The organism is Streptomyces malaysiense (genome assembly GCF_000980885.2).
GTDB lineage: Bacteria > Actinomycetota > Actinomycetes > Streptomycetales > Streptomycetaceae > Streptomyces > Streptomyces malaysiense.
Window position 1 is genome coordinate 1 of sequence record NZ_LBDA02000034.1, and the last position, 54,826, is coordinate 54,826.

The window sequence follows — 54,826 nt, forward strand, 5'->3', positions numbered from 1 at the left end:
CACATCCGAAGAGCGGAACAGTCGGAGGAATAGTCCGACCGTTCACAGCGTCCTCGCTGTGTTTATTTCAAAGGAACCACGTCCCGGTCATGACGACCGGAGACGGGGTATCAACATATCTGGCGTTGACTTTTGGCACGCTGTTGAGTTCTCAAGGAACGGTCGCTTCCTTCGTACTCACCCTCTCAGGCTTTCCTCCGGGCTTCCCTTCGGTGTTTCCGACTCTATCAGATCCTTTCGGCTCCGATTCCCGGTCGGCGGGCTTGTCTTGGGGCTTTCGGCTTTCGCTTCGACCCTTTCGACATTCACTACGTTAGCTCATTCCCTGCGGGCCTCATAATCGAGTCCCTCGGGTTCGAATTCGGGCACGCGAACGCGTCGAAAACGACCCCGGTGAAGGGGTTGGACTAGGTAGTGGGTTGGCCGCTCCGGCTGCAGGCGATTGCCGTACCCGGTTCAGCGGCTCGGGATACATTACGCACCTTCGGGGGGCGAGTCAACTTCGCCGACGCCGCGCAACATGGGCGCGGTACGGACTCACCGTCGGATCGCCGGCCACCCAGTAACGCCACGGATGGGCCTCGCCGTTGCCGCCCTCCCCCGCGACCCCGGTGCACGGACCGCTCCTCACCTGTTCAGCGGGTACGGGGGTACCGGTCAGGATCCGCAGCGGCGTCCCGCCCGAGGCGCAGGCGTCCGTGCCGTCCAGGGCGCGGTCGACCTCCAGCGCGGTGGCGAGCCGGGCCGGGCCCTCGGCCAGTTCCTCGTCCCTGCGGGCCGAGGGCCGGCGCTTGCGGGCGGGCTCCACACCCTCGACGATCTCGCCGGCCCGCAGCAGTACGGCACTCGCCCTGCCCTCGGGACCGCACCAGGTTCATGCAGTGCCGCATGCCATAGGTGACTTACCAAGCATGTACGTCGTTAGCGAGGCAACGACAAGCAGGAGACATGCAGTGCGAGCGATCATGCAGCAGTCCCGAACGCTAGGTCGGTGCTGCCTTGGGAGACGCGCCATCACCCGTCCGGCCCGAGTCGGCGCACGTCGGCGGTTACCGGACCGGCCAGGAACGCGTCACGCGCCACGCTCGCGAGCGATCACCCGCCTCCTGGACCAACTGCGCCGACTCACCGGCGAGCCGTGAGCAGGGCGCACAGCGGCTCAGGCTCCGGCGGACGGCTTGGCTCTCGGGCTCAGTCGGTACGCCGAGACCGTTGGGTCACCGGCGATGTAGAACCGGTGTTGCCAGTCGTGGGCCCTGCTCACTCCCACCCGAGGACCAACCCGGATGAGCGCGGTAGGTACCGGCTCACCCTCGGACAACCCGACCCAGGTACCTGTCAGGAGGTCTGCGCCGTTGTGCTCTCCCGTGATGCCGAGAGCCTGACAGAAGTTCCCCGGACCTCGGGCAAGGCGTGGACTCTCGACCTTCTCACCTCGCCGCTCGCGTGCCAGGTCTTCCCCCTCGATGACCCTGCCTGCCCGGATGAGGACGGCCGAGGCGATGCCGCCCGTTCCGGTGACGACATTGGCGCACCAGTGGAGACCGTGGGATCGGTAGACGTACAGGTGTCCTGCGGGTCCGAACATGACGGCGTTACGGGGTGTCTGGCCTCGGTAGGCATGGGAAGCTGGGTCAGCCGTACCGGAGTACGCCTCGGTCTCCGTGACGACGATGCTGACGGTCCCCTCGGGGGTCCTGCAGGTGAGGACACTCCCAAGCAGCTTTGGGGCGACCTCTTCGGCAGGGTGGGCGAGGACGTCGACATTCATGCTGATCGCCTTGACATGCCGAAGGTGGCATAGACGTACACATGTCCGGGCTCCCCGAACGTCACCGCGTTGCGTGCGGTGCGGCCGCGGTAGGCGTGGGAACCCGGGTCGTTCGGGCCGTCGTACGCCTCGACCTCCGTCAGGCGCACCGAGATCGGGCCGTCGGGCGTCGCACGGACCGGGACGCGGCCGAAGAGGTCGGGGGCGACCTGCAGGACCGGGCGGTCGAAGAATCTCCTCGGCAGTGGCATACGGTCCCGGGGCGCGATCATGCCCTCCGAGGGTAGTCCACGGGGGGGGGTGGCCCGAACGGGGCACGGCCGAGCGGAACCGGCTCTGGGGATGATCGCGTTTGTAGGGGCGAGGTCCGTTCGTAAAGGGAGAGTCAATGGCGTTCAAGAAGCTGCTCGCGAGCCTCGGAGCCGGCGGTGCCTCGGTCGAGACGGTGCTCACCGAGGTGAATGTCGTGCCGGGTGGCGTGGTCCAGGGTGAGGTGCGGATCCAGGGCGGCTCCGTGAACCAGGCCGTCGAGGGACTGTCCGTCGGCCTCCAGGCGCGGGTCGAGGTCGAGAGCGGCGATCAGGAGTACAAGCAGGACATCGAGTTCGCCGAGGTGCGGCTCGGCGGTGCCTTCGAGCTTCAGGCGGGGGCCGTGCACGTGGTGCCGTTCGGCCTGGAGATCCCCTGGGAGACGCCGGTGACGATGATCGACGGCCAGGCGCTGCGCGGGATGCACATCGGGGTGACGACCGAGCTGGCGATCGCGCGGGCCGTGGACTCCGGCGACCTGGACCCGGTCAATGTGCACCCGCTCCCGGCGCAGCAGGCGATCCTGGACGCGTTCGTCAGCCTCGGCTTCCGTTTCAAGAACGCCGACATGGAGCGCGGCCACATCCGGGGCACCCGGCAGCGGCTGCCGTTCTACCAGGAGATCGAGTTCTACCCGCCGCCGCAGTACCGCGGCCTGAACCAGGTCGAGCTGAGCTTCGTGGCCGACGAGCACGCCATGGACGTCGTACTGGAGATGGACAAGAAGGCGGGTCTGTTCAGCGAGGGCTCGGACACCTACCGCTCCTTCCAGGTGGGCCACCACGACTGGCAGGGGACCGATTGGGCGGCGTACCTCAACCAGTGGCTGTCCGAGGTCGGCAGCCGGCGCAACTGGTTCTAGGCTGCGGACTGTTCTTTCAAGTCATCGATCAGGAGGTAACAAGGTGACCGAGCTCAAGCGGCGACCGCTCCCCCATGACTTCCACCCGCCGGTGCCGTCGTTCACGGTGACGAGCGACGACGTCCGGGAGGGCGCGACGCTGACGGGTGCTCAGGTCTACGCGGAGGGCAACACCTCGCCGCAGCTGCGCTGGGCGGGCTTCCCGCCGGAGACCAAGAGCTTCGCCGTGACCTGCTACGACCCGGACGCGCCGACCGGCAGCGGGTTCTGGCACTGGGTCCTGTTCGACATCCCGGCCTCGGTGACGGAGCTGCCCGCGGGCGCGGCGAGCGGCAACTTCGAGGGCCTGCCCGAGGGCGCCGTGCACGCGCGCAACGACTACGGGACGCGGGACTTCGGCGGCGCCGCCCCGCCGCCCGGGGACGGCCCGCACCGCTACGTGTTCACGGTGTACGCGGTGGACCAGGAGAAGCTGGGTCCGGACGCGGACGCCTCGCCGGCCTTCGTCGGTTTCAATCTGCGGTTCCACGCGATCGCGCGGGCGCAGCTGATCGGCGAGTACGAGAACACCGCGCAGGGCTGAGCAGTGCGTCTTGTTTGAGCCAAGCGTTCATTGAACGTTTGCCCGTCTCCGGTCTTGGAAGTGATCGGAGGCGGGCATTTTTTATTGCGTTGTCCATCTCGGCGCGCCCGTCCAGAGTTGATCCGAGCCCGCCGCGGGGTGGGCAGGTGCGCACGGGAGGTGGGCTGGATGCGTGACACGCTGGTGCTGAACGCGAGTTTCGAGCCGCTGTCTACGGTGACTCTGAACCGAGCCGTCGTCCTGGTGCTCCAGGACAAGGCGGTGGTCGAGCAGGCCCATCCCGAGCTGCGGATGCGGGGGGCCGATGTGGACATACCCGCGCCCCGTGTGATCAGGCTCTGCAGATATGTACGGGTGCCGTTCCGAAGACGAGCGCCGTGGTCGCGGCGGGGGGTGCTGGTGCGGGACCGGCACCGGTGCTTGTACTGCGGGCGCAGGGCGACGACGGTGGACCATGTGGTGCCGCGGGCGCAGGGTGGGCAGGACACGTGGCTGAACACGGTGGCGGCGTGTGCGGAGGACAATCACCGGAAGGCGGACCGGACTCCGGAGGAGGCCGGGATGACATTGCTGCGGGCGCCGTTCGAGCCGACTCCGGCGGATGCGATGCTGCTCACGCTGGGTGCCGAGGACTTCGCGGCTCTGCCTGACTGGATGGCTCGGGACGCGGCCTGACCACGGGCGGTAGGGCCCGCTGACGGGCGTCGGCCGCGGGCCGGCGGTTCCTGGTCGATCGCGCCCGCGCGGCGGAAGCCGGACATCGGTACGGCACCGCGCTCCCTGAGGGGCGCGGTGCCGTACCGACGTCGAACCGGTCCTCAGTCGATGCTCGGCTTTTCGCGGCGCTCCGTGGCCGGGCCCTTGTTCTGAGCGGGGAGGGTGGCGCCGCCGCCGCTGTTGCCGCCGCCCAGGGGGCCGAAGTTGCCCATGGCGCCGGAGAGTCCCTTGAGCGCGTCGCCGATCTCGCTGGGGACGATCCAGAGCTTGTTGGCGTCGCCCTCGGCGATCTTCGGCAGCATCTGGAGGTACTGGTAGGAGAGCAGCTTCTGGTCCGGGTCGCCGGCGTGGATGGCCTCGAAGACCGTCCGGACGGCCTGGGCCTCACCCTCGGCGCGCAGGGCGGCGGCCTTGGCCTCACCCTCGGCGCGCAGGATCTGGGACTGCTTCTCGCCCTCGGCCGTGAGGATCGCGGCCTGCCGGGTGCCCTCCGCTGTGAGGATGGCGGCGCGCTTGTCACGGTCGGCGCGCATCTGCTTCTCCATCGAGTCCTGGATGGAGGTCGGCGGCTCGATGGCCTTCAGTTCCACGCGGTTGACGCGGATGCCCCACTTGCCCGTGGCCTCGTCCAGGACGCCGCGCAGGGCGGCGTTGATCTCCTCACGGGAGGTGAGGGTGCGCTCCAGGTCCATGCCGCCGATGATGTTGCGCAGCGTGGTGACGGTGAGCTGCTCGATCGCCTGGATGTAGCTGGCGACCTCGTAGGTGGCCGCGCGGGCGTCCGTCACCTGGTAGTAGATGACGGTGTCGATGTTGACGACCAGGTTGTCCTGGGTGATCACCGGCTGGGGCGGGAACGGTACGACCTGCTCGCGCAGGTCGATGCGGTTGCGGATGGTGTCTATGAACGGGACCACGATGTTCAGGCCCGCGTTCAGGGTCCGCGTGTAGCGGCCGAAGCGCTCGACGATGGCCGCGCTGGCCTGTGGGATGACCTGGATGGTCTTGATCAGGGCGATGAAGACCAACACCACCAGAATGATCAGGACGATGATGACCGGTTCCATCGTGTTCCCCGTACCCCTCTCCGCCTGTACGCCTTCGGACGGCGTCGCGCCCGTTGCTCGTGCCTGTTCAAAGGATCTTGCCCGTCGAGTCTGACAGACTCGGGCCCAACTCGCGGGCAGGATGGCTCAGATGACGATCGCGGTGGCTCCTTCGATGTCCACGACGTCCACCTCCTGGCCCGCCTCGTAGGCCCGGTCGGCGTCCAGGGCGCGGGCCGACCAGATCTCCCCGGCGAGCTTGACGCGGCCGCCGCGGCCGTCGACCCGTTCCAGCACGACGGCCTGCTTGCCCTTCAACGCCTCGATGCCGCTGGCCAGCTGAGGCCGCTGCCTGCTGTGCCGGTTCGCGACGGGCCGTACGACGGCGATGAGCGCGACGGAGACGACGAGGAACGTGATCACCTGGGCGACGACGCCGGGTCCGAGGGCGGCGACGACCGCGGCCGCGACGGCTCCCACCGCGAACATGCCGAACTCGGGCATGGCGGTGACGACGAGCGGGATTCCGAGCGCGGCCGCGCCGACGAGCCACCACACCCATGCGTCGATGTCGTTCACGTGGTCATCGTAGGGCCACGACCGGGCGGCGGACAGGGCGCGTCGGGGGCCTGGGGGGTTCGCGCGAGGGGCCTGGGCGGGGTGGGGTCACGGACGGCCGGGGGTGGCCGGGGGCGGCGCCGGGGTCAGGACAGCGGCAGGCCGTGGGCGGTCCAGCGGTCGCCGACCTGCTCGACCACGAGCGGGAGGCCGAAGCAGCGGGAGAGGTTGCGGGAGGTCAGCTCCAGCTCGATCGGGCCGGCGGTGAGGACCTTGCCCTGACGGATCATCAGGACGTGGGAGAAGCCGGGGGCGATCTCCTCGACATGGTGGGTGACCATGATCATCGAGGGTGCGATGGGGTCGCGGGCGAGCCGGCCGAGGCGGCGCACCAGGTCCTCGCGGCCGCCGAGGTCGAGGCCGGCGGCGGGCTCGTCCAGGAGCAGCAGTTCGGGGTCGCTCATCAGGGCGCGGGCGATGAGGGTGCGCTTGCGCTCGCCCTCGGAGAGGGTGCCGAAGCGGCGGTCGAGGTAGTCGCTCATGCCGAGGCGGTCGAGGAAGGCGCGGGCGCGCTGCTCGTCCACGTCCTCGTACTCCTCCTTCCAGGCGGCGGTCATGCCGTAGGCGGCGGTGAGGACCGTCTGGAGGACCGTCTGGCGCTTGGGGAGCTTCTCGGCGAGGGCGATGCCGGCCACGCCGACGCGGGGGCGCAGCTCGAAGACGTCGGTGCCGGGCCTGCCCAGGGTCTCGCCGAGGATGGTGACGGAGCCCCTGGTGGGGTGGAGGTAGCTGGAGGCGACGTTCAGGAGGGTGGTCTTGCCGGCGCCGTTGGGGCCGAGGATGACCCAGCGTTCACCCTCCTTCACCGACCAGGAGACCTGGTCCACCAGAGCCTGGCCCTCACGGACCACGGATACGTCCTGAAGCTCCAGAACATCGCTCATGAGCGCGTTGTCTCCCCTTGCAGTGTGGCCGGTCTCGGCTGTCGCGTACGCCTGTGGCGCGGTCCGCCGCGCCGGTGGGCACGGCCCCTATGAAATCTACGCCACCGGTGCGCCGGTCCATTCCATCGGTCCGGTCCTTAGGGTGGGGGCATGCTCACGGAACCGCGTTCAGGACGCCTCGCCGCTTGGGGAAATGCCCTTTTGGCCGGACTTGTCTCTCCGGATGACGCCGCGCTCGCCATTGTGGGTGACGACGCCGTGCACCGGGTGGCGGGACTGCCCGGAGAGGCGGCGCCGGTGGGGCTGACGCTCGCGCTGGGGCGGCTGCGGACGCTGGGGACGACGGGACTGCGGGTGGCGCTGCCCGCGCCCGGTCATCCGCTGGGGCTGAGCGGCCCGCCGGAGTTCAACGCGCGGGCGCTGGACGCGGAGGAGGCGGTGGTCTGCTTCGGCACCGCGTTCGGTCTGGTGCCGGAGGTGCACGAGGCCGGCCCCGCGGGTGATGTGCACGTGGAGGTGGTCTGGCACGCCCTGCCGGTGCGCGAGGCCCCGCCCGCGGACGTGCCCTCCCTGGGCGAGGCGGAGCGTGAGCTGGCGGAGGCCCTGCGGGACGCGACGGCGGTGCTCGCCCGTCTGGACGTGGCCGCCTCGGGCCCGGTGGCCGAGGCCGCGATCGACGCGTACCGGGCGCGGTCGGAGGCCGGCCGCGAGGTCCTGGCCCCGGGCTACCCGCCCCGGGCGGCCCGGGTTCTGGAGCTGGCCCAGCGGATCGCCCTGCTGATCTCCCTCGCGCACGACAACGGCCACGGGGCCGCGGTGACCGCCTCCGAGATGGCGGCGCGCACCCAGGCGCTGCGCCCGGTGGAGCGGACGGCCCGGCGGGCGCAGGTGGCGGCGTACAACTCGATGGTGGAGGAGCGGGAGCGGGGGTGAGCCGGCCCCGGGGGGCCGGACAGGGGACGGGCCCCCCGGTGGATCCGGGGGGCCCGCGCCGTGGTCGAGACGCCTCAGTGGTTGAGGCCGGTGTTGCCGAAGGCCGGGTTCAGCACACCGATGACGTCGATACTGTCGCCGGTCACGTTCACCGGGACGTGGACCGGCGCCTGGATGGCGTTGCCCGAGACGACGCCCGGGGAGTTCACGGCCGTGCCGCCCGCCTCGCTCTGGGCGGAGGCCAGGCCGGCGCCGGCGGCCAGCAGGCCACCGGCCACCATCGTCACGGCCGCTGCCTTCTTCAGGTTCTTCACTTTCAAACCCCTCTTGGACGTTCACCACGGCGGTTCTCCGTGGCACGCACTGGAGAACGGCGGAGATCGCCCGGGGATGCGCCACTCGGGTGATATTCCCACGACGGTATGAATCTCAGTCCGGAACGGGACTTCTGGGGGGAACCGGCGTACGGCGGCCGCACGGACGTCTCAGCCGGCCACCCCGTGCCGTACGGCCCACAGCGCGGCCTGTGTGCGGTCGGCGAGGTCGAGCTTCATCAGGATGTTGGAGACGTGCGTCTTGACGGTCTTCTCCGAGAGCACCAGCGCGCGGGCGATCTCCCGGTTGGAACGGCCGTCCGCGATCAGGCCGAGCACCTCGCGCTCCCGCTCGGTGAGCGAACTTCCGCGCCCCTGAACGGAGTTGGCCTCCTCCTGGGACAGCAGCGCGCCCGCCACCTCGGGCTGGAGCAGGATGTGCCCGGCGTGCACGGAGCGGATGGCGCCGGCCAGGGCGTCGGGGTCCACGTCCTTGTACACGTATCCGGCGGCGCCCGCGCGCAGGGCGGGTACGACCGTGCGCTGCTCGGTGAAGCTGGTGACGATCAGCACCCGCGCGGGGTTGTCGAGTTCGCGGAGCCTGCGCAGGGCGTCGATGCCGTCCATGCCCGGCATCTTGACGTCCATGAGGACGACGTCGGGCCGCAGTTCCTCCGCGCGTTCCACCCCCTGCGCGCCGTCGGCCGCCTCGCCGACGACCACTATGTCCTCCTGCACCTCCAGGAAGGTGCGCAGGCCCCGGCGGACGACCTGGTGGTCGTCGACGAGCAGCACCTTGATGGGCTCAGCCACCGGGGACCTCCATCTCGATCACGGTGCCCTTGCCGGGCGCCGATTCCACGGTCAGCGTGCCGCCGACCCCGCTCGCCCGGTCCCGCATCGAGACCAGTCCGAGGTGCCGCCCGGCGCGGCCGACCGCGGCCGGGTCGAAGCCGGCGCCGTCGTCGCCGACCCGCAGCACCGCTCCGGGGCCGCGCCGCTCCACGCTCACGTCGACGCGCTCCGCGTCCGCGTGGCGCAGCGCGTTGTGCAGGGCCTCCTGGGCGACCCTGAGCACGGCCTCCTCCTGGGCGGCGGGCAGTGCGCGGTAGCCGGCGCCGGTGAAGGTGACGCGGGCGGTGTGGGCGCGGTCGAGGACCTGGATCTGGGTGCGCAGGGTGGCGATCAGCCCGTCCTCGTCAAGCGCGGCGGGCCGCAACTCCACGACGGCGGCCCGCAGTTCGTCGGCGGCCTCGGCGGCGAGCGCGGCGACCTGGTGGAGCTCGCCCTTGGCGCGCGCGGGGTCGCGGTCGACGAGGGCCGCGGCGGCCTGGGCGGTCAGGCGCAGCGAGAACAGCTTCTGGCTGACCGCGTCGTGGAGTTCATGGGCGAGCCTGGAGCGCTCCTCGGCGATGGTGAGTTCGCGGCTGCGCTCGTAGAGGCGGGCGTTGGTGAGGGCTATCGCGGCGTGCTGGGCGAGGAGGGCGAGCAGTTCCTCGTCCTCCTGGGTGAAGCCGCAACCGCCTTCCGGCTCGGGGCACGGGGGGTGTCCCCCCGCGGGGCGCAGCTTGTTGGCGAGGAACAGCGCGCCGATGGTCTCGTCACCGTCGCGGATGGGGAGCCCGAGGAAGTCGACGAGGTCGGGGTGGGCGTCGGGCCAGCCCTCGAAGCGGGGGTCCTCGCGCACATCGGCGAGGCGTTCGGGGCGGGCCTCGTGCAGCATCGCGGCGAGGACGCCGTGCTGGCGGGGCAGCGGGCCGATCGCCTTCCACTGGGCGTCGCTGACACCGTCCACGACGAACTGGGCGAAGCCGCCGTGGTCGTCGGGGACGCCGAGGGCGGCGTACTGCGCGTCGAGGAGTTCGCGGGCGGAGGCGACGATCGTCTTCAGGACGTCGCGCGTCTCCAGATGCCTGCTCATGGCCAGCAGCGCGGAACTCACCGCGGCGAGGCCGGACCGGGGGCGGTGGCTCATGCCCTCACGGTACCGGCGGGGAGTGCCGGAGCGGATCGGACCGCCGGCGGCCCGGCACCGTCCGCTGGTCCTAGGCCGGGCGGCGTAGACCCCGGGGACCCCGCCCGGTGGCGTAGGCCGGAAGGCCCGTGCGGCCGTCGTACGCCGAAGGGCCCCTCCGCACCGGGACTCGCGGCCGAGGCGGAGGCCGACGGGGGGTTCCTACGGTGATCGGCATCCGTCCGAGCGGGCGGAGGGCGACGAGAGGACGGTAGTCATGCCGGTGGGGATCATCACGGGCGCCTCGAAGGGCCTGGGGCGGGCGCTCGCCGAGGCGCTGGCCGGGCGCGGCTGGGACCTGGTGCTGGACGCGCGGGGCGAGGAGGCGCTGGCAAGGGCCGCGGCGGCGGTCGGCCGGTACGGCATCCGGGTGTCGGCGCTGCCCGGGGACGTCGCGGACGCCGGGCACCGGACCGCGCTGGTGGCCGCCGCCCGCGCGCTGGGCGGACTCGATCTGCTGGTGGGCAACGCGAGCGCGCTCGGCGCCGAGCCGCTGGTGCGGCTGGACGGGCTGCCGCTGGACGGGCTGCGACGGGCGCTGGAGGTGAACGTCACCGCCGCGCTGGGCCTCGTCCAGGAGGCGCTGCCCCAGCTGCGGGCGTCGGCCGCGGGCACGGTGATCGCGGTCAGCTCGGACGCGGCGGCGCGGGCGTACCGGACCTGGGGCGGTTACGGCGCCTCGAAGGCGGCCCTGGAGCATCTGGCCGCGGTGCTCGCCGTGGAGGAGCCGGAGCTGCGGGTGTGGGCGGTGGATCCCGGGGACATGGCGACCGGCCTGTACGCGGCGGCCGTACCCGACGACCGGGAGGAGCGGCCGGAGCCGGACACCGTGGTACCGGCGTTCCTGCGGCTGCTGGACGAACGCCCGGCCAGTGGGCGGTACACGGCGGCGACGCTGGTGGCGGGCCGATGACCATGATCGCGCGGGTACCGGAGGAACGGTCCGCCCGGGTGCCCGCCGAGCAGCGGGGTCCGGGCCGGACCCGGGACGACGTACGGCTCCTCGTGTCCCGCGGCACCCGGGTGGCGCACCACACGTTCCGCGAGCTGCCGGCGCTGCTGCGGGCCGGGGACCTGCTGGTGGTGAACACCTCCCCGACGCTGGCCGCGGCGGTGGACGGCCGGACCGGGGGCGCGCCCGTGGTGGTGCACTTCTCGATCCGCGGCGACGACGGCCGCTGGGCGGTGGAGCTCCGCGAGCCGGACGGCCGGGGCACCACACGCGCGCGGGCGGGCACCCGCGCGGGGACGGAGGTGCGGCTGGCGGAGGGGGTCCGGTTGGTGCTGGAGGAGCCGGTCGGCGGGCGGGCGCCGGGGAGCGTGGGAGCGGCGGTGAGCGGGCGGGAGCGGCCGACCGGACGGGTGCCGCGGAGCGGGCGGCCCCCGGGATATGGGCGGGAACCCGAGGACGGGCGCGGGGAGCGGTTGTGGTGGGTGCGGGTCGCGGGTGGGCCGGTGCCGGGGTTGCTGCAAAGGCACGGGCGGCCGATCCGGTACTCCTATACGGCGCGTGATCAGCCGTTGTCGGCGTACCAGACCCTGTTCTCCCTGCCCTGTCCCGACGGCGCGGGCAGCGCGGAGATGCCGAGCGCGGGGCGGCCCTTCACCGAGCGGGTGGTCGCGGAGCTGGTGCGGAGCGGAGTGGGTTTCGCGCGGGTCACCTTGCATACCGGAGTGGCGTCGGCGGAGGCGCACGAGCCTCCGGCTCCGGAGTGGTTCGCCGTGCCGGAGGCGTCCGCGCGGGCGATCAACGCGGTGGCGGCCGGGGAGGGCCGGGTGATCGCGGTGGGCACGACCGCCGTCCGGGCGGTGGAGTCGGCCGTGGCGGCGGACGGCGCGGTGCGGGCGGGCGAGGGCTCGACGGACCTGGTGGTCACGCCCGAGCGCGGGGTGCGGGTGGTGGACGGGCTGCTGACCGGGCTGCACGAGCCGGAGGCCTCGCACCTGCTGATGCTGCGGGCCGTCGCCGGGCGGGCCGCGGTCGACCGTGCGTACGAGGAGGCGCTGCGCGGGCTCTACCTGTGGCACGAGTTCGGGGACGTCCATCTCCTCCTGAGGGACGAGTCCCCGCACTGAGACTCACAGAACGAGTTGCGATGGCAACTCCACGTGAGATTGATCTGCGCCCTCTGTGAGCCCTCACATAGGGCCTACATCACGTACGAACAGACATAGGAGATATACCCCCCGCCACGAACGGGACAGATGGTCCAATCTGTCCCGTTTTGCCCTTCCCTGATCCACTACCGAGCATCGTACGTCACACCTTTGCCAGGGCATTTTGCGGCCGCTAAGAATTGCCCTCGTCGCTCAGCGCCGTGGGTTTCCCCCCGCGGCTTCTGTGCGGGAGGAACCGATTCCCCCGGCGGACGCAGGAGCGACCTCCGCGCCAACGAAGAGGTCCAACGCCATGCCCAAGAACATCCTCAGTCGTGCTCGAAATCGCGCCCTGACCAAGCACCACAAGATCGCCGTCGCCGGTGTCGCCGCTCTCGGCACCGCCGCCGTCGCCCTGTCGGCCGTCCCCGGTAACGCGGACACCGTCACCACCGGTTCCCCGGCCACCACCGCGCAGGTCGCGAAGGTCGCCACCCAGGACGCCACGCTGTCGAACGTCAAGGGCTCGGTCACCGACCGCGCCGCCGTGCAGAGCGTCAAGCTCGACGCCATCGCCACGCAGCAGAAGGCCGCCGACCAGGCCGCCGCCAAGCAGCGCGCCGACGCCGCCGCGAAGAAGGCCGCCGCCGACGCCGCCGCGAAGAAGGCCGCGCAGGAGCGCGCCGCCGAGCAGAGCGCCAACCGCTCCGTGCAGCGCCCGCAGATGGAGACCGTCGCGGCGAAGACCTACGCGAACAACCTCGACGGCTGGATCCGCCAGTCCCTGGACATCATGCACGCCAGGGGCATCCCGGGCAGCTACAACGGTCTGTACCGCAACATCATGCGTGAGTCCTCGGGCAACCCGAGGGCCATCAACAACTGGGACATCAACGCCATCAACGGCGTCCCGTCCAAGGGCCTGCTCCAGGTGATCCAGCCCACCTTCAACGCGTACCACGTGCCCGGTACCTCGTGGAACATCTACGACCCGGTCGCCAACATCACGGCCGCCTGCAACTACGCCGCCCACCGCTACGGCTCGATGGACAACGTCAACAGCGCGTACTGAGGTCGGCGCGGACCTCTGACGAACGCCGAAGGGCGGCACCCCGTTGCGGGGTGCCGCCCTTCGTGACGTACCGGGGGACTACTTGCGCATGACCTCCGGCTCGTGGCGGCGCAGGAAGCGGGCCACGAAGAAGCCGCAGACCGCGCCGAGCGCGAGCAGCGCGATCATGTCCAGGCCCCAGGCCCCGGCCGTGTGGTTCCACAGCGGGTCGGTGCTGCCCGGGTCGTCGCCGTTGGGGGCGATGTTGTTCAGGTCGAGCGTGGTGCCGGCCGCGGCCACCGCCCAGCGCGAGGGCATCAGGTACGAGAACTCGTTGACGCCGAGCGTGCCGTGCAGGGTGAAGAGGCAGCCGGTGAAGACGACCTGGATGATCGCGAACATCACCAGCAGCGGCATGGTCTTCTCGGCGGTCTTCACCAGCGAGGAGATCACCAGGCCGACCATCATCGAGGTGAAGCCGAGAGCCATGATCGGCAGACACAGCTCGAACAGGGTCGAGCTGCCGAGGATCACGCCCTGGTCCGGGATCTTGCGGGGCGAGAAGCCGATCATGCCGACCATCAGGCCCTGGAGCACGGTGACGGCGCCGAGCACGACCACCTTGGACATCAGGTAGGCCGACCGGGACAGGCCGGTCGCCCGCTCCCGCTCGTAGATCACCCGTTCCTTGATCAGCTCACGCACGGAGTTCGCGGCGCCCGCGAAGCACGCTCCCACCGAGAGGATCAGCAGCACGGTGGTGGCGGTGCCGTTGGGGACGTGCAGGCCGGTGCGCGGGTCGACCGCCGGGTTCACCAGCAGACCTCGGTCGTGGTTCATCAGCAGGCTGACCGAGCCCAGGACCGCGGGCAGGATCACCGTCAGCGCGAGGAAGCCCTTGTCGGAGACGATGACCGACACATAGCGCCGGATCAGGGTCAGCAGCTGGGAGCCCCACGCCTGCGGCTTGGGCGGCTTGATCGCCACCGGGGGCGGCATGTACGCCGCCTGCTGCGGGGCGACGGCATCGAAGTCCGCGGCGTACATCTGGTAGTGCTGCGAGCCCTTCCAGCGGCCCGCCCAGTCGTAGTCGCGGTAGTTCTCGAAGGCCGAGAAGACATCGGCCCAGCTGTCGTAGCCGAAGAAGTTCAGCGCCTCCTCCGGCGGGCCGAAGTAGGCCACCGCGCCGCCCGGCGCCATCACCAGCAGCTTGTCGCACAGGGCCAGCTCGGCCACCGAGTGGGTGACGACGAGCACGGTGCGGCCGTCGTCGGCGAGGCCGCGCAGCAGCTGCATGACATCGCGGTCCATGCCCGGGTCGAGGCCGGAGGTGGGCTCGTCCAGGAAGATCAGCGACGGCTTGGTCAGCAGCTCCAGGGCCACCGAGACGCGCTTGCGCTGACCGCCGGACAGGGACGTCACCTTCTTGTCCTTGTGGACGTCCAGCTTCAGCTCGCGCAGCACCTCCTCGATGCGGGCGTCACGCTCCTGGGCGGTGGTGTCGGCGGGGAAGCGCAGCTTGGCCGCGTACTTCAGGGCCTTCTTGACGGTGAGTTCCTTGTGCAGGATGTCGTCCTGCGGGACCAGACCGATGCGCTGGCGCAGCTCCGCGAACTGCTTGTACAGATTGCGGTTGTCGTACAGCACCTCGCCCTGGTTGGCGGGCCGGTAGCCGGTGAGCGCCTTCAGCAGCGTGGACTTTCCGGAGCCGGACGGGCCGATGACCGCGATCAGGGACTTCTCCGGGACGCCGAAGGAGACGTCCTTGAGGATCTGCTTGCCGCCGTCGACCGTGACGGTCAGATGACGCGCGGAGAAGGAGACCTCACCGGTGTCGACGAACTCCTCGAGCCGGTCGCCGACGATGCGGAAGGTGGAGTGGCCGACGCCGACGATGTCGGCCGGGCCGAGCTGCACCGAGCCGCCCTTGGGCACCGGGTGGCCGTTGACGTACGTGCCGTTGTGCGAACCGAGGTCGCGGATCTCGAAGCGGCCGTCGGGCGTCGAGTGGAACTCGGCGTGGTACCGCGAGACCTGGAGGTCGGAGACGACCAGCTCGTTCTCCAGGGCACGGCCGATGCGCATGACGCGGCCGAGGGCGAACTGGTGGAACGTGGTCGGGCTGCGGTCCCCGTGCGCGGGGGCTCCCGGACCGGCCTGCTGCGGGAAGGCGGCCTGCTGCGGGGCGTGCTGGGCCGACTGCGGCTGCTGCGGCGCTTGTTGCGCCTCCTGCCGGCCGGGCTGCTGAGCCGGCGCCTGCTGAGCCGGTGCCTGCTGGGGGGCCGCCTGCTGGGCCCACCCCGCGGGGGCCGCGGCGTACGGCGCCTGCTGCGGCCGGCCGACGGCGGCACCGGCGAGATCCAGCCGCGGTCCGTCCGTCGCGTTGCCGAGGTGCAGCGCCGTCCCCGGGCCTATCTCCGTGCGCTGGATCCGCTGACCCCGGAGAAAGGTTCCGTTGGTGCTGCCGTGGTCCTCGACGACCCAACTGCGGCCGTCGAAGCTGACCGTGGCGTGTCGCCAGGAGACCCTGGCGTCGTCGAACACGATGTCACCCTGCGGATCTCTGCCGAGGGTGTAAGGCCTGGACGGGTCGAGCGTCCAGGTACGTCCGTTTGTTTCCAGTACGAGTTCCGGCACTCCATGCCCCACTGAGTTGTCCCCCGAATTACCCCCGTCGCAGGGAGTCTAGGGATGTCGAACATCGTGGGGAACTATTTCAGGCCCGCCCCCCTGACCAAAACCCGGGCCTTGCGCGAATCGCCCTGTGGCGCTCCGGGGGAGAGCGGCGAGAGCGGTGGACCGCGGGGCACCTGGGGCCGCACCCGCCGCCGGGCCGACGGCCCGCTCCCTGCGTCCGGCGGATCAGGCCGCCCCGCGGTGCTCCCGGTCGCGGTGGTGGTGGCCCCGGTGAGAAGCTGTCGGCAAGATCCTCGACGCCTTGGCGCCACCGATTGTTCCGTGTCCGTCAGGCGGACCTCGGCGGCGGGCGGCACCGGGTGCCGGATACGGTGGTGAGACCATGACTGCTGCGCAGACCTCCGAGGTCCCCACTCTCCTCGTCAAGATCTTCGGCAAGGACCGGCCGGGCATCACGGCCGGACTCTTCGACACCCTCGCCGCGTACTCCGTCGACGTGGTCGACATCGAGCAGGTCGTCACCCGGGGGCGCCTGGTCCTGTGCGCGCTGGTGAGCCAGCCGCCGGCCGGCGTCGAGGGTGATCTGCGGGCCACCGTGCACAGCTGGGCCGAGTCGATGAAGATGCAGGCGGAGATCATCTCGGGGCACGGCGACAACCGTCCGCGCGGCCTCGGGCGCTCCCTGGTGACCGTCCTCGGCCATCCGCTGACCGCCGAGTCCACGGCCGCCATCGCCGCCCGTATCGCGAAGGCGGGCGGCAACATCGACCGCATCTTCCGGCTCGCCAAGTACCCCGTGACCGCAGTGGAGTTCGCGGTCTCCGGCGTGGAGACCGCGCCCCTGCGCACCGCCCTCGCCTCGGACGCCGGGGCGCTCGGTGTCGACATCGCGGTCGTCTCCGCGGGCCTGCACCGGCGCGCGCAGCGCCTCGTGGTCATGGACGTGGACTCCACCCTCATCCAGGACGAGGTCATCGAGCTCTTCGCCGCGCACGCCGGCTGTGAGGACAAGGTCGCCGAGGTGACCGCCGCGGCGATGCGCGGCGAGCTGGACTTCGAGCAGTCGCTGCACGCCCGCGTCGCCCTGCTGGCCGGCCTCGACGCCTCCGTGGTCGAGAAGGTGCGCAACGAGATCCGGCTGACCCCCGGCGCCCGGACCCTGATCCGCACCCTGAAGCGGCTCGGCTACCAGGTCGGCGTGGTCTCCGGCGGCTTCACCCAGGTCACCGACGACCTCAAGGATCGCCTCGGCCTCGACTTCGCCCAGGCCAACACGCTGGAGATCGTCGATGGCAAGCTGACCGGCCGGGTCACCGGCGAGGTCGTCGACCGCGCGGGCAAGGCGCGGCTGCTGCGCCGGTTCGCGGCGGAGGCCGGGGTGCCGCTGGTGCAGACGGTGGCGATCGGGGACGGCGCCAACGACCTCGACATGCTGAACGCGGCCGGCCTCGGCGTCGCCTTCAATGCCAAGCCCGTGGTGCGCGAGGCCGCGCACACGGCCGTGAACTTCCCCTTCCTCGACACGGTCCTCTACCTCCTCGGCATCACCCGTGAAGAGGTCGAGGCGGCCGACACCCACGACGAGAGCTGACACGGCCCCCGCGGGGGCGTGTGCGCAGGGGCGGGCGGCGAGCGGCCGCTGCCCGCCGGTGAACGGGCCCGGCGTGCCAGGCGGCGGGCCCACGCCGTGTCGGGGCCTCCGCCCGTGCCCCTGCCCGTGCGGGTGTCCGGGGTCCGCGCCCCGGGGTCACCTCACGCCGACGGCGCCCAGTAGTCCGTCAACGTGGCCACGCCCGGCTCCAGGCCCTTCCAGGAACCCTCGAAGGAGAGCACGGCGAAGGCGGCGGCCGGGAAGCCGCGGCGGTTCATCCGGTCGCGGGCATCCCCGTCGGCCGAGCCGGCCAGGATCTCGGCGAGGCCGTGGACTCCCGGGTTGTGGCCGATCAGGATCAGGGTGCCCACGTCGTCCGGGACCTCGTTCAACAGTGCGATGAGCTGGCCCGGGGACGCCTCGTACACCCGCTCCTCGTAGACGGTCTTCGGCCGGTGGTCCAGTTCGTGGACGGCGAGCTTCCAGGTCTCGCGGGTCCGGGTCGCGGTGGAGCACAGGGCCAGATCGAAGGCGAGGCCGGAGTCGGTCAGCCTGCGCCCGGCTACGGCCGCGTCCATCCGGCCCCGCTCGGCGAGCGGGCGCTCATGGTCGGACACCTGGGGCCAGTCGGCTTTCGCATGCCGGAAAAGGGCGATCCTGCGGGGTTCTGCGACGCTCATGCGTCCCAGCTTCGCATGAAACAGGCCATGGGGCGCAGGGAGTTGACATGCGGATTCACCGTGCTGGGCGGCCCCTGGTCAGCGCGTGAGCAGCCGCTGCGCGCGCTCGACGAGGTGGGCTATCGCCGGGTCCGCGTTCGCCGCGTGCGCGTCCGAGGGGTTCAGTATCAGCAGGAACAGGAGGCCGAAGGCGAGCACAGGCAGCGCGAGGGCCCACCAGGGCAACCGCATGTCGACGCCGCCCGAGGTCGCCGGGTGGGTCCGGAAGTGGGTGCGGGCGGGCATGTCGCCTCCGTGGTCCTTGAGCCGGTCGTGCGACCGCCCCCTGCGGTCACCACTCGAAGGTACGGAATCCGCGCCCGCCAACCCATGGGGTTTTCCACCCAGTTACCCCTGACCCTTACCCCCTAGGGGATAGGGGGGCCAGCACCACCGCCCACCGCGTACCGCCTGGTGGCGGGGCCGGCCGGGCGGCGTCACGGGCGTGCGGCGGGGGGCGTCACGGGGACGCGACGGTCGCGACGATGGCGATGATGACGAAGATCGCGAAGAAGGAGCCGAAGACGAGCAGCATCTTCTTCTGGCCGTTTCGCGGATTCGGGTCGAGCACAGGCTGCATGCGCCCAGTCTCGCACTCCTCCCCCGGCGGCCGTGCGCGGGGGGTCAGCGCGTCGCGGCCTCTTCCTCGACCGTGCGGTCGCGGCCGGCCAGGAAGCCCACCGCCATCTGGGGCACCAGGAGGCCCGCCATCAGGGCTATCGGCAGTCCCCAGCCGCCGCTGTGCTGGTAGAGCACGCCGACCAGCAGCGGGCCGGGGATGGAGATCAGATAGCCGGTGCTCTGCGCGAACGCGGACAGCTGGGCCACACCGGGGCCGCTGCGGGCGCGCATGCCGACCATGGTCAGCGCGAGCGGGAAGGCGCAGTTGGCGATGCCGAGCAGCAGCGCCCAGGCCCAGGCGCCGTCGGCCGGGGCGAGGTACAGACCGGAGTATCCGGCGAGCCCGCAGACGCCGAGGACCAGCACGATCGGGCCCTGGTGGGGCAGCCGGGTGGCGATCCGCGGGATGACGAAGGCCAGCGGCACGCCCATCACCATCGTGACGGCGAGCAGCAGCCCGGCGGTGCCCGCGGACACGCCCGCGTCCCGGAAGATCTGCGGCATCCAGCCCATGGTGATGTAGGCGGCGGTGGCCTGGAGGCCGAAGAAGACGGCGAGCGCCCAGGCGGTACGGCTGCGGGTGATCCGCAGCGGCGGCTGCTCCCCGGCCCGCGCCGAAGCCGGTGCGTGTCCCGAAGCCGGCGCCGGCCGCGCGGCGGGCACCGACCGCTCCCGGCCCGCCCGGAGCAGCGGCACCCAGGGCAGCACCGCCACCGCCGCGAGCGCCGCCCACACCGCGAGCCCCGGCTTCCAGTTCCCGCCCATGGCGTGGGTCAGCGGGACGGTCACCGCGGCCGGCAGGGAGGTGCCGAGCGCGAGGACCATCGAGTACAGCCCGGTCATGGAGCCGACCCGGTCGGGGAACCAGCGCTTGACGATGACCGGCATCAGCACGTTGCTGACGGCGATGCCCATCAGGGCGAGCGCGCTGGCGGCCAGGAACCCGGCGGTACCGCCGGCGTACGGCCGTATCAGCAGGCCCGTGAAGATCGCGGCCATGCCGGCGCACACCACGGCGGCCGGTCCGAAGCGGCGCGCCAGGCGGGGCGCCGTCACGCCGAAGACGGCGAAGCACAGCGGGGGCACGGAGGTGAGCAGTCCGGCCACGCTGCCGCTCATGCCGAGCCCGTCACGGACCTCCTCCAGGAGGGCGCCGAGGCTGGTGATGGCCGGGCGGAGGTTGACGGCGGACAGCACGATGCCGGCGACCACCAGGCGGGTCGCCCACGTGTGCGTGGGGCCCTTCTCCAGGGTCGTCTCGGTCGCGCCCACCGCGGCGGACGTGTCGCGTTCGGTCGGTGACATCGCCGTACGGGTGTCCACTGTCCGGGATTCCTCACTAGCCATGAGACCCATCATAGAATCATAGGATGATTGGTTGTCCATTCCCGGAACCACCGGAGTGTGCGTGCTCCGGTCTGTCGTGCGAAGGTGTGCCATGCCTCTGAGCCACCCGCGCCGTTCGGCCCTCTCCGAGCAGGTGATCGCCGAACTGCGCAACCAGATCGCCACCGGCGAGTGGCCGGTCGGATCCCGTATCCCGACCGAGCCCGAGCTGGTCGAGCAGCTGGGAGTCGCCCGCAACACGGTCCGCGAGGCCGTGCGCGCGCTCGCCCACAACGGACTGCTGGACATCCGGCAGGGCTCGGGCACCTATGTGGTGGCGACCAGCGAGCTGGCCGGCGTGATGCACCGCCGGTTCGCCGACGCCGACCCCCGGCACATCGCCGAGGTGCGCGCCACGCTGGAGTCGGCCGCGGCCAAGCTCGCCGCCGAACGGCGCACCGAGAAGGACCTCAAGCAGCTGGACGCGCTGCTGCTGCGGCGTGAGGAGGCCTGGGAGAGCGGCGAGGCGGAGTCCTTCGTGGCCGCGGACGCCACCTTCCACCTGGCCGTGGTGGGGGCGTCCCACAACGAGGTCATGACGGCGATGTACGCCGACCTGGGCGAGCTGCTGCGGGAAGCGCTGCGCGCGGACGTCGGCGCCGAGCTGACGCCGGGGGCGCACATGGACCACACCCGCCTGGTGGACGCGATCCGCACGGGCGACACCGAGGCGGCGGCGAGGGAGGCGGCGAGCTACCCCTTCCAGTGCCGGCCGGGACGGCCCGGCACCGGCTGACGGCCCGGTTCAGCGCACCTTCTGGTGGCTGATCCACGCCGAGCCGACCTCCTTCCAGCAGCGTCCGGTGAGCCGTACCGTCAGGGCGGCCCCGATGTCCACCGGCGCGCTGTCGGTGTCGATGTCCCACCAACGGGCGCACTCGATGTGCAGGCGTACCCGGTCGGTGTCCACATAGGGGTTGTGGCAGTAGGCCACCACATGGGAGCCGTTCACCGCGGTCCGGCAGGCGGCCCCGAACAGGCTCGGCGCGGGCGGGCCCGCGCTCGCGTGCGCGTGGGGCGTGGCGTCGTACGGCAGGGCGAGTGCGAGGGCGGCGGCCAGGGTCAGCGGGGCCAGGCAGCGGGACAGGCGCACAAGGGGGACCTCCTCGGCCGGGCTGCGGAGGGACGCGCCGGATGAACGCGCGCCTCTTCAGGGTGCGCCGCGCGCGGGGTGGTCCGCCCGACCGGTGGGCCGAACGGGTGACCGCGCGGTGCGACACCGGATGACGGCGGATGACGCCGGGCGACCCCGGACCGCACCGCGGCCGACGCCACGCGCACGGCAAGGCCCGCGCCACCTTGGAGGCGCGGGCCTTGCCGTGCTGCCGTGCTGCGGGTTTCAGCCGGGCGTGAGCGCTCAGGCGCCGATCGCGTGCAGACCGCCGTCCACGTGGATGATCTCGCCGGTGGTCTTCGGGAACCAGTCGCTGAGCAGGGCGACGATGCCCTTGCCGGCCGGCTCCGGGTCCTTCAGGTCCCACTCCAGCGGGGAGCGGCTGTCCCACACGGCGGCCAGGTCGCCGAAGCCCGGGATGGACTTGGCGGCCATGGAGCCGATCGGGCCCGCGGAGATGAGGTTGCAGCGGATGTTCTGCTTGCCCAGGTCGCGCGCCATGTAGCGGTTGGTCGCCTCCAGGGCGGCCTTGGCCGGGCCCATCCAGTCGTACTGCGGCCAGGCGAACTGGGCGTCGAAGGTGAGGCCGACGACCGAGCCGCCGTTCTGCATCAGCGGCAGGCAGGCCATGGTGAGCGACTTCAGGGAGAACGCCGAGACGTGCATGGCGGTGGCCACGGACTCGAACGGCGTGTTCAGGAAGTTGCCGCCGAGCGCGTCCTGCGGCGCGAAGCCGATGGAGTGCACGACGCCGTCCAGGCCGCCCAGTTCCTCGCCGACGAGGTCGGCCAGGCGCGCGAGGTGCTCCTCGTTGGTGACGTCCAGCTCGATGACCTTGGCCGGCTTCGGCAGCTTCTTGGCGATGCGCTCGGTCAGCGTGGGCCGCGGGAAGGCGGTCAGGATGATCTCGGCGCCCTGCTCCTGGGCCTGCTTCGCGGCGTGGAAGGCGATGGAGGACTCCATCAGCACACCGGTGATCAGGATGCGCTTGCCCTCGAGGATTCCACTCATGGTGATCAGTGACCCATTCCCAGTCCGCCGTCAACGGGGATGACGGCTCCAGTGATGTACGAGGCGTCGTCCGACGCGATGAACCGGACCGCCGCGGCGATCTCCTCCGGCCGCGCGTAACGGCCGAGCGGCACCTGCGACATGATCCCCTGACGCTGCTCGTCGCTGAGCACCTTGGTCATGTCGGTGTCCACGAAACCGGGCGCGACGACGTTGAAGGTGATGTTGCGCGAGCCCAGCTCACGGGCGAGCGAGCGTGCGAAGCCCACCAGCGCGGCCTTGGAGGCGGCGTAGTTCGCCTGCCCCGCCGAGCCGAGCAGTCCGACCACGGAGGAGATCAGGACGACGCGGCCCTTCTTGGCGCGCAGCATGCCGCGGTTGGCACGCTTGACGACGCGGAAGGTGCCGGTGAGGTTGGTGTCGATGACCGAGGTGAAGTCCTCCTCGGACATGCGCATCAGGAGCTGGTCCTTGGTGATGCCGGCGTTGGCGACCAGCACCTCGACGGGACCGTGCTGTTCCTCGATCTCCTTGTAGGCCTGCTCCACCTGCTCGGGGTCGGTGATGTCGCACTTGACGGCCAGGAAGCCGGCCGGCGGCTCACCCGAGCGGTACGTGATCGCGACCTTGTCGCCGGCGTCGGCGAAAACGCGGGCGATGGCGAGGCCGATGCCCCGGTTGCCTCCGGTGACGAGAACCGAGCGGCTCAACGGATCACCCTTTCGATAGCGGTCTGCTAGAGGTCCGACAACCCGCCCGAACACCTCGATGGCAGGCGGCTTCATCGAAAACCTATCGGTACGACCGCGTCCGCGGGCATTCGGGCACCGACAGTGGCGCGGGACCGTCACTGTCGGGTCTCTACATAATCCCGGGTCCGGGTCCGGAACGGATGTGGTCCACGGGGCCGCTCGCGCGCCATGATCGGAGCCCACAGGCCACGACAGCAGGGAGACCTCCGTGCCCCATTCCATCGACGAAGCCTTCACGGCGCTTCCGCTCAGGTCACTCGCCGACGCCGCGCTCGCCCGCGCGCGCTCGCTCGGAGCCGAGCACGCGGACTTCCGCTTCGAGCGGGTGCGCAGCGCGGCCGTGCGGCTGCGCGACGCCCGGCCCTCGGGGTCCTCGGACACCACCGACCTCGGGTACGCGGTCCGGGTCGTGCACGGCGGCACGTGGGGCTTCGCCTCCGGGGTCGACCTGACCCTGGCCGCGGCGGCCCGGGTCGCCTCGCAGGCGGTCGCCATGGCGAAGTTGTCCGCGCAGGTGATCAAGGCCGCGGGGTCCGACGCGGGGGCATCTCCCACGCCTTCCGGGCTGTGGGGGAGGGTGGAGCTGGCGGACGAGCCGGTGCACGCCGACAGGACGTGGATCTCGTCCTACGAGATCGATCCGTTCACCGTGCCGGCCGAGGAGAAGGCGGCACTGCTCGCGGACTGGAGCGCGCGGCTGCTGGCGGCGGACGGAGTGAGCCATGTGGACGCCTCGCTGCTCGCCGTGCACGAGAACAAGTTCTACGCCGATACGGCCGGGACCGTCACGACCCAGCAGCGGGTGCGGCTGCACCCCGAGCTGACCGCGGTGTCGGTGGACGCCTCCAGCGGGGAGTTCGACTCCATGCGGACACTGGCGCCGCCGGCCGGGCGCGGCTGGGAGTACCTGACCGGGACCGGCTGGGACTGGGACGACGAGCTGGCGCGGATCCCGGAGCTGCTGGCCGAGAAGATGCGGGCGCCGAGCGTGGAGCCGGGCCTGTACGACCTGGTGGTCGACCCGTCCAACCTGTGGCTGACCATCCACGAGTCGATCGGGCACGCCACCGAGCTGGACCGCGCGCTCGGCTACGAGGCCGCGTACGCCGGGACCTCCTTCGCCACCTTCGACCAGCTGGGCAAGCTCAGGTACGGCTCCGAGCTGATGAACGTCACCGGCGACCGCACCGCCGAGCACGGCCTGGCCACCATCGGGTACGACGACGAGGGCGTCGCGGCACAGTCCTGGGACCTGGTGAAGGACGGCACGCTGGTCGGCTACCAGCTGGACCGCAGGATCGCCCGGCTGACCGGGTTCGAGCGGTCCAACGGCTGCGCGTACGCCGACTCCCCCGCCCATGTGCCGGTGCAGCGCATGGCCAACGTGTCGCTGCGGCCGGACCCCGCGGGGCTGTCCACCGAGGATCTGATCGGAGGCGTGGAGCGGGGCGTGTACGTGGTCGGCGACCGGTCGTGGTCGATCGACATGCAGCGCTACAACTTCCAGTTCACCGGGCAGCGCTTCTTCCGGATCGAGAACGGGCGGCTCGCCGGGCAGCTCAAGGACGTCGCCTACCAGGCCACCACGACCGACTTCTGGGGTTCGATGGCGGCGGTGGGCGGTCCGGGTACGTACGTCCTGGGCGGCGCCTTCAACTGCGGCAAGGCCCAGCCGGGCCAGGTGGCCGCCGTGTCCCACGGTTGCCCGTCCGCCCTTTTCCGGGGCGTGAACATTCTGAACACCACGCAGGAGGCCGGCCGATGAGCGCCCGTACGAACAAACCGCACGAGATCGTCGAACAGGCCCTCGCGCTGTCCCGGGCGGACGGGTGCCTCGTCATCGCCGACGAGACCTCCGGCGCCAACCTGCGCTGGGCGGGCAACGCCCTCACCACGAACGGTGTGACCCGGGGCCGCAGCCTCACGGTGATCGCGACGGTGGACGGCGGGCAGGGCACCGCCTCCGGGGTCGTCTCCCGGTCGGCGGTGACGGCGGACGAGCTGGAGCCGCTGGTGCGGGCCGCCGAGGCCGCCGCGCGCGGGGCGGGTCCCGCCGAGGACGCGCAGCCGCTGGTCACGGGTGTGGCCGCGGCCCCCGACTTCACGGACGCGCCCGCCGAGACCTCCTCCGCGGTGTTCGCCGACTTCGCGCCGGCGCTCGGCGAGGCCTTCGCCCGCGCGCGGGCCGGCGGCCGGGAGCTGTACGGCTTCGCCAACCACGAGATGGTCTCGACCTACCTGGGCACCTCCACCGGGCTGCGGCTGCGGCACGACCAGCCGACCGGCACGCTGGAGCTGAACGCCAAGTCGCCGGACCGCACCCGCTCCGCCTGGGCCGGGCGCTCCACACGGGACTTCAAGGACGTCGACCCGGCCGCCCTGGACGCCGAACTGGCCGTGCGCCTGGGCTGGGCGAAGCGGCGGGTGGAACTGCCCGCGGGCCGCTACGAGACGCTGCTGCCGCCCACCGCGGTGGCGGACCTGCTCATCTACCAGCTGTGGTCGGCCTCGGGCCGGGACGCGGCGGAGGGCCGTACGGTCTTCTCCCGGCCCGGCGGCGGCACCCGGATCGGCGAGCGGCTCTCCGAGCTGCCCCTGACCCTGCGCAGCGACCCGGACGAGCCCGGCCTGGAATGCGCGCCGTTCGTGATCGCGCACTCCTCGAACGGCGACCGGTCGGTGTTCGACAACGGCCTCGCGGCGCCGGCCACCGACTGGATCGAGCGGGGCACCCTCCGGAACCTGACGACGACCCGGCACAGCGCGGCCCTGACCGGGCTGCCGGTCACCCCGGCCGCGGACAACCTGGTCCTGGACGGCGGCGACCGCTCGCTGGACGAGATGGTCGCGGACACCGAGCGCGGGCTGCTGCTGACCTGCCTGTGGTACATCCGCGAGGTCGACCCGGCGACGCTGCTGCTCACCGGCCTGACCCGGGACGGCGTCTACCTGGTGGAGGGTGGCGAGGTGACCGGGCAGGTGAACAACTTCCGGTTCAACGAGTCGCCGGTGGAGCTGCTGCGGCGCACGACCGAGGCGGGCCGCACGGAGAAGACGCTGCCGCGCGAGTGGGGCGACTGGTTCACCAGGGCCGCGATGCCGCCGCTGCGGGTCCCCGATTTCAACATGAGTTCTGTCAGCCAGGGCGTATAACCTCGTAGTCGGCTGTCACCCGACCGCCGAGGATCATCAAGGAGACACGAGAACCGTGACGGACATCGTCGACGAACTGAAGTGGCGCGGGCTCATCGCCCTCTCCACGGACGAGGACGCACTGCGCAAGGCGTTCGCGGACGGTCCTGTCACGTTCTATTGCGGCTTCGACCCGACCGCGCCCAGTCTGCACCTCGGCAATCTCGTGCAGATCCTGACGATGCGCCGCATCCAGCAGGCGGGGCACCGCCCGCTGGGTCTGGTCGGGGGCGCGACCGGCCTGATCGGCGACCCCAAGCCGACCGCCGAGCGCACGCTGAACGCGCCGGAGACGGTCGCCGAGTGGGTCGAGCGGCTGCGCGGGCAGATCGCGCCGCTGCTGGACTTCGACGGTCCGAACGCCGCGGTGATGGTCGACAACCTGGACTGGACCCAGGGCCTGTCGGCCATCGAGTTCCTGCGCGACATCGGCAAGCACTTCCGGGTCAACAAGATGATCGCCAAGGAGGCCGTCTCCCGGCGGCTGAACTCCGACGCGGGCATCAGCTACACCGAGTTCAGTTACCAGATCCTCCAGGGCATGGACTTCCTGGAGCTGTACCGGCGGTACGGCTGCACGCTGCAGACCGGTGGCAGCGACCAGTGGGGCAACCTCACCTCCGGCACCGACCTGATCCACCGGGTCGAGCCGGACGCCGTGGTGCACGCGCTGGGCACACCGTTGATCACCAAGGCGGACGGCACGAAGTTCGGCAAGACCGAGTCCGGCACGGTCTGGCTCGACCCCGAGATGACCACGCCGTACGCGTTCTACCAGTTCTGGATCAACGCGGACGACCGTGATGTCGCCAAGTTCCTGCGCATCTTCAGCTTCAAGTCCCACGCGGAGATCGAGGAGCTGGAGCGGCTGACCGAGGAGCGGCCGCAGGCGCGGGCGGCGCAGCGGGCGCTGGCCGAGGAGCTGACCACGCTGGTGCACGGGGCCGGGCAGACGGCCGCGGTGATCGCCGCCTCGAAGGCGCTGTTCGGCCAGGGCGAGCTGGCGGAGCTGGACGGCAGGACGCTGGCGTCGGCGCTGTCCGAGGTGCCGCACATCCAGGTCGCCGAGCTGGGGTCCGTGGTGGACCTGTTCGCCGAGGTGGGTCTGGTCGCGAGCAAGTCCGCGGCGCGCAGGACCGTGAAGGAGGGCGGGGCGTACGTGAACAACGTCAAGGTCGCGTCCGAGGACGCGGTGGCGTCGCCCGGGGATCTGCTGGACGGCCGGTGGCTGGTGCTGCGGCGGGGCAAGCGGAACCTGGCGGCCGTGGAGGTCGTCGCCGCATAGCGCCGGGCGCGTCGGACCGCGTGCGTGCGGCTCGCCCGTCCGGGCCGCTCGCGCCCACGCGGCGGAGCCTCATGCCGGTGCGGGCCCCGAGACGGTGAGGTCCCGCGCTCCTTCGGGGGCGCGGGACCGCTCGGGGCGCTCCGGACGTCAGACCTGGCGGCGCTTCCTCTTGCCCACCGTCGCCACGTAGAGCGAGTCGACCACGGCGACGATGATGATCGCGGCCACCAGCTGGAAGATGTGGCGGCTCCAGTCGATGCCCCGGGTCTCCGCGACGTTCAGCGCGCGGGCGATCGCGTTGCCCGCGATGGCGCCCAGGATGCCGCAGATGGTGGTCAGCCAGAGGGGGCTGTGCTGCTTGCCCGGGATGACCGCCTTGGCGATCACACCCAGCACGAATCCCACGATGATCGCCCACAACCAGCCCATGGCTGCCTCCTCGTCCGGGTCGACGTGAGCCTTACGCTCAGTGTCGGCCGGGGCACCCTGGGCCGCATGTCGGGTGCCGCTGGACGGCCCCGGGCGTTGTCGCAGGCGGTGGGTGACCCGGTCTCGTCGGCGGCGTGGGCGCGGCGTACCGTAAGAAGTGTGAAGGCGATGCGGAAACAGCACGGCGACGGCGGCCAGGTCTTCCGGATCACCGGCGCCCGGACCGGTCTCGCCGAGGACGTGCGCGGACGGCAGCGGCGGTACGTCATCTCGATGGCGATCCGTACGCTGGCGGTGATCCTCGCGGCCACGCTGTGGAACGTCGAGCGGCCCTTCGCCATCGTGGCGCTGGTGGCCGGCGCGATCCTGCCCTACATCGCCGTGGTGGTGGCGAACGCGGGCCGTGAGCGGCCGCCGTCCCTGCCCTCGACGTTCGTCGCCGCGCCCACGCGTCCGGTGATCGGGGGGCCGCGCGGCGAGGACGAGCGGACCCCACGCGATCAGGGCTGAAGCGAGGGACGCGGCCGCGGATGCCCGTCGCATTTCATGCTCAAGAAAAGCTCAGAATCAATCACGCAGTTCCGGTGCCGGGCGACGGGTATGCCGTGACATACTGCGTAAGCGCTCCGCATCCCCCGTCGGAGCGACGGACCGACGCCGGGCAGCTCCCCCCGTGGCTGCTCGGCGTCGCCTCGTTCTGCACCCGATCTGGTGAGACGAATCTGTGAGTGACGAGACCCCCATCTGCTCCGCCAAGGGCTGCCGCGCCACCGCCGTGTGGGTGCTGGCCTGGAACAACCCGAAGATCCACACACCGGAGCGGCGCAAGACCTGGCTCGCCTGCGAGGAGCACCGCGAGCATCTGTCGAAGTTCCTGGGCGCGCGGGGTTTCCTGAAGGACGTCGTCCGGTTCGACGAGTGGGAGCCGAGCGGGAGTTGACGCCCGCCGGGCGGTCGCCGCGGTGCCGGCCTCTGGGCTCGCCCCCCCGGGGACGCCCCCGCTCAGCCGCCGATCGCCGACATCGGGCGGTCCGGCTGGACGAAGGACGGGTCGTCCAGGCCCGCGCCCGCCTTCTTGCCCCACATCGCCACCTGCCACAGGCGGGCGATCTCCTCGTCGGGCGCGCCCGAGCGCAGGGCGCCGCGCAGGTCGGTCTCCTCGGTGGCGAACAGACAGGTCCGTATCTGCCCGTCGGCGGTCAGCCGGGTGCGGTCGCAGGCCGCGCAGAACGGGCGGGTGACCGAGGCGATCACGCCGACCCGGTACGGGCCGCCGTCCACCAGCCAGCGCTCCGCCGGTGCCGAGCCGCGCTCGCCGGCGTCCTCGGGGGTGAGGTCGAAGCGGGTGCGCAGGGAGGCGAGGATGTCGCCGGCCGTGACCATGCCCTCGCGCTTCCAGCCGTGCTGGGCGTCCAGGGGCATCTGCTCGATGAACCGCAGCTCGTAATCGTGTTCGATGGCCCAGGCCAGCAGGTCGGGGGCCTCGTCCTCGTTCAGCCCCGGCATCAGCACGGTGTTGACCTTGACGGGGGCGAGGTCGGCCGCGCGGGCGGCGAGGAGCCCTTCGAGCACGTCCTTGTGGCGGTCGCGGCGGGTGAGGGTCTTGAAGACATCGGGGCGCAGGGTGTCCAGGGAGACATTGACCCGGTCCAGGCCCGCCGCCTTCAGGGCGGCGGCGGTGCGGCCGAGGCCGATGCCGTTGGTGGTGAGGGACATCCGCGGGCGCGGGCCGAGGGCCGCGACGCGCTCGACGATGCCGACCAGGCCGGGCCGCAGCAGGGGCTCGCCGCCCGTGAAGCGGACCTCCTCGACGCCGAGCAGGCGCACCGCGATGTCGATGAGCCGGACGATCTCGTCGTCCGTGAGGAGTTCGGGCTTCGCCAGCCACCGCAGGCCCTCCTCGGGCATGCAGTACGTGCAGCGCAGATTGCAGCGGTCGGTCAGCGAGACCCTCAGGTCGGTGGCCACGCGGCCGTACGTGTCGATGAGCACGTGGGCCCCCTCCCTCGATCATCGGTGTTCTTCCGTGTCCCTTGCGAGCCTACGTGACGCCGGTGACAGTGGCACCGGCCCGATCGAACGAGGTGTCCGGCTGCCGCGTCGTAGGACCGTACAGCCCTGAGAGCCGTGGGGCCCCGGCGGCGCGGCCGCCGTACGACGGTCGCGCAGGCGTCAGTGCGCGCCCGTCCCGGTCAGGGAGCGCACCTCCAGTTCCGCGTACTTGGCGGTGTCCGGCGCCTCCTTCGACAGCAGGGTGCCCAGGGCGCCGAGCAGGAATCCGACCGGGATGGAGACGATCCCGGGGTTCTCCAGCGGGAACCAGTGGAAGTCGGCGCCGGGGAACATCGAGGCCGGGGTGCCGGAGACCACCGGGGAGAACAGCACGAGGCCGACCGCGGTGACCAGGCCGCCGTAGATCGACCACAGGGCGCCGGCGGTGGTGAAGCGCCTCCAGAAGAGGCTGTAGAGGATCGTCGGCAGGTTCGCGGAGGCGGCGACGGCGAAGGCGAGCGCCACCAGGCCGGCCACGTTGAGGTCGCGGGCCAGGGCACCGAGGACGACGGAGACCGCGCCGATGCCGACGGTCGCCCGGCGGGCCGCGCCCAACTCCTCCTTCTCCGTGGCCCGCCCCTTCTTGATGACGTTGGCGTAGATGTCGTGCGCGAAGGAGGAGGACGAGGCGAGGGTGAGGCCGGCGACGACGGCGAGGATGGTGGCGAAGGCGACGGCGGAGGTGGTGGCGAGCAGGACGGCGCCCCAGGTGGAGTCGGTCCCGCCGAGGTGCAGGGCGAGGAGCGGGGCCGCGGTGTTGCCCGCCTTGTTGGAGGAGGTGATCTCGTCCGGCCGGATCAGCGCGGCGGCGCCGAAGCCGAGGGCGAGGGTCATCAGGTAGAAGACCCCGATCAGGCCGATGGCCCAGATCACCGACTGACGGGCGGCCTTCGCGGTGGGCACCGTGTAGAAGCGGATCAGGATGTGCGGCAGGCCCGCGGTGCCGAGGACCAGGGCGAGGCCGAGGGAGAGGAAGTCCAGCTTGGTGGTGCCGGTGGCGCCGTACTTCAGGCCGGGCCGGAGGAACGACGCTCCCTTGCCGCTGTTCTCCGCGGCCCGGCCGAGCAGGTCCGAGAGGTCGAAGTGGAACCTCATGAGGACCAGGAGGGTCAGCATGACGGCGCCGGCCATCAGCAGCACCGCCTTGACCATCTGCACCCAGGTGGTGCCCTTCATGCCGCCGACGGTGACGTAGACGATCATCAGGACGCCGACCAGGGCGACGATGCCGATCTTGCCCAGGTCGCTGGTGATGCCGAGGAGCAGGGAGACCAGGACGCCCGCGCCGGCCATCTGGGCGAGCAGATAGAAGACCGACACCACGATGGTGGAGGCGCCGGCGGCCGTGCGCACCGGCCGCCGGCGCAGCCGGTAGGCGAGCACGTCGCCCATCGTGTACCGGCCGGCGTTGCGCAGTGGTTCGGCCACCAGGAGCAGTGCGACGAGCCAGGCGACCAGGAAGCCGATGGAGTAGAGGAAGCCGTCGTAGCCGAAGAGGGCGATGGCACCGGCGATACCGAGGAAGGACGCGGCGGACATGTAGTCACCGGAGACGGCCAGGCCGTTCTGGAAGGCGGTGAACTGGCGCCCGCCCGCGTAGAAGTCGGCGGCGTCCTTGGTCTGCCGGCCGGCCCGGACGGTGATGACGAGGGTGGCCGCGACGAAGACGGCGAACAGGGTGACGATCAGCGTCCGGTGCTCGCTCGCCTCGCCGGCGGCGAGCAGGGTGCGGTGGGTCGAGGGGATCATCGGGTCCCCTCCATGCGGGACTTGATGGCCTGCGCCTTCGGGTCGAGCCGGGCCGCGGCGTGCCGGGCGTACCACCAGGCGATCAGGAAGGTGGTGAGGAACTGGGCGAGCCCGAGGAGCAGGGCGACATCGAGGTTGCCCACGACCTCGGTGCCCATGAATCCGCCGGCGTAGTTGGAGAGCAGCACGTACAGCAGGTACCAGGCGATGAAGGCGGCGGTCAGCGGAAAGGCGAACGAGCGGTGGGCGCGGCGCAGTTCGGCGAATTCCGCGCTCTGCCGCACCTCGGTGAACTCCTCGGCGGTGGGAAGGGGGGTCCCCGGCGCGGCGGGGGGCGGTGTCTCGGTGGCCACGGGTTTCTCCTCGCGGGTGCGGTCGGGCGGGGCGGCCGGGGGCTCGATGGTGCTCGCGCTCATCGCCCAGGTCCACGGCGCCACGCGAAGACCGGTTCTAGTCCTATGAGTTCTTTCGCAAGCGATCTGATCGAGTCATTGCCAAGTCATTGCCGGTCATAGAGAGGACGGGTTAGGTTCCGCCTGCACCACTCGCCATGCACCTGCCCGAGCACCGACCGGTGTCCCGGGCAGGCTTCGTATCGGGATGAAGTGGAGAACCCATGGCTCATCTGCGCACCGGACGCCGGCCGTCGCTCGCCGTGCCGGCCGTGCTCTCGCTGACCGCCTCGCTCGGCTTCCTGCCCGCGGCGGCCGCCGCGGCACCCGCCCCGGCCACCACGGCGGCGACGGCCCCGGCGGCGGGAACCCCCGCCGGCGCGGGCCCGGCGGCGGCCGGCTCCGAGCTGTCGTACGTGGTCAACACCCGCACGAACCACCGCACGCTCGCCTCGGTGCGCCGGGAGATCGGCCGCGACGGCGGGACCCTGGTCGCCGCGTACGACCGGATCGGCGTTCTCGTGGCGCACTCCGCGAACCCGGACTTCGCCCGGCTGATGCGCGCGGTGCCCGGGGTGGCCTCGGCCGGTGCCACCCGGCACACCCCGCTGGCCTCCGCGTCCACCACGGACATGGGCGCCCCGCAGGTGCTCGGCGGCGCACAGGCGGCCGCGGCCGGCGCGGCGGCGACCGGGGACCAGGACCCGCTGGAGCCGTTGCAGTGGGACCTTCCCGCCATCAAGGCGGACAAGGCGCACGAGAGGACGCTGGGCAGCCCGGACGTCACGGTCGGGGTCATCGACACCGGTGTGGACGACACCCACCCGGACATCGCCCCCAACTTCGACCGGGCCGCCTCGGTCAACTGCGTGTCGGGCAGGCCGGACACGACCGACGGCGCCTGGCGGCCCAGCGCCTCGGAGAGCCCGCACGGCACACATGTGGCGGGCGAGATCGCGGCCGCGAGGAACGGCGTCGGCATGACGGGGGTGGCGCCGGGCGTGAAGGTGGCCGGCATCAAGGTGGCGAACCCGGACGGCTACTTCTACGCCGAGTCCGTGGTCTGCGGCTTCGTCTGGGCGGCCGAGCACCACGTGGACGTGACCAACAACAGCTACTTCACCGACCCCTGGTACTTCAACTGCACCACCGATCCCGACCAGAAGGCGCTGGTGGACGCCGTCGACCGGGCCTCGCGGTACGCGGAGAGGCGGGGCACGGTCAACATCGCGGCGGCGGGCAACGAGAGCTACGACCTGGCCGCCCGCTCGATCACCGACCCGCAGTCGCCGAACGACGGCACCGCCTCCTCCCGGGTGATCGATCCGCGCCGGTGCTTCGACATCCCGACCCAGCTGCCCGGCGTCGTCACGGTCGCCGCGACCGGCGCCAGGGGGCTCAAGGCGTCGTACTCCAACTACGGCCGGGGCGTCATCGACATCGCCGCGCCCGGCGGTGACTCGACGGTCTACCAGAAGCCGGCACCCCCGGCGACCAGCGGCCTCATCCTCGGCACGCTGCCGGGTGGCAGGTGGGGTTACATGGCGGGGACGTCCATGGCGACCCCGCATGTGGCCGGCGTTGCCGCATTGATCAAGTCAACCCATCCGCACGCGTCCGCCGCTCTGGTCGAGGCGCTCCTGTACGCGGAGGCCGACGCCACGCCGTGCACGAACCCGTACGACATCGACGGCGACGGCAAGGTCGACGCGGTGTGCCAGGGCCCGGCGAACCACAACGGTTTCTACGGCCGGGGCATGGCGGACGCCCTCGCCGCCGTGACTTATTAGCACCCCCGTACGGGCGGGTGGAGCAAGGGAATCCGGCCATCCGCCCGTACGGCACGCGGCCGTCCGATGTCCGCGAGGAGGCGCACGACAAGCGCATCTTTATTGGTCGACATCGAGTCAATACAAGAGTTGATTCAATCAATAATGCATAGTGCAGTCATGACGGATATCGCGTTCGCATGGACCGCACTGGGCGGCGACCCCGCCCTGCTCTCCCGGGTGACCACGGCCGAGCTGCCCGGCACCCTGGCGGCCCGCCTCCCCGTCCGCCGGCTCGCGCGCGCCTGCGTCGGCGCCTGCGCCCTGGCCGCCGCCGAACTGGGGGCCCGCCGCACCGGGCGCGCCGAGGTGCCCGGGGTCCGGGTCGACGACGGCGCCGTGGCCGCGGCGTTCCACAGTGAACGGCTGCTGCGGGTGAACGGGCGGGCGCCCGACTCCTTCGCGCCGCTGTCGCGGTTCTGGCGCACGGCCGACGGCTGGGTGCGCACTCATGCCAACTACCCGCACCACCGCGCCCGGTTGCTCGACGCGCTGGGCCTGCCCGCGGACGCCGCGCCGGCGGCGGTGGCCGCCCTGCTCGCCGAACGCACCGCCCTCGGGACCGAGGAGCTGGTGCACGCCGCCGGCGGCCTCGCGGTGGCGCTGCGCACCCCTCATCAGTGGCGGGCGACCGGACAGGCCGGCCAGGTCGCCGCCCGCCCCCTGGTGGAGCGCGCGACGCTCGGCGCGGCCCCCGTGCGCGCGCTGCCGCGGCTCGACCCGGCCGATGCCCCGCTGCTGCCCGCCGCCGGGGTGCGCGTCCTGGACCTGACCCGGGTCCTGGCGGGCCCGGTCGCCACCCGCACCCTCGCCCTGCTGGGCGCGGACGTGCTGCGCCTGGACCCGCCCCGGCTGCCTGAACTCCCCGACCAGCACGCCGACACGGGCTTCGGCAAGCGCTCCGCGACGCTGGACCTGGCCACGCGGCGGGACGCCTTCGAGGAGCTGCTGGCCGGGGCGGACGTCCTGGTCACCGGCTACCGGCCGGGCGCGCTGGACCGCTTCGGTCTCTCCCCCGAGGCGCTCGCGGAGCGGCACCCCGCACTGGTGGTGGCGCAGGTGTCGGCGTGGGGCGCCTACGGGCCCTGGGGCGGGCGGCGCGGCTTCGACAGCCTGGTGCAGGCCGCCACCGGTATCGCGGTGACCGAGGGCTCGGCGGAGGAACCCGGCGTGCTGCCCGCGCAGGCCCTGGACCACGGCACCGGCTATCTGCTGGCGGCGGCCGTGCTGCGGGCGCTGACCGAGCGCTCGTACGACGGCGCGGGCCGCTCGGTCCGGCTGGCGCTCGCCCGCACGGCGCACTGGCTGACGGACGAGGAGCCGTACGACGCCCCGAAGACCGGCGGCCCGGGGGCGGGCGCGAGCGCGGAGGCCGACGACGCGGCCGCCCCGCAGGTCCTCCCGGACGCCCGGCTCGCCGAGGCCGACGGCCCCCTCGGCCGGCTGCGGCACGCCCTGTCCCCGGTACGCTTCGCGGGCGGACCCACCCACTGGACCCGGCCACCGGCCCCCTGGGGCTCGGACCGGGCCGCCTGGCTGTGAATCCGGGTCACTCCGCGGCACGGCACCCCGGAACACGCGCGCACGGATCACACACCGGCCGCCCCCAGCAGGCTGCCCGCCGCATACGTGACCGCCATCGCCAGCGCCCCGCCGCTCACATTGCGCAGCACCGCCTTCCGGGGGGCGGCGGCGCCGAGCCGGGCGCTGGTCCAGCCGGTGAGGACGAGCGCGGCGAGCACGGAGAACACGGTGACCGGCAGCCGCAGGCCGGCCGGGGGCAGCACGATGGCCAGCAGCGGCAGCAGCGCGCCCACGGTGAAGGCCAGGAAACTCGCCCAGGCCGCGTGCCACGGATTGGTCAGCTCGTCGGGGTTGATGCCCAGTTCGACACTGGCGTGGGCGCGCAGCGCGTCCCGCTCGGTGAGCTGCTCGGCGGCCTCCCGGGCCACCTCCTCGGACATACCGCGCGCCTGGAGCATCTCGGTCAGCTCGCGCAGTTCGGCCTCGGGCTGCTCGCGCAGCTCCCGTTTCTCCATGGCAAGCGCGGCCAGCTCGGAGTCGCGCTGGGTGGAGACGGAGACGTACTCGCCCGCCGCCATGGACATCGATCCGGCGAGCAGTCCGGCGAGGCCCGCGGTGAGCAGCGCGGCACGGCTCCCGGTCGCCCCGGCCACGCCGACGACCAGGCCCGCGGTGGAGACGATGCCGTCGTTCGCGCCCAGCACGGCGGCGCGCAGCCAGTTCAGCCGCGAGCCGAGCGCGCCGCCGTGGTTCTCCTCGTGCTTGGGTTGCGTCACAGCAGCGAGGATCGCACTGCCGGGCGCCCCGCGCCGCTCCGACGCTCCACGAAGCGGCAACAGGCCGACCGGAGAGGGCCGTTCGGGGCGCGGACGGCGGCCGCGCCCGCGCTCGGGCGGGGCAACGCCCGGGGCCCGTGGGGCAAAGATGTCGGCGGCGGCCCGTATCCTCAATGACCATGCTCGAAGACCGTGCGCCCGCAGTGTCCTCCGCCACCCGGTGGCCGACCGCGTATCCCCAGGGGTACGCGGTCGTCGACGTGGAGACCACCGGCCTGGCCCGGCACGACCGGATCATCTCCGCCGCCGTCTACCGGCTGGACGCGCGCGGCGAGGTCGAGGACCACTGGTACACCCTGGTCAACCCGGAGCGCGATCCGGGACCCGTGTGGATACACGGCCTGACGAGCGAGGTACTGGAGGGCGCGCCGCTGTTCACGGACATCGCCGAGGAGTTCGCGGCCCGTCTGGACGGCCGGGTGCTGGTCGCGCACAACGCCGTCTTCGACTGGCAGATGATCGCCCGGGAGTACGCGCGCGCCGAGCGCCGGGCGCCGGTGCGGCAGCGGCTGTGCACCATCGCGCTGTCCAAGGAGCTGGGGCTGCCGCTGCCCAACCACAAGCTGGAGTCGCTCGCCGCGCACTTCGGTGTGGTGCAGCAGCGGGCGCACCACGCGCTGGACGACGCGCGGGTGCTCGCGGAGGCGTTCCGGCCCAGCCTGCGGGCCGCGGCGGCGGCCGGTGTACGGCTGCCGCTGCTGGAGTGCCGCCCGCTCACCGAGTGGTCGGACGCGCCGGTGCCCCGGCAGTCCTCCCCCGGCTACGGCGGCTACGGTGCGGGCAGTTGGCGCCCCTCCCGCAAGAGGCCCGCGTGCCCCTATCCCAATCCCGGCCGCTATGAGGACGGCAGACCTCTCAAACAGGGCATGCGGGTGGCGTTCTCCGGCGACACCTCCACCGAGCGGGAGCTGCTGGAGGACCGGGCGACGGAGTGCGGGCTGCATGTGGCGTCCGGCATCTCCCGGCTGACCAGTCTGCTGGTGACCAACGACCCGGACTCGGGCACCTCCAAGACGGTCAAGGCACGGCAGTTCGGCACGCCGGTCGTGGACGAGGCCGCGTTCGGACAGCTGCTGCGGGACGTCGAACCCGCGGACGAGTGATCGTACGAAAGGGTGATTGGCGCACGACTCACCCGGCGACCGCTCGCCCGGACCCGCGCGACGGATCACCCTGTGGCGCATGGCGAGATGCGAAGTTTGCGGCAATGACTACGGAATGACCTTCGAGGTCCACGCCCAGGGCGCGGTCCACGTCTTCGACTGCTTCTCCTGTGCGATCCACCGCATGGCCCCGATCTGCGAGCACTGCCGGGTGCAGATCATCGGGCAGGGCGTGGAGGTGGAGGGCCACTGGTACTGCGGCGCGCACTGCGCCCGCGCGGAGGGCCGTACGGGAGTCGTCGACCGGGTGTGACCCGCCGCCGCGACACCACCGGGTGTGACCCGGTACCCGCCTGAATGCACCCCGCGGCCCGGATGTACCGTCGTGGGGTGCATCGCTACCGCTTCCTGTTGTCCCTCCAGTGGGTCATCCTCACCATCGTCGCGATCGCGCTGATCCCGACGATGATCAAGCTGGGTTTCTGGCAGCAGCACCGCTACGAGGAGCGCACCGCGCGCAACGACCTCGTCTCCTCCGCACTGCACGCCTCACCGGTCCCCGTCGAGCGGCTGTCCTCCCCCGGACACGCCGTGACCCGGACCGAGAGGTACCGCACCGTCACCGCGACCGGCACCTTCGACACCGCGAGGACCGAAGTGGTCCGGCGCCGGACCAACGCCAACGGCGACGTCGGATACCACGTCCTGACCCCGTTCGTCCTCGCCGACGGCAAGGTGCTGATGGTCAACCGCGGCTGGGTCGCCGCGGACGCGTCCCAGACCACCTTCCCGAAGATCCCCGCGCCGCCCGCGGGGCGGACCACCATCAGCGGACGCCTGATGGCCGACGAGACCACCGCGGCCAGTGGCATCAAGAACCTCAAGGGCCTGCCCGACCGCCAGATCATGCTGATCAACAGCACCGAGGAGGCGCACCGGCTCGGCGTGCCGGTGCTCGGCGGCTACATGGAGCAGACGGCGCCGGCGCCCAAGGGCGGCTCCCCGGAGCAGATCTCCGACCCCGGCACCGAGGACGCGCCGCTGAACTACGCCTACATGATCCAGTGGTGGCTGTTCGCGGCGGCCGTCCCGGTCGGCTGGTGGTTCCTGGTCCGCCGGGAGGTCCGGGACGGGGAGGAGGCCGCGGCGGCGCCGCAGCCCGAGGAGAGCGAACCGGCCGCGGTCTGAAGCGCGCGAGGGCGTCACTTCACTCCCCCGGCGCACCACCTGATTGGCCCCCGGGCCCGCCGGGAAACCGCATGCCGTGAACGCCCGCAGCGGGGACCGTGCCCGGATCGAGGACTACGCGCTCATCGGCGACGAGCAGACCGCGGCGCTGGTCGGCAGGGACGGCTCGATCGACTGGCTGTGTCTGCCCCGCTTCGACTCCGGCGCCTGTTTCGCCCGGCTGCTGGGCGGGACGGACCACGGCCACTGGCGGATCGCCCCGAGGTCGCCGGGTGACGAGGGCACCTGCACCCGCCGCGCCTACCGCCCCGACACCCTCGTCCTGGACACCGAGTGGGACACCCCCGACGGCACGGTCCGCGTCACCGATCTGATGCCGCAGCGCGAGCACGCCCCCGACGTCGTCCGCATCGTGGAGGGCATCCGTGGGCGGGTCACCGTCCGCAGCACACTGCGGCTGCGCTTCGACTACGGCTCGATCATGCCGTGGATGCGCCGCTGCGACGGCCACCGGGTGGCGGTCGCGGGCCCCGACTCGGTGTGGCTGCGCTCGGAGCCGCCGGTGCGCACCTGGGGCGAGGACTACGGCACCCACTCCGAGTTCACCCTCGGCGAGGGCGAGCGGGTCGCGTTCGTGCTCACCTGGCATCCCTCCCACGAGCGGCGCCCCCGGCTCGTCGACCCGTACGAGGCCCTGGAGAGCAGCGTCGGCGACTGGCGGCGCTGGGCCCGGCGCTGCCGTTACGACGGCCCGCACCGGGACGCGGTCGTCCGCTCCCTGATCACCCTCAAGGCCCTCACCTACGCGCCGACCGGCGGGATCGTCGCCGCGCCCACCACCTCGCTGCCCGAGCGGCTCGGCGGGGTGCGCAACTGGGACTACCGGTACTGCTGGCTGCGCGACTCCACCCTCACCCTCGGCGCCCTGCTCACCGCGGGCTACCAGGAGGAGGCCGAGTCCTGGCGCAACTGGCTGCTGCGCGCGGTCGCCGGCGATCCCGGCGCGCTCCAGATCATGTACGGCGTCGCGGGCGAGCGGCGCCTGCCGGAGACCGAGCTGCCCTGGCTGCCCGGCTTCGCCGGCTCCTCCCCGGTGCGCACCGGCAACGGCGCCGTGGCACAGCTCCAGCTCGACGTGTACGGCGAGGTGATGGACACGCTGGCGCTGGCGCGCGGCGCGGGCCTGCCCGTCCGGCCGCACATGTGGTCCATCCAGCGGGCGCTGATGGACTTCCTGATGTCGGCGTGGCGGCAGCCGGACCAGGGCCTGTGGGAGGTGCGCGGCGGGCGCCGCCAATTCGTGCACTCCAAGGTGATGGTGTGGGTGGCCGCCGACCGGGCGGTCCGGACCCTCGAACGGCGCGAGGAGACCAGCGGCGACCTGGCGGCCTGGCGGCGGCTGCGCGCGGAGGTCCACCGGGAGGTCTGCGCCAAGGGCTACGACCCGCGGCGCAACACCTTCACCCAGTCCTACGGCTCCCGCGAACTGGACGCCGCCCTGCTGCTCATCCCGCGCGTCGGTTTCCTGCCGCCGGACGATCCGCGGGTGATCGGCACGGTCGACGCCATCCGCGCGGACCTCGGCCACGACGGCTTTCTGCGCCGCTACGACTCGAAGGAGGACGACGACTCGGTGGTCGACGGGCTGCCGGGCGGCGAGGGCGCGTTCCTGGCCTGCTCGTTCTGGCTGGTGGACGCGCTGCACCTGACCGGCCGGCCGAAGGAGGCCCGGGAGCTGTTCGAACGGCTGGTGCGGGTGGCCAACGACGTGGGGCTGCTGGCCGAGGAGTACGACCCCGGCGCGCACCGCCAGCTGGGCAACTTCCCGCAGGCGTTCAGCCACCTCGGTCTGGTGAACTGCGCCCTCACACTGTTCGGGACCGAGGAGGCAGGATAGGGGCCATGGATCTTGGACTGAAGGACCGGGTGTACATCGTCACCGGGGCCACCCGCGGCCTGGGCAACGCGGCCGCGCGGCAGCTCGTCGCGGACGGCGCGAAGGTGGTGATCACCGGCCGGGACGAGCAGCGGGCCGCGGCCGCGGCCGCCGAACTGGGCCCGGACGCGGTGGGCGTGGCCATGGACAACGCCGACGAGCAGGCGCCCGAGCGGCTGATCGAGACCGCCCGTGAGCGCTTCGGCGGCTTCCACGGGGTGCTGGTCAGCGTGGGCGGCCCGCCGCCCGGCTTCGTCGCCGACAACACCGACGAGCAGTGGCGTACCGCGTTCGAGTCCGTCTTCCTCGGCGCGGTGCGGCTCGCCCGCGCGGCGGCGGCCGAGCTGGACGAGGGCGGTGTCATCGGCTTCGTGCTGTCCGGCTCGGTGCACGAGCCGATCCCGGCCCTGACGATCTCCAACGGTCTGCGACCCGGACTGGCCGGATTCGCCAAGTCCCTCGCGGACGAGCTGGGCCCGCGCGGCATCCGGGTGCTGGGCCTGCTGCCGGCGCGCATCGACACGGACCGGGTGCGCGAGCTGGACGCCCTGTCCGCCGACCCCGAGGCCACCCGTGCCGCCAACGAGTCCCGCATCCCGCTGCGCCGCTACGGCACCCCGGAGGAGTTCGGCAGGGTCGCGGCCTTCCTGCTGTCCCCGGCGGCGTCCTATCTGACCGGGATCATGATGCCGGTGGACGGCGGGATGCGGCACGGGTTCTGACGCCGCGCTCCCCCGGACGCCCGGAGTCCGTCCCGGCGCTCGTCAAGTGACGCGCTCCGCCCGGTGCTTGACCGCCGCGAGGCGGACCTCCGCCGGGAGGGAGGGCAGGCCCGCCGACTCACGGGCATGGGCCAGCGGCCCGGTGGTGAAGTCGGTCAGCGCGTTCGACGGGTCCACCTCGGGGGCCAGCCGCAGCCAGGCCCGCGCCCCGGGCTTCGTGCGCCTGCCCCCCAACCGGACCTGGGCACGGGCCACTCCGGGTCCCGTGGCGGCCTCCTCGGCCAGGGCGCTCTCCAGTGCCCTGGCCCGCAGGACGGCGGCGGCGCCGTCGCCGGTGTCGACACGGATCTCGGCGAGGCGGTACGGACGCAGGATCGCGGTCAGCCACCACAGGGCCCCCAGCACGAGGAGGGCCAGGGCGGCGACGAGCGCGGGCCACCACCAGTCGGCGGCGCGGTAGTGGGTGCGCTCGGCGCGGCTGAGCAGGACGTCGTGCGGGCCGCCGTGGATCCACCAGGAGGGCGGCCGGACCCCGAGGCCGACGGCGAGCACCGCGCCGCCGAGGGCGAGCAGGACCAGTCCGGCCAGGGCGATCAGGACGCGGTTGAGTCCCCCGGAGCGCATCGCCGTCACCCCTTCCGTGCGGCCCGGGTCACCCGCAGGGCGAGCCGGGGGGTATGGGTCAGGCCGAGGCCGCCGATCGCCTCGGTGAGGGTGGTGTCCAGGTCGGCGCGGACGTCGTCCAGTTCACGGAAGTGCGAGACGGCGCGGACGGCGGCCTTGCGGCGGCGCATGCCGACCCGCACGGACCGTACGCCGGACACCTCCAGGGCGCGGTCGCGCAGCACCTGGGCCGCCGCGTCCCGCCTGAGTGCCGCGCGGACGTCCGGGTGCGGGCGGCGCATCGGCAGCAGGGAGCGCTGCCCCGGGGTGAACGCGAGGACGAGCAGCCACAGGCCGAGGGCCGCCGCGAGGGCCGCGCCGGCCAGCACCCAGGGGTCGTCCAGGGGCCGTTCGGCCAGTTGGCGGGCCAGGGCGCGGCGCCAGCGCATCGCGGGCCGGTGGGCGCGGACCGCGATGATGTCGTAGAGCAGCAGGCCCGCGCCGGCCAGCAGCAGGACGGCGACGATGCCCGCGGGGACGCGGCGCGGCGCCCAGAAGCGGCCGCTGCCGCCCGCGTCCGCGGGGGTGCCGGCCGTCTCGTCGAGGGTGGTGGGGGCGCCGGCCCGGCTCATCGGGTCCTCCCGCCCGCGGCCGCCGGCAGGTGCAGCCGCTCGATACGGACGGCGACCTCGGAGACGGTCGTGTTCGCCAGCGCGCCCACCCGCTCGGTGACCTGACGGCGTACGGCGGCGCAGCGGGAGCCGATGTCGCACGGGTAGCCCAGTTCGAGATCGACGCGGATCCGGGCGGTGCCGTGGTGGACGACCACCGTGGCGTGCGGTGCCCCGGCGTCGGCGGGCGGCGGGCCCACGGCCTCCCGGGCGGCCTGCGCGGCGATCTTCGCCACGACCCGGTCGGCGATCCGGGTGGCACCCCGCTCCCCGGGTGGCACCCGGGCCGGCGGGTGTCGTACCACCCCTCCGCCGACGGCCACGGCGCTCACCGCCGCCGGTCGCGGCGCTCGTCGCGGCCGCGGAAGAAGTCACCGGGGTCCAGATCGCCCTCGGCGAACCGGCCGACCACGAACCCGACGGCGCCCAGCGCCGCCACCAGCAAGAACGCGCCGAACCCGCCGAAGTACCCGGCGAACCCCAGCGCCATTCCGGCGATCATGCCGACCATGGCCGTGCTCATGCAGCGCTCCTCAGTTCGTCGGGTGCACGGGGTCCGGGGCGGGTCCGGTCACTGGATCCGGGGCTCCGGCTCGTCCTCCTCCTCGTCGGGCAGCTTGACGTCGCTGACCGCGATGTTGACCTCGACGACCTCCAGGCCGGTCATCCGCTCCACCGCGGCGACCACGTTCTCGCGCACGGCACCGGCGACCTCTCCGATGGAGACGCCGTAGTCCACCACGATCTCCAGGTCGAGAGCGGCCTGCACCTCCCCGACCTCGGCCTTCACGCCGCGGGTCACCGACTTGGAGCCGCCGGGCACCCGGTCGCGCACGGCGCCGAGGGTACGGGCGAGACCGCCGCCCATCGCGTACACACCGATCACGTCCCGGGCGGCCAGCCCGGCGATCTTCTCCACCACGCCGTCCGCGATGGTGGTCCGTCCGCGGGTCGCCGCGTCGCCGCCGCCGCGCCGGACGGCCTTCCGGGTCGACGTGTGCGGCTCGCCGCCGCCTTCGGGGGTCGTCGTCATGTCGGTCATCGCCGTACGTCCCTTTCGGTCGTCGTCCTTGGACCACCGTAAGCAAGGTTGCGCGACCGCGCGCCGGGGATGCGGCAGGCTGGAGGAATGACGGAGGCGTGGACCCGGGCCGTTCGGCGTCAGGTGCGGCTCGGCAGGCTGCTGCCGCTGGGCGGACCCGGCGACGGCGCGTGGATCACGGAGGACGCGGCGGGCGCGGCCCTGCGCCGGGCGGCGGACGGCCTGCCCGGGGTGTGCCTGGGCGCGCTGCGGATCGGGCTCGCCGACCCGTCGCGGGTGGCCGAGCCGGTGGTGCCGGCCCCGCCGAGCGCGCTGCCGCCGGGCGCCCTGCGGGTGACGGCGGACTTCGCGGCGACCTCCGCCGAGCCGCTTCCGGCCGTCGCGGCGCGTCTGCGGGAGCTGCTCGCGACGGCGGCGGCCGGGCGCCTCGGCCTGGTGGTGGCGGAGGTGGATCTGCGGATCACGGATCTGCTGGGGCCGGACGGGCGGCTCGCGGAGGTACGGCCGCCGCGGCCGCCGGCGGCCCGGGAGATGGCGGAACCGTCCGAGGTGCGCGCGGCCGAGGCGGCGCTGGCGGTGCCCGGGGTGGTACGGCTGACCGGCCCGGGACGGGCGGTCCGCGTCGAGGAGCGGACGGAGGGCACGCCGGCGCTGGTCCACCGCCATGTGCTGGTGGGCCTGGCGGCCGACGCGACCCACCGGACCGTGGAGGTGGCCCGGCGGGTGCGCGCGGCCGTACGGGACGCGCTGGCGGACAGGCCGACGGTGGCCGTCCTGGTCACGTCCGTGGGTTAGGGCCTCTCGTCTGGATCATGCCGGGCTCATTCGCCGAGGCCGGCCAGGTCGCGCAGGCGGCGTGCCTGGGCCGCGCGCTCGGCGGAGCGCTGTTCGTCGTACGAACGGCCCGCCGCGCCGCTGAGCAGTGCCTTGGTCTCGACCACGGCGTCCCGCGGCGCGGCCACCAGAGCGGCGGTCAGGTCACGTACGGCGCCGTCGAGTTCGTCCCCGGCCACGGCCAGGTTCGCCAGGCCCGAGGCCACCGACTCCTGTGCGCCGACGAACCGCCCGGTCACGCAGATCTCCAGCGCGCGGGCATACCCGACGAGGCCGACCAGCGGATGCGTGCCGGCCAGGTCGGGAACGATGCCGAGGCTGGTCTCGCGCATGGCGAACTGCACGTCGTCGGCGACGATCCGCAGGTCGCAGGCGAGCGCCAGCTGGAACCCGGCACCGATGGCATGTCCTTGTACGGCGGCGACGGACACGATGTCATTGCGTCGCCACCAGGTGAACGCCTCCTGGAATTCGGCGATGGTCGCGTCGAGCCCGGCGTCGTCACGACGCGCGATATCGGTGAAGGTCGGCTCGCCCGGAATCCCCTCCGGGGTGAACATCTGTCGGTCCAGCCCGGCGGAGAAGGACTTGCCCTCGCCGCGCAGCACCACGACACGGACGGAGCCCGGCAGCAGCCGGCCGGCCTCGGCGAGCGCCCGCCACAGGGCAGGGCTCTGTGCGTTGCGCTTGGCCGGATTCGTCAGCGTCACCGTGGCGATCGCGTCGTCGACGGTGAGCCGTACGCCGTCCTTGTCGAGTACAGGAGCGAGGACCTGGTCGGGCGTGGCCATGGGGCGCCTCCGATGGGTGCGGTCAGCGAAGCAGAGCTAAGTGACTGCACAGTAACCACCCGGCCGGTCGGATCGCCGACCGGGTGGCCACCATCGAAGCCGATGGGCCGCCCGGAGTCAGGACGATGCGGCCTTCTTGCCCCGGGTCGCTCCGCCACGCCCTCGCAGCGTGACGCCCGACTCGCTGAGCATCCGGTGCACGAAGCCATACGAGCGGCCGGTCTCTTCGGCCAGTGCCCGGATGCTCGCACCGGAGTCGTACTTCTTCTTCAGGTCTGCCGCGAGCTTGTCGCGCGCGGCGCCGGTCACCCGGCTGCCCTTCTTCAGAGTCTCGGCCACCCGTGCCTCCTCATGGGAAGTGCGCTCTGGTCTCCTCATGATCACCCCTCCGGGGCGTGATGGCCACCCATTCGGCAAGGTCGGTGGGACATCGTTGTGACGACAGGAGCGGATCCCCACAAGCGGAATGCCGTATTCCAGCCGCTGCCGCCGGCAGGGCCGAACGGGTGGGTTCACGAAGTACCAGGTCAGAGACGCGCCACGGCCGACCCCTTGCTGGACAAGGGATCGGCCGGAAAATCGGTGTACGACACACCCTGGTACGAGGAGATCTCACACAGATGGTGGATCACGGCTCGGCCGAATGATCCATACTCAGTGGATCAGACATTCGATCACGCCAGGGCGACGAGGTCCGCGTAGTCGGAGCCCCACAGGTCCTCGACGCCGTCGGGCAGCAGGATGATCCGCTCGGGCTGGAGCGCCTCCACGGCGCCCTCGTCGTGGGTGACGAGGACGACCGCGCCCTTGTAGGTGCGCAGCGCGCCGAGGATCTCCTCGCGGCTGGCCGGGTCGAGGTTGTTGGTCGGCTCGTCCAGCAACAGCACGTTGGCCGAGGAGACCACCAGGGTCGCGAGCGCGAGCCGGGTCTTCTCGCCGCCGGACAGGACGCCCGCGGGCTTGTCCACGTCGTCGCCGGAGAACAGGAACGAACCGAGCACCTTGCGGACCTCGACCAGGTCCATGTCCGGGGCGGCCGAGCGCATGTTCTCCAGGACCGTGCGCCCGGGGTCGAGGGTCTCGTGCTCCTGCGCGTAGTAGCCGAGCTTGAGGCCGTGACCGGGGACGACCTCGCCGGTGTCGGCCTGCTCGACGCCGCCGAGCAGCCGCAGCAGGGTCGTCTTGCCCGCGCCGTTGAGGCCGAGGATGACGACCCGGGAGCCCTTGTCGATCGCGAGGTCGACGTCGGTGAAGATCTCCAGCGAGCCGTACGACTTCGACAGGCCCTCGGCCATCAGCGGGGTCTTGCCGCAGGGCGCGGGCTCGGGGAAGCGGAGCTTGGCGACCTTGTCGGACTGGCGGACCGCCTCCAGGCCGGAGAGCAGCTTGTCGGCGCGGCGGGCCATGTTCTGCGCGGCGACGGTCTTGGTGGCCTTGGCGCGCATCTTGTCGGCCTGCGCGTTCAGGGCCGCGGCCTTCTTCTCCGCGTTGGCCCGCTCGCGCTTGCGGCGCTTCTCGTCGGCCTCGCGCTGCTGCTGGTAGAGCTTCCAGCCCATGTTGTAGACATCGATGTTCGAGCGGTTGGCGTCCAGGTAGAACACCTTGTTGACGACCGTCTCGACCAGGTCGACGTCGTGGGAGATCACGATGAAGCCGCCGCGGTAGGTCTTCAGGTAGTCCCGCAGCCAGATGATCGAGTCGGCGTCGAGGTGGTTGGTCGGCTCGTCCAGGAGCAGGGTGTCCGCGTCCGAGAACAGGATCCGGGCCAGCTCGATACGGCGGCGCTGACCACCGGAGAGGGTGTGCAGCGGCTGGCCGAGCACCCGGTCGGGCAGGTTGAGCGCGGCGGCGATGGTGGCGGCCTCGGCCTCGGCGGCGTACCCGCCCTTGGTGAGGAACTCCGTCTCCTGGCGCTCGTACTGCTTCATCGCCTTGTCGCGGGTGGCGCCCTTGCCGTTGGCGATCCGCTCCTCGTTCTCGCGCATCTTGCGCAGCAGCACGTCCAGGCCGCGCGCGGACAGGACGCGGTCGCGGGCGAGGACGTCCAGGTCGCCGGTGCGGGGGTCCTGCGGCAGGTAGCCGACCTCGCCGGAGCGGGTGATGGTGCCGGCCGCGGGGATGCCCTCGCCGGCCAGGCACTTGGTGAGGGTGGTCTTGCCTGCGCCGTTGCGGCCGACGAGGCCGATACGGTCACCCTTGGCCACCCGGAAGGTGGCGTTCTCGATGAGGATGCGGGCGCCGGCGCGCAGCTCGATTCCGGTGGCGGAGATCACGGACAGACTCCTGGGCGTACAGAGGTTGGCGGGTGGGCGGCTGAGGACGTTCCCGCCGTCTAATGCGCGAGGAGAATGGCCATGGGAGAAGTCTAACGGGGCCGTGCAAGCCGTTTTCCCGCGTCCGCGTCCCGGTACCGCATCGCCCGGCGGCGGACCGGGGAGAACCTCCCGGGAGCCCCGGGAGGAGTGATCTGCATGGCACCGATGGGCGGGGGACGGCCGGGCATCTGCCCCACACTGCTGTACACGGACGCGAAGGCGGCGATCCGGCAGCTCACGCAGGGCCTCGGCTTCACCGAGCTGACCGTGTACGAGGCGGCCGACGGCAAGGTGCTGCACGCCGAGCTGGTCCAGGGCAACGGCGCGGTGATGATCGCCTCGAAGGGCCGCGGTGGCCCCTTCGACACGGCGATGCGGCACGCGGGGCCCGCCGGGGTCCACGTGGTGGTGGACGACGTGGACGCCCACCACCGGCGGGCCGCGGCGCACGGCGTGGAGATCCTCGCGCCCCCGACGGACCAGGACTACGGCGCACGGGACTATCTGGCCCGGGACGTCGAGGGCAACGTCTGGAGCTTCGGGACGTACGCGCCGGACATCGGCGTCTGAACCGCCCCCGGCGGGCGCGTGCCCGTCACCCGCCGGTGTGCACCTGGAACGCGGCCCGGCGCACGGCCTTGGCGAGGGCCGGGTCGGGGTGGGCGGCGGCGAGGGCGACCAGGACCTGCACGGTGCGCGGGTGGCCGACGGCGCGGACCTCGTCGAGCAGCCTGGGCACGGTGGGCTGCACCGCGGACTCCAGGTGCCGGACCAGCATCGGCGCCTCGCCGTGGTCGGCGACGGCCGCGGCGGTGTCCACCCAGAGCCAGGTGGCCTCCTCCCGGGTGAGCACCTCGTGGGCGTCCTCCGGGTCGAGGCCGTCGTGCTCGGCCAGCCACAGCAGGGCGTACGGCCGCAGCGCCGGCTCGTCCACGACGGCGCGCACGTCGGGCTCGGCGGGGGCGCCGACCACGCGCAGCGCCTCGAAGGCCAGCCCCCGCAGCAGGGCGTCCTCGCCGCGCGCGGCGTCGATCAGTTCACTGACGGCGCTGCCGACGGTGCGGGCGGCGAGCCAGGCCCGGTACTCGGCGCGGGCCGCGTTGGGGCGCAGCTGGGCGCAGCCGCGCAGCATGTCCTCGGCGGACTGCTCGATGTTGCCGGCCGGGCTCTGCGCGGCCACGCAGATCTGCTCCAGCTTGACCCAGACCGCCCAGCTGCCCAGCGGGGTGAGGGTGGCCTGGCCGGCGCCGCAGGTCAGGGCGCCGACGGTGGCGAGGGCGTCCAGCGCCCAGCCGAGGAGCGGCGCGAGGGAGCCGGGCGAGGCGTCCGGGGCCTCGGCGGGCTCGGCGGCGGCCTCGACCGGGGGTTCCGTGCCGGGGTCGTAGCTGACCTCGCAGCGCTCGGTGCGCAGCTCGGTGACCCGCTGCTGGAGCAGGTCGAGCAGTTGTTCGACAGGGACGGGTCCGGCGGACAGCTGAAGGAAGGAGAGCACCTGCGGCATGGCGGAGACGGCCTCCGCGACGACGGCCGGCTCGTGCCCCTCGGGTTCGGGCAGGGCGAGCGACCAGGCGTCGAAGAGGGCGACCCAGCCGCGCAGCACGGCGCTGTCGTCCCGGTCCCAGGCGCGCAGCCGCCAGCCGGGGCGCGCGCTGCCGCCGTGCACCTCGACCAGTCCGGCCAGGCGTGCGGTGTCCCAGTCGGCACGGATCTGCTCGGGGGTGAGCCCGAGGTCGGCGGCCGCGCGGCCGGCGGTGGCGGCGGAGAGGGTGGCCTTGCCGTCGGCGGTGGCGGCGTCACGGCCGGGGCCCAGGGCGCTGTCCGCCCAGCGGGCGACGCGGACCGCGCCGGCCAGCCCGGCGCGGGCCATTTTGGCCAGCTCGGCGGCCGCGGGTGTGCCCTCGGGCGGCCGGGGTGCGGGGCGGCGCGTGCGCCGCTGGTTCACAGCTGCGGGGGCGGCGGCCAGGGGTCGAGGTCGGACGAGTCGGAGCCTGGAGTCGCGCGGGATACGGGACGTCACAGGGGCAGTCTTCCGGTTGACGGTCCGAAAACCCAAACGGAATGTCACGGCGGGCGACGGGACCGGCCGACGCACAGCGCTCCACGGCGGGTTGGCAGGCGTTTTTCAGCCAGCCGCGCGCTCACAACCGGAACGGCCCCGGCCGTTCACGGTGCGCCCGGTGGCTCCGGCGCGCGCCGTCACATCAGCGGGGTCAGGAAGCGCCGCAGCCGCTCCTCGTAGGCCGTGGGGGCCGGATTCCACATCGCCGCGTGCGGGGCGTTCGGCACGGTGTGCAGGGCGATGCGGTCGGGGCGGCGGGCGGCGAGCAGCCGGGAGAACTCCCAGGGGGCGACCCGGTCGCCGGGGCCGTGGATGATCAGGGTGGGAACGGCGAGCCGCTCGGGGTCGGTGATCTCGGCGATCCGCTCGGCGTGCAGGCCGGCGCGGCCCTCGGCGGCGCGGACCGCGAGCGGCAGCAGCGGGGCGGGGGTGTGCCGGGCACGGGCGAGGGCGCGCAGCGTGGCCTCCCAGCTGAGCACCGGCGAGTCGAGGATCAGCCCGGCGACGTGCCGGCGCACGGCGGAGTGCTCGGCGGCGCGCAGCGCCATGGTGGCGCCGGTGGACCAGCCGAGCAGGACGACGCGGCGGGCGCCGTGGTGCACGGCGTAGCGGATCGCCGCGTCCACGTCGCGCCACTCGGTCTCGCCGAGGTGATTCAGGCCGTCCGCGGGGCGGGGCGCGCCGGGGTCGCCGCGGTAGGCGAGGGCCAGAACCGGAAGCCGGCGACCGTGCAGGAAGTTCAGCACGTTCATGGTGTGCTCGCGGGTGGCGCCCAGGCCGTGCACGGCGATCACCCAGGTGTCCCGGCCGCCGGGCAGGAACCAGGCGGGCAGCGAGCCGAGTTCGCCGGGCACGTGCACGTCGGCGTGGTCGAGGCCGAGCGCGGTGCGCGGGTCGCCGACGTACAGGCCGGGGGTGAGCCGGACGGGGTCACCGGGCGCGAGGGTGCCGTGCGTCACGCGGTCCAGGCGGCGGACGACGGTGTCGGCGGTGTGCCGTGCCGTCTCCAGGACGGGCCCCACGACCGCGTGCGAGCCGTCGCCCGCGAGGCCGTAGACGCCGGGGCGCAGCGAGGCCAGGTCCCGGGTGAGCGTGATCTGGCCGGCCGCGGTGCCGTGCACGGTGAGCCGCGGCTCGGTGGGCAGCGGCCGGCCGCCGGTCGCCTTCAGCGCGACGTCACTGGCGAGCCGCCCGGCGGCCACGGATGCCACGCCGGCGGCCACGACGGCGGTGACCGTGGCGGCGGTAGCTCTGAGGGGGCGCACGGCACCAGTGTCACGGGGGGTGCGGCGCCCGGCCAGCGGAGAGGCGGGCCGGGGTGAGACGAGCGAGGGGAGGGAGAGGCCGAGGGCCGGGGCCAGGTCGCGGACCGGGGAGCCGATCGGGGAACCGCGGGACACGGGTCACCTCCGTTGGCCGTACCCCTTCAGGCGTTCCCCGACTTCGGCGAGTTGTGCCTCCGTCAGCAGGGACGGGGTGAGCCCCGGCACCGAGGAGGCGGTCAGCCAGAGGCGGCACATCCACTCCAGCTGGGCGGTGCGGTCGTACGCCTGGTCGAGGGTGGCGCCGTAGGTGAGGGTGCCGTGGTTCCGCAGGAGGCACCCGGAACGGCCGGCGAGGGCCCGCAACATGTGTCCGGCCAGCTCGTCGGTGCCGTAGGCGGCGTACGGGGCGACGCGCACCGGTCCGCCGAGGGCGGCGGCCATGTAGTGGACCAGCGGCAGCTCGGACACCAGCGTGGAGACCGCGGTGGCGTGCACGGCGTGGGTGTGGACGATCGCGCGCGCGTCGGTGCTGCGGTAGACGGCGAGGTGCATGGGCAGCTCACTGGTCGGCACCAGCGTCCCGAGCACCTGACGGCCGGTGAGGTCGACGCCGGTGATGTCGTCCGGGGTGAGCCGGTCGTAGGGCACGCCCGACGGGGTGACCAGCACCACGTCGCCGACGCGCGCGGAGACATTGCCGGAGGTGCCGACGACCAGCCCGTCGGCGACGCTCCGCCGCGCCGTCGCCACCAGCGCCGCCCACCGCTCCGCCGCTTCCTCGCCCACTTCTCCGCCCGTCTCCCGCAGCTTGGAGGTCATGCCCGCGATCCTGCCAGCCGCCCGTACTCCAGGCGGCCGGTCGCCGCACTTCTGTCCGAACTCCCACGCCACCAAAAGGGTGTATATAAGGCCAAACGCCAAAAATATCCACTGCTTCAGCGATCACCGGCCCTTGAATGAGCCCTCCTTGCCCGCCGGGCGACCTGGTCGTCCGCCACCCCCCGGAGAGCCGGCCATGGCCCGTGACCGCACCCACCTCCGCCGCCGCGCCGGTGCCCTCGCGGCGACCACGGCGGCCCTCCTCCTCACCTGCGCCGCCACCACCGCGGCCGACCCCCGGGACCTGGCCGCGGGCCGGCCCGTGGGGCACGACGTGTCGTCCCACCAGAGGAAGGTGGACTGGCCGGACGCACGGGCCCGCGGGGCACGCTTCGCCTACGTCAAGGCGACCGAGTCCACGGACTACCGCAACCCCTACTTCCGCCGGCAGTACGACGGCGCGCGCGACGCCGGACTGATCCGCGGCGCCTACCACTTCGCGCTGCCGAACAGATCCTCCGGCGCCGCGCAGGCCCGGTACTTCGTGGCGCACGGCGGGGTCTGGCAACCCGACGGCCGGACGCTGCCGCCCGCACTGGACATCGAGTACAACCCGTACAGCGCCAAGCACAAGTGCTACGGACTGGGCTGGAAGCGCATGACGGCCTGGATCTGGTCGTTCAGCGACGAGATGGTGCGCGAGACCGGCCGCCGCCCCGTGATCTACACCACCACCCAGTGGTGGCGGCAGTGCACCGGGGACAGCCACGCCTTCGCCTCCCGCCACCCCCTGTGGATCGCCCGCCACGGCACCTCGGGGCCGGGCACGCTGCCCGGCGGCTGGCGGTACTGGACCTTCTGGCAGTACGCCACCTCGGGCCGGCTGCCGGGTGACCAGAATCTCTTCCACGGCGGCGCCGGCGGGCTGCGGGCCTTCGCCGCGGGCTGGTGACCCAAGGGGCGCACGGGCACGCCCGGTTCCGGAAGCGGAAGCGGAGCCTCACACCCCCGATGCGGACACCCCTGTGCCCGCCCCAGTTCATCTTCCGTTCACCCAGGTTGCCTACGTTCATCCGGACAACGACCTCGAATGATTGTCTGGGTAAATGGAAAGCTTCTCGCTGATCCTCGCGATTGTGGTGGTTACCGCACTCGCGTTTGATTTCACGAACGGTTTCCACGACACCGCGAACGCGATGGCGACCACCATCTCCACCGGCGCGATGAAGCCGAAGCTCGCGGTAGCCATGTCCGCCGCCCTCAACCTGGTGGGCGCCTTCCTCTCCGTGGAGGTCGCCAACACGATCTCCAAGGGACTCGTCGACGAGAGCGGCATCCGCCCCGAGGTCATCTTCGCCGCCCTGGTCGGCGCGATCCTCTGGAACCTGCTGACCTGGCTGGTGGGCCTGCCTTCCAGTTCCTCGCACGCCCTGATGGGCGGTCTGATCGGCGCCGCCGTCGCCTCCGCCGGATTCGGCGCCGTGCACGGTGGTGTGCTGGTCACCAAGGTGCTGCTGCCCGCGGTCGCCGCGCCGGTCGTGGCGGGTGTCGCCGCGCTGGTGGCCACCCGGCTCTCCTACGGCGCCGGCACCAAAACGGAGGGCGAGGCGACCCGCAAGGGCTTCCGCGCCGGCCAGGTCGCCTCCGCCGCGCTGGTCTCCCTCGCGCACGGCACCAACGACGCGCAGAAGACGATGGGCGTCATCACCCTCGCGCTGATCGCGGGCGGCGCCATCGCTCCCGGCTCCAACCCTCCCACCTGGGTGATCCTCTCCGCGGGCCTGGCCATCGCGCTCGGCACCTACATCGGCGGCTGGCGCATCATCCGCACCATGGGCACGGGCCTGACCGATCTGGAGCCCCGTCAGGGCTTCGCCGCGCAGACCAGCGCCGCGACCGCCATCCTGGCCTCCTCGCACCTCGGCTTCTCGCTCTCCACCACCCACGTCGTCTCCGGCGCCGTGATGGGTTCGGGTCTCGGCCGCAAGGGCGGTGTGGTCCGCTGGTCCACCGCGACCCGGATGACCGTCGCCTGGGTGCTCACCCTGCCGGCCGCCGCACTGGTCGGCGCGGGCGCCGAGGCCGTCACCGAACTGGGTGACTGGGGCACCGCCGCGGTCGCCGTCTTCCTGGTCGCCGCGAGCGGCTGGATCTACCGGCTGTCCCGGCGCGAGGTCATCGACCACACCAACGTGGTCGCCGAGCCCGCCGCGGAGCCGTCCGGCGTGGTGACCACCGCCATCGCCGCGGTGAGCCCCCCGCCCGCGGGCGCGATCACCGAGGACCTGACGGCCACCATCCCGGCCCCCGCACCGGCCTCGGCCGCCGAAGCGACGGCCCCCGCCGCCTCCACGGCCCCGCCGGCCGCCACCGTCTGACCCGAGCCCCGTTCACAAGGAAGCATCCCCATGAAGATCGACTGGGCGGCCATCGGCTCCGTCTTCGGCGTCAGCCTCGTGTTCACCGTGGGCCTGGTGGTCCTGTTCACCCTCGGCGTCAACGGCCTGGCCCGGCGTGAGAAGGCCGCGGCCGAGGGCGGATCCGCCACGCTCGCCGTCACCGGTGCCTACGTCTGCTTCGCGGCCTGCGCGGCGGCGGTGGCGTACGGCATCCTCCTGATCGTCTCCAAGTCCTGAGCCGACAGGCCCCAAGGCTCCCCTCCGCGCCCGCGGCAGGGGGGCCTTTCGCATGCCCGGCCACCCGTCGTGGTGTGGGAATCTGCACACTCCCGCAGGTCAACGGCAAGTTGACGGCCGTTCCGGGAGCGTGGTGGACTGCCCACGCCATGTACGGCAGCAGGAGAGGAAGCCGGTGCGAATCCGGCGCGGTCCCGCCACTGTCACCGGGGAAGAACCCCCGGGGAGCCAGGAACTCTCGCCGCCGGATCACGTCGAACCAGGGCGCGGACACCCTGAGTGAGGACACGACGCCATGCTCGGCTGCCCAAGTACCAGTACCAGGACCACTGTCGCGGTGACCACGGCCGGCTGAGCCGATGGCCGCCGATCGCAGTTACGCGTACGGCGCCGCCGCCGGGCTTCTCGGCGACCTCCTCCTCGGCGATCCACGCCGCGGGCATCCGGTCGCCGCGTTCGGGCGGGCGGCCGCCGCTGTTGAGGGCGCGTTGTGGCACGACCACCGCGGCTGGGGCGCGCTGCAC

Annotated in this window: 58 protein-coding genes, 2 pseudogenes and 1 riboswitch (1 of these 61 cut by a window edge); of the genes and pseudogenes, 27 read left to right on the top strand and 33 right to left on the bottom strand. The window is 72.4% G+C overall.

The window, feature by feature from the left end; all coding sequences use genetic code 11:
* Positions 1-496 precede the first annotated feature (496 nt).
* From VT52_RS15260 to VT52_RS15265, 3 genes and pseudogenes are all read right to left on the bottom strand, one after another.
* Positions 497-899, bottom strand: a pseudogene (locus tag VT52_RS15260) (DNA-3-methyladenine glycosylase); the annotation flags it as partial.
* A 260-nt stretch (positions 900-1,159) separates the two neighbouring features.
* Positions 1,160-1,771: a DNA-3-methyladenine glycosylase gene (locus VT52_RS35675; protein WP_079175065.1), complete on the bottom strand. Its 612-nt coding sequence runs from the start codon at positions 1,769-1,771 to the stop codon at positions 1,160-1,162.
* A 14-nt stretch (positions 1,772-1,785) separates the two neighbouring features.
* A pseudogene (locus VT52_RS15265) lies at positions 1,786-2,043 on the bottom strand (DNA-3-methyladenine glycosylase); the annotation flags it as partial.
* Between the two features lie 116 nt (positions 2,044-2,159).
* Between VT52_RS15265 and VT52_RS15270 the strand changes: the two are divergent.
* The 3 genes from VT52_RS15270 (at position 2,160) to VT52_RS15280 (ending at position 4,200) form a co-directional block, all read left to right on the top strand.
* Entirely contained in the window at positions 2,160-2,942 is a 783-nt protein-coding gene (locus VT52_RS15270; RefSeq protein WP_046416967.1) for a sporulation protein, read from the top strand.
* A 43-nt stretch (positions 2,943-2,985) separates the two neighbouring features.
* Positions 2,986-3,525: a YbhB/YbcL family Raf kinase inhibitor-like protein gene (locus VT52_RS15275; protein WP_046416969.1), complete on the top strand. Its 540-nt coding sequence runs from the start codon at positions 2,986-2,988 to the stop codon at positions 3,523-3,525.
* A 168-nt stretch (positions 3,526-3,693) separates the two neighbouring features.
* The gene (locus VT52_RS15280) at positions 3,694-4,200 is read left to right on the top strand and encodes an HNH endonuclease (protein WP_046417129.1); all 507 of its coding nucleotides are present in this window, start codon (positions 3,694-3,696) and stop codon (positions 4,198-4,200) included.
* Positions 4,201-4,343: 143 nt separating this feature from the next.
* On the opposite strand, the gene VT52_RS15285 is transcribed toward VT52_RS15280, so the two are convergent.
* From VT52_RS15285 to VT52_RS15295, 3 genes are all read right to left on the bottom strand, one after another.
* Complete coding sequence (locus VT52_RS15285) at positions 4,344-5,309, bottom strand: SPFH domain-containing protein (protein WP_046416970.1); 966 nt, start codon at positions 5,307-5,309, stop codon at positions 4,344-4,346.
* A 126-nt stretch (positions 5,310-5,435) separates the two neighbouring features.
* Positions 5,436-5,867 carry an NfeD family protein gene (locus VT52_RS15290; protein ID WP_046416971.1) on the bottom strand — a complete coding sequence of 144 codons (432 nt, stop codon included), beginning with the start codon at positions 5,865-5,867 and terminating at the stop codon, positions 5,436-5,438.
* Between the two features lie 125 nt (positions 5,868-5,992).
* Positions 5,993-6,790: an ABC transporter ATP-binding protein gene (locus VT52_RS15295; protein ID WP_046416972.1), complete on the bottom strand. Its 798-nt coding sequence runs from the start codon at positions 6,788-6,790 to the stop codon at positions 5,993-5,995.
* Positions 6,791-6,940: 150 nt separating this feature from the next.
* Here VT52_RS15295 and VT52_RS15300 point away from each other — a divergent pair, with 150 nt between their 5' ends.
* Positions 6,941-7,723, top strand: a complete 783-nt coding sequence (locus tag VT52_RS15300) for a hypothetical protein (protein WP_079175066.1) — start codon at positions 6,941-6,943, stop codon at positions 7,721-7,723.
* 74 nt (positions 7,724-7,797) lie between these two features.
* Here the strand turns inward: VT52_RS15300 and VT52_RS15305 are convergent, their stop codons facing one another.
* From VT52_RS15305 to VT52_RS15315, 3 genes are all read right to left on the bottom strand, one after another.
* Positions 7,798-8,037 carry a chaplin gene (locus tag VT52_RS15305; RefSeq protein ID WP_046416974.1) on the bottom strand — a complete coding sequence of 80 codons (240 nt, stop codon included), beginning with the start codon at positions 8,035-8,037 and terminating at the stop codon, positions 7,798-7,800.
* Positions 8,038-8,208: 171 nt separating this feature from the next.
* Positions 8,209-8,850, bottom strand: a complete 642-nt coding sequence (locus tag VT52_RS15310; RefSeq protein WP_046416975.1) for a response regulator — start codon at positions 8,848-8,850, stop codon at positions 8,209-8,211.
* Positions 8,843-10,012 carry a GAF domain-containing sensor histidine kinase gene (locus VT52_RS15315; protein WP_046416977.1) on the bottom strand — a complete coding sequence of 390 codons (1,170 nt, stop codon included), beginning with the start codon at positions 10,010-10,012 and terminating at the stop codon, positions 8,843-8,845. Before VT52_RS15315 ends, VT52_RS15310 begins: the two co-directional genes overlap by 8 nt.
* Positions 10,013-10,268: 256 nt before the next feature.
* Between VT52_RS15315 and VT52_RS15320 the strand changes: the two genes are divergently transcribed.
* The 3 genes from VT52_RS15320 (at position 10,269) to VT52_RS15330 (ending at position 13,220) form a co-directional block, all read left to right on the top strand.
* Positions 10,269-10,964 carry an SDR family NAD(P)-dependent oxidoreductase gene (locus VT52_RS15320; RefSeq protein ID WP_046416979.1) on the top strand — a complete coding sequence of 232 codons (696 nt, stop codon included), beginning with the start codon at positions 10,269-10,271 and terminating at the stop codon, positions 10,962-10,964.
* A complete protein-coding gene (locus VT52_RS15325; protein ID WP_046416981.1) occupies positions 10,961-12,127 on the top strand; it encodes an S-adenosylmethionine:tRNA ribosyltransferase-isomerase in 1,167 nt (388 codons plus the stop codon). The genes VT52_RS15320 and VT52_RS15325 overlap by 4 nt, the downstream gene beginning before the upstream one ends.
* A 334-nt stretch (positions 12,128-12,461) precedes the next feature.
* The gene (locus tag VT52_RS15330; RefSeq protein ID WP_046416982.1) at positions 12,462-13,220 is read left to right on the top strand and encodes a transglycosylase SLT domain-containing protein; all 759 of its coding nucleotides are present in this window, start codon (positions 12,462-12,464) and stop codon (positions 13,218-13,220) included.
* 78 nt (positions 13,221-13,298) lie between these two features.
* Here VT52_RS15330 and VT52_RS15335 read toward each other — a convergent pair whose 3' ends face one another.
* Positions 13,299-15,836: an FHA domain-containing protein gene (locus tag VT52_RS15335; protein WP_046416983.1), complete on the bottom strand. Its 2,538-nt coding sequence runs from the start codon at positions 15,834-15,836 to the stop codon at positions 13,299-13,301.
* A gap of 382 nt (positions 15,837-16,218) precedes the next feature.
* On the opposite strand from VT52_RS15335, the gene serB reads away from it, so the two are divergent.
* Complete coding sequence (gene serB / locus VT52_RS15340) at positions 16,219-17,427, top strand: phosphoserine phosphatase SerB (protein WP_046416985.1); 1,209 nt, start codon at positions 16,219-16,221, stop codon at positions 17,425-17,427.
* A gap of 161 nt (positions 17,428-17,588) precedes the next feature.
* Here the strand turns inward: serB and VT52_RS15345 are convergent, their stop codons facing one another.
* The 4 genes from VT52_RS15345 to VT52_RS15355 form a co-directional block, all read right to left on the bottom strand.
* Positions 17,589-18,107 (bottom strand): SixA phosphatase family protein, encoded by a 519-nt coding sequence (locus tag VT52_RS15345; RefSeq protein ID WP_046416986.1) that lies wholly within the window; start codon positions 18,105-18,107, stop codon positions 17,589-17,591.
* A 78-nt stretch (positions 18,108-18,185) separates the two neighbouring features.
* Positions 18,186-18,392, bottom strand: a complete 207-nt coding sequence (locus tag VT52_RS15350; RefSeq protein WP_046416987.1) for a hypothetical protein — start codon at positions 18,390-18,392, stop codon at positions 18,186-18,188.
* A gap of 214 nt (positions 18,393-18,606) precedes the next feature.
* Complete coding sequence (locus VT52_RS39415) at positions 18,607-18,726, bottom strand: SGM_5486 family transporter-associated protein (protein ID WP_276207946.1); 120 nt, start codon at positions 18,724-18,726, stop codon at positions 18,607-18,609.
* 44 nt (positions 18,727-18,770) lie between these two features.
* A complete protein-coding gene (locus VT52_RS15355; RefSeq protein WP_420856286.1) occupies positions 18,771-20,114 on the bottom strand; it encodes a CynX/NimT family MFS transporter in 1,344 nt (447 codons plus the stop codon).
* Between the two features lie 91 nt (positions 20,115-20,205).
* Between VT52_RS15355 and VT52_RS15360 the strand changes: the two genes are divergently transcribed.
* Entirely contained in the window at positions 20,206-20,889 is a 684-nt protein-coding gene (locus tag VT52_RS15360; RefSeq protein ID WP_046416988.1) for a FadR/GntR family transcriptional regulator, read from the top strand.
* A gap of 9 nt (positions 20,890-20,898) precedes the next feature.
* Here the strand turns inward: VT52_RS15360 and VT52_RS15365 are convergent, their stop codons facing one another.
* The 3 genes from VT52_RS15365 to fabG all read right to left on the bottom strand — a co-directional run bounded on the left by VT52_RS15365 (position 20,899) and on the right by fabG (position 22,988).
* On the bottom strand, positions 20,899-21,246 hold the full coding sequence (locus VT52_RS15365; protein WP_046416990.1) for a hypothetical protein: 348 nt from the start codon (positions 21,244-21,246) through the stop codon (positions 20,899-20,901).
* 264 nt (positions 21,247-21,510) lie between these two features.
* Positions 21,511-22,278 (bottom strand): enoyl-ACP reductase FabI, encoded by a 768-nt coding sequence (gene fabI, locus VT52_RS15370; RefSeq protein ID WP_046416992.1) that lies wholly within the window; start codon positions 22,276-22,278, stop codon positions 21,511-21,513.
* 5 nt (positions 22,279-22,283) lie between these two features.
* Complete coding sequence (gene fabG / locus VT52_RS15375) at positions 22,284-22,988, bottom strand: 3-oxoacyl-[acyl-carrier-protein] reductase (RefSeq protein ID WP_046416993.1); 705 nt, start codon at positions 22,986-22,988, stop codon at positions 22,284-22,286.
* Positions 22,989-23,238: 250 nt separating this feature from the next.
* Between fabG and VT52_RS15380 the strand changes: the two genes are divergently transcribed.
* From VT52_RS15380 to tyrS, 3 genes are read left to right on the top strand one after another with little or no spacing between them, the layout of a single operon-like run.
* On the top strand, positions 23,239-24,795 hold the full coding sequence (locus VT52_RS15380) for a TldD/PmbA family protein (RefSeq protein ID WP_046416994.1): 1,557 nt from the start codon (positions 23,239-23,241) through the stop codon (positions 24,793-24,795).
* A complete protein-coding gene (locus VT52_RS15385) occupies positions 24,792-26,183 on the top strand; it encodes a metallopeptidase TldD-related protein (protein ID WP_046416996.1) in 1,392 nt (463 codons plus the stop codon). The genes VT52_RS15380 and VT52_RS15385 overlap by 4 nt, the downstream gene beginning before the upstream one ends.
* Before the next feature lie 55 nt (positions 26,184-26,238).
* The gene (gene tyrS, locus VT52_RS15390) at positions 26,239-27,507 is read left to right on the top strand and encodes a tyrosine--tRNA ligase (protein ID WP_046416997.1); all 1,269 of its coding nucleotides are present in this window, start codon (positions 26,239-26,241) and stop codon (positions 27,505-27,507) included.
* Between the two features lie 147 nt (positions 27,508-27,654).
* Here tyrS and VT52_RS15395 read toward each other — a convergent pair whose 3' ends face one another.
* Positions 27,655-27,936, bottom strand: a complete 282-nt coding sequence (locus VT52_RS15395; RefSeq protein WP_046416999.1) for a GlsB/YeaQ/YmgE family stress response membrane protein — start codon at positions 27,934-27,936, stop codon at positions 27,655-27,657.
* 168 nt (positions 27,937-28,104) lie between these two features.
* Here VT52_RS15395 and VT52_RS15400 point away from each other — a divergent pair, with 168 nt between their 5' ends.
* Together VT52_RS15400 and VT52_RS15405 are read left to right on the top strand one after the other, a co-directional pair.
* Entirely contained in the window at positions 28,105-28,446 is a 342-nt protein-coding gene (locus tag VT52_RS15400; protein ID WP_046417000.1) for a DUF3099 domain-containing protein, read from the top strand.
* 214 nt (positions 28,447-28,660) lie between these two features.
* Positions 28,661-28,876: a hypothetical protein gene (locus tag VT52_RS15405; protein ID WP_046417001.1), complete on the top strand. Its 216-nt coding sequence runs from the start codon at positions 28,661-28,663 to the stop codon at positions 28,874-28,876.
* Positions 28,877-28,938: 62 nt separating this feature from the next.
* Here the strand turns inward: VT52_RS15405 and moaA are convergent, their stop codons facing one another.
* The 3 genes from moaA to VT52_RS15420 form a co-directional block, all read right to left on the bottom strand.
* Positions 28,939-29,928: a GTP 3',8-cyclase MoaA gene (gene moaA, locus VT52_RS15410; RefSeq protein ID WP_046417004.1), complete on the bottom strand. Its 990-nt coding sequence runs from the start codon at positions 29,926-29,928 to the stop codon at positions 28,939-28,941.
* A gap of 180 nt (positions 29,929-30,108) precedes the next feature.
* Positions 30,109-31,737 carry a solute symporter family protein gene (locus VT52_RS15415; RefSeq protein WP_046417005.1) on the bottom strand — a complete coding sequence of 543 codons (1,629 nt, stop codon included), beginning with the start codon at positions 31,735-31,737 and terminating at the stop codon, positions 30,109-30,111.
* Positions 31,734-32,090: a DUF485 domain-containing protein gene (locus tag VT52_RS15420; protein WP_046417131.1), complete on the bottom strand. Its 357-nt coding sequence runs from the start codon at positions 32,088-32,090 to the stop codon at positions 31,734-31,736. Before VT52_RS15420 ends, VT52_RS15415 begins: the two co-directional genes overlap by 4 nt.
* Positions 32,091-32,353: 263 nt before the next feature.
* On the opposite strand from VT52_RS15420, the gene VT52_RS15425 reads away from it, so the two are divergent.
* Together VT52_RS15425 and VT52_RS15430 are read left to right on the top strand one after the other, a co-directional pair.
* Complete coding sequence (locus tag VT52_RS15425; RefSeq protein ID WP_046417007.1) at positions 32,354-33,919, top strand: S8 family peptidase; 1,566 nt, start codon at positions 32,354-32,356, stop codon at positions 33,917-33,919.
* A 159-nt stretch (positions 33,920-34,078) separates the two neighbouring features.
* Positions 34,079-35,500, top strand: coding sequence for a CoA transferase (locus VT52_RS15430; RefSeq protein ID WP_046417009.1), 1,422 nt, complete (start codon positions 34,079-34,081; stop codon positions 35,498-35,500).
* A gap of 47 nt (positions 35,501-35,547) precedes the next feature.
* Here the strand turns inward: VT52_RS15430 and VT52_RS15435 are convergent, their stop codons facing one another.
* Positions 35,548-36,258, bottom strand: coding sequence for a VIT1/CCC1 transporter family protein (locus VT52_RS15435; protein WP_046417010.1), 711 nt, complete (start codon positions 36,256-36,258; stop codon positions 35,548-35,550).
* A gap of 179 nt (positions 36,259-36,437) precedes the next feature.
* Between VT52_RS15435 and VT52_RS15440 the strand changes: the two genes are divergently transcribed.
* The 5 genes from VT52_RS15440 to VT52_RS15460 all read left to right on the top strand — a co-directional run bounded on the left by VT52_RS15440 (position 36,438) and on the right by VT52_RS15460 (position 41,267).
* Entirely contained in the window at positions 36,438-37,421 is a 984-nt protein-coding gene (locus VT52_RS15440) for a DEDDh family exonuclease (protein WP_046417011.1), read from the top strand.
* Between the two features lie 79 nt (positions 37,422-37,500).
* A complete protein-coding gene (locus VT52_RS15445) occupies positions 37,501-37,734 on the top strand; it encodes a hypothetical protein (protein WP_020939201.1) in 234 nt (77 codons plus the stop codon).
* A gap of 62 nt (positions 37,735-37,796) precedes the next feature.
* Positions 37,797-38,609 carry an SURF1 family cytochrome oxidase biogenesis protein gene (locus tag VT52_RS15450; RefSeq protein ID WP_476756022.1) on the top strand — a complete coding sequence of 271 codons (813 nt, stop codon included), beginning with the start codon at positions 37,797-37,799 and terminating at the stop codon, positions 38,607-38,609.
* 76 nt (positions 38,610-38,685) lie between these two features.
* On the top strand, positions 38,686-40,506 hold the full coding sequence (locus VT52_RS15455; RefSeq protein WP_046417015.1) for a glycoside hydrolase family 15 protein: 1,821 nt from the start codon (positions 38,686-38,688) through the stop codon (positions 40,504-40,506).
* 5 nt (positions 40,507-40,511) lie between these two features.
* On the top strand, positions 40,512-41,267 hold the full coding sequence (locus VT52_RS15460; RefSeq protein WP_046417016.1) for an SDR family oxidoreductase: 756 nt from the start codon (positions 40,512-40,514) through the stop codon (positions 41,265-41,267).
* 42 nt (positions 41,268-41,309) lie between these two features.
* On the opposite strand, the gene amaP is transcribed toward VT52_RS15460, so the two are convergent.
* Genes amaP through VT52_RS15485 form a run of 5 tightly spaced genes read right to left on the bottom strand, consistent with a single transcriptional unit; the run spans position 41,310 to position 43,583 of the window.
* Positions 41,310-41,891, bottom strand: coding sequence for an alkaline shock response membrane anchor protein AmaP (gene amaP, locus VT52_RS15465; RefSeq protein WP_046417133.1), 582 nt, complete (start codon positions 41,889-41,891; stop codon positions 41,310-41,312).
* Between the two features lie 5 nt (positions 41,892-41,896).
* Complete coding sequence (locus VT52_RS15470; RefSeq protein WP_046417017.1) at positions 41,897-42,502, bottom strand: DUF6286 domain-containing protein; 606 nt, start codon at positions 42,500-42,502, stop codon at positions 41,897-41,899.
* The gene (locus tag VT52_RS15475) at positions 42,499-42,873 is read right to left on the bottom strand and encodes an Asp23/Gls24 family envelope stress response protein (RefSeq protein WP_046417018.1); all 375 of its coding nucleotides are present in this window, start codon (positions 42,871-42,873) and stop codon (positions 42,499-42,501) included. Before VT52_RS15475 ends, VT52_RS15470 begins: the two co-directional genes overlap by 4 nt.
* Positions 42,870-43,064 (bottom strand): hypothetical protein, encoded by a 195-nt coding sequence (locus tag VT52_RS15480; protein WP_046417019.1) that lies wholly within the window; start codon positions 43,062-43,064, stop codon positions 42,870-42,872. The genes VT52_RS15475 and VT52_RS15480 overlap by 4 nt, the downstream gene beginning before the upstream one ends.
* Positions 43,065-43,112: 48 nt before the next feature.
* Positions 43,113-43,583 carry an Asp23/Gls24 family envelope stress response protein gene (locus VT52_RS15485; RefSeq protein WP_046417020.1) on the bottom strand — a complete coding sequence of 157 codons (471 nt, stop codon included), beginning with the start codon at positions 43,581-43,583 and terminating at the stop codon, positions 43,113-43,115.
* Between the two features lie 87 nt (positions 43,584-43,670).
* Here VT52_RS15485 and VT52_RS15490 point away from each other — a divergent pair, with 87 nt between their 5' ends.
* Positions 43,671-44,378: a hypothetical protein gene (locus VT52_RS15490; RefSeq protein ID WP_046417021.1), complete on the top strand. Its 708-nt coding sequence runs from the start codon at positions 43,671-43,673 to the stop codon at positions 44,376-44,378.
* Positions 44,379-44,404: 26 nt separating this feature from the next.
* On the opposite strand, the gene VT52_RS15495 is transcribed toward VT52_RS15490, so the two are convergent.
* The 3 genes from VT52_RS15495 to VT52_RS15505 all read right to left on the bottom strand — a co-directional run bounded on the left by VT52_RS15495 (position 44,405) and on the right by VT52_RS15505 (position 47,481).
* Positions 44,405-45,208, bottom strand: coding sequence for an enoyl-CoA hydratase/isomerase family protein (locus VT52_RS15495; RefSeq protein WP_046417022.1), 804 nt, complete (start codon positions 45,206-45,208; stop codon positions 44,405-44,407).
* A gap of 117 nt (positions 45,209-45,325) precedes the next feature.
* Positions 45,326-45,547, bottom strand: coding sequence for a helix-turn-helix domain-containing protein (locus VT52_RS15500; RefSeq protein ID WP_004002281.1), 222 nt, complete (start codon positions 45,545-45,547; stop codon positions 45,326-45,328).
* A gap of 335 nt (positions 45,548-45,882) precedes the next feature.
* Entirely contained in the window at positions 45,883-47,481 is a 1,599-nt protein-coding gene (locus tag VT52_RS15505) for an ABC-F family ATP-binding cassette domain-containing protein (protein ID WP_046417025.1), read from the bottom strand.
* Positions 47,482-47,679: 198 nt separating this feature from the next.
* Here VT52_RS15505 and VT52_RS15510 point away from each other — a divergent pair, with 198 nt between their 5' ends.
* Positions 47,680-48,093: a VOC family protein gene (locus VT52_RS15510; RefSeq protein WP_046417027.1), complete on the top strand. Its 414-nt coding sequence runs from the start codon at positions 47,680-47,682 to the stop codon at positions 48,091-48,093.
* A gap of 25 nt (positions 48,094-48,118) precedes the next feature.
* Here VT52_RS15510 and VT52_RS15515 read toward each other — a convergent pair whose 3' ends face one another.
* The 3 genes from VT52_RS15515 to VT52_RS15525 all read right to left on the bottom strand — a co-directional run bounded on the left by VT52_RS15515 (position 48,119) and on the right by VT52_RS15525 (position 51,666).
* Positions 48,119-49,540 (bottom strand): hypothetical protein, encoded by a 1,422-nt coding sequence (locus tag VT52_RS15515; protein WP_206306522.1) that lies wholly within the window; start codon positions 49,538-49,540, stop codon positions 48,119-48,121.
* 179 nt (positions 49,541-49,719) lie between these two features.
* Positions 49,720-50,847, bottom strand: coding sequence for an alpha/beta hydrolase (locus VT52_RS15520; RefSeq protein WP_046417134.1), 1,128 nt, complete (start codon positions 50,845-50,847; stop codon positions 49,720-49,722).
* A 138-nt stretch (positions 50,848-50,985) separates the two neighbouring features.
* The gene (locus tag VT52_RS15525; RefSeq protein WP_046417030.1) at positions 50,986-51,666 is read right to left on the bottom strand and encodes a class II aldolase/adducin family protein; all 681 of its coding nucleotides are present in this window, start codon (positions 51,664-51,666) and stop codon (positions 50,986-50,988) included.
* Positions 51,667-51,862: 196 nt separating this feature from the next.
* Between VT52_RS15525 and VT52_RS15530 the strand changes: the two genes are divergently transcribed.
* From VT52_RS15530 to VT52_RS15545, 4 genes are all read left to right on the top strand, one after another.
* Complete coding sequence (locus VT52_RS15530) at positions 51,863-52,618, top strand: lysozyme (RefSeq protein ID WP_046417033.1); 756 nt, start codon at positions 51,863-51,865, stop codon at positions 52,616-52,618.
* Between the two features lie 154 nt (positions 52,619-52,772).
* Positions 52,773-54,044, top strand: a complete 1,272-nt coding sequence (locus VT52_RS15535; protein ID WP_046417034.1) for an inorganic phosphate transporter — start codon at positions 52,773-52,775, stop codon at positions 54,042-54,044.
* A gap of 30 nt (positions 54,045-54,074) precedes the next feature.
* Positions 54,075-54,302, top strand: a complete 228-nt coding sequence (locus VT52_RS15540) for a hypothetical protein (protein WP_046417035.1) — start codon at positions 54,075-54,077, stop codon at positions 54,300-54,302.
* Between the two features lie 117 nt (positions 54,303-54,419).
* A riboswitch (cobalamin riboswitch) is annotated at positions 54,420-54,562 on the top strand.
* Between the two features lie 99 nt (positions 54,563-54,661).
* Positions 54,662-54,826, top strand: partial view of a cobalamin biosynthesis protein gene (locus VT52_RS15545; protein WP_046417037.1) — the start only. Its footprint extends 798 nt past the window's final position; the window shows 165 of its 963 coding nt (coding positions 1-165); the start codon lies at positions 54,662-54,664; the stop codon falls past the right edge of the window.

Bases quoted from the DNA above. Each gene is read 5' to 3' on its own strand.
- VT52_RS35675 (WP_079175065.1), bottom strand. From the start codon at position 1,771: ATGAATGTCGACGTCCTCGCCCACCCTGCCGAAGAGGTCGCCCCAAAG.
- VT52_RS15270 (WP_046416967.1), top strand. From the start codon at position 2,160: ATGGCGTTCAAGAAGCTGCTCGCGAGCCTCGGAGCCGGCGGTGCCTCG.
- VT52_RS15280 (WP_046417129.1), top strand. From the start codon at position 3,694: ATGCGTGACACGCTGGTGCTGAACGCGAGTTTCGAGCCGCTGTCTACG.
- VT52_RS15285 (WP_046416970.1), bottom strand. From the start codon at position 5,309: ATGGAACCGGTCATCATCGTCCTGATCATTCTGGTGGTGTTGGTCTTC.
- VT52_RS15295 (WP_046416972.1), bottom strand. From the start codon at position 6,790: ATGAGCGATGTTCTGGAGCTTCAGGACGTATCCGTGGTCCGTGAGGGC.
- VT52_RS15300 (WP_079175066.1), top strand. From the start codon at position 6,941: ATGCTCACGGAACCGCGTTCAGGACGCCTCGCCGCTTGGGGAAATGCC.
- VT52_RS15315 (WP_046416977.1), bottom strand. From the start codon at position 10,012: ATGAGCCACCGCCCCCGGTCCGGCCTCGCCGCGGTGAGTTCCGCGCTG.
- VT52_RS15320 (WP_046416979.1), top strand. From the start codon at position 10,269: ATGCCGGTGGGGATCATCACGGGCGCCTCGAAGGGCCTGGGGCGGGCG.
- VT52_RS15325 (WP_046416981.1), top strand. From the start codon at position 10,961: ATGACCATGATCGCGCGGGTACCGGAGGAACGGTCCGCCCGGGTGCCC.
- VT52_RS15330 (WP_046416982.1), top strand. From the start codon at position 12,462: ATGCCCAAGAACATCCTCAGTCGTGCTCGAAATCGCGCCCTGACCAAG.
- serB (WP_046416985.1), top strand. From the start codon at position 16,219: ATGACTGCTGCGCAGACCTCCGAGGTCCCCACTCTCCTCGTCAAGATC.
- VT52_RS15345 (WP_046416986.1), bottom strand. From the start codon at position 18,107: ATGAGCGTCGCAGAACCCCGCAGGATCGCCCTTTTCCGGCATGCGAAA.
- VT52_RS15350 (WP_046416987.1), bottom strand. From the start codon at position 18,392: ATGCCCGCCCGCACCCACTTCCGGACCCACCCGGCGACCTCGGGCGGC.
- VT52_RS39415 (WP_276207946.1), bottom strand. From the start codon at position 18,726: ATGCAGCCTGTGCTCGACCCGAATCCGCGAAACGGCCAGAAGAAGATG.
- VT52_RS15355 (WP_420856286.1), bottom strand. From the start codon at position 20,114: ATGGCTAGTGAGGAATCCCGGACAGTGGACACCCGTACGGCGATGTCA.
- VT52_RS15360 (WP_046416988.1), top strand. From the start codon at position 20,206: ATGCCTCTGAGCCACCCGCGCCGTTCGGCCCTCTCCGAGCAGGTGATC.
- fabI (WP_046416992.1), bottom strand. From the start codon at position 22,278: ATGAGTGGAATCCTCGAGGGCAAGCGCATCCTGATCACCGGTGTGCTG.
- VT52_RS15385 (WP_046416996.1), top strand. From the start codon at position 24,792: ATGAGCGCCCGTACGAACAAACCGCACGAGATCGTCGAACAGGCCCTC.
- VT52_RS15395 (WP_046416999.1), bottom strand. From the start codon at position 27,936: ATGGGCTGGTTGTGGGCGATCATCGTGGGATTCGTGCTGGGTGTGATC.
- VT52_RS15400 (WP_046417000.1), top strand. From the start codon at position 28,105: ATGCGGAAACAGCACGGCGACGGCGGCCAGGTCTTCCGGATCACCGGC.
- VT52_RS15415 (WP_046417005.1), bottom strand. From the start codon at position 31,737: ATGATCCCCTCGACCCACCGCACCCTGCTCGCCGCCGGCGAGGCGAGC.
- VT52_RS15425 (WP_046417007.1), top strand. From the start codon at position 32,354: ATGGCTCATCTGCGCACCGGACGCCGGCCGTCGCTCGCCGTGCCGGCC.
- VT52_RS15430 (WP_046417009.1), top strand. From the start codon at position 34,079: ATGACGGATATCGCGTTCGCATGGACCGCACTGGGCGGCGACCCCGCC.
- VT52_RS15440 (WP_046417011.1), top strand. From the start codon at position 36,438: ATGCTCGAAGACCGTGCGCCCGCAGTGTCCTCCGCCACCCGGTGGCCG.
- VT52_RS15445 (WP_020939201.1), top strand. From the start codon at position 37,501: ATGGCGAGATGCGAAGTTTGCGGCAATGACTACGGAATGACCTTCGAG.
- VT52_RS15450 (WP_476756022.1), top strand. From the start codon at position 37,797: ATGTACCGTCGTGGGGTGCATCGCTACCGCTTCCTGTTGTCCCTCCAG.
- VT52_RS15460 (WP_046417016.1), top strand. From the start codon at position 40,512: ATGGATCTTGGACTGAAGGACCGGGTGTACATCGTCACCGGGGCCACC.
- amaP (WP_046417133.1), bottom strand. From the start codon at position 41,891: ATGCGCTCCGGGGGACTCAACCGCGTCCTGATCGCCCTGGCCGGACTG.
- VT52_RS15470 (WP_046417017.1), bottom strand. From the start codon at position 42,502: ATGAGCCGGGCCGGCGCCCCCACCACCCTCGACGAGACGGCCGGCACC.
- VT52_RS15480 (WP_046417019.1), bottom strand. From the start codon at position 43,064: ATGAGCACGGCCATGGTCGGCATGATCGCCGGAATGGCGCTGGGGTTC.
- VT52_RS15485 (WP_046417020.1), bottom strand. From the start codon at position 43,583: ATGACCGACATGACGACGACCCCCGAAGGCGGCGGCGAGCCGCACACG.
- VT52_RS15490 (WP_046417021.1), top strand. From the start codon at position 43,671: ATGACGGAGGCGTGGACCCGGGCCGTTCGGCGTCAGGTGCGGCTCGGC.
- VT52_RS15495 (WP_046417022.1), bottom strand. From the start codon at position 45,208: ATGGCCACGCCCGACCAGGTCCTCGCTCCTGTACTCGACAAGGACGGC.
- VT52_RS15510 (WP_046417027.1), top strand. From the start codon at position 47,680: ATGGCACCGATGGGCGGGGGACGGCCGGGCATCTGCCCCACACTGCTG.
- VT52_RS15525 (WP_046417030.1), bottom strand. From the start codon at position 51,666: ATGACCTCCAAGCTGCGGGAGACGGGCGGAGAAGTGGGCGAGGAAGCG.
- VT52_RS15530 (WP_046417033.1), top strand. From the start codon at position 51,863: ATGGCCCGTGACCGCACCCACCTCCGCCGCCGCGCCGGTGCCCTCGCG.
- VT52_RS15535 (WP_046417034.1), top strand. From the start codon at position 52,773: ATGGAAAGCTTCTCGCTGATCCTCGCGATTGTGGTGGTTACCGCACTC.
- VT52_RS15540 (WP_046417035.1), top strand. From the start codon at position 54,075: ATGAAGATCGACTGGGCGGCCATCGGCTCCGTCTTCGGCGTCAGCCTC.